This window comes from Streptomyces sp. NPDC096013, from assembly GCF_044763565.1.
In the GTDB taxonomy this organism is placed as follows: Bacteria; Actinomycetota; Actinomycetes; order Streptomycetales; family Streptomycetaceae; genus Streptomyces.
The window spans coordinates 369,772-426,238 of record NZ_JBIWGK010000002.1 but is presented as its reverse complement, the minus strand read 5'-3'; the positions used below and the strand labels follow the sequence as shown (position 1 = coordinate 426,238).

Annotated in this window: 52 protein-coding genes (1 of these 52 cut by a window edge); 30 read left to right on the top strand and 22 right to left on the bottom strand. The window is 70.8% G+C overall.

Going from position 1 to position 56,467, the window contains the following annotated elements; all coding sequences use genetic code 11:
• The 4 genes from ACIRB1_RS09400 to ACIRB1_RS09385 all read right to left on the bottom strand — a co-directional run.
• Window positions 1-1,273, bottom strand: partial view of a cytochrome bc complex cytochrome b subunit gene (locus tag ACIRB1_RS09400; RefSeq protein ID WP_352183635.1) — the 5' portion only. The gene continues 365 nt to the left of window position 1, outside the view; only the first 1,273 of its 1,638 coding nucleotides appear in the window; its start codon is at window positions 1,271-1,273; its stop codon lies beyond the left edge, outside the window.
• Entirely contained in the window at window positions 1,270-2,325 is a 1,056-nt protein-coding gene (locus tag ACIRB1_RS09395) for a Rieske 2Fe-2S domain-containing protein (RefSeq protein WP_352183634.1), read from the bottom strand. Before ACIRB1_RS09395 ends, ACIRB1_RS09400 begins: the two co-directional genes overlap by 4 nt.
• Window positions 2,322-3,131: a c-type cytochrome gene (locus ACIRB1_RS09390; RefSeq protein WP_266767854.1), complete on the bottom strand. Its 810-nt coding sequence runs from the start codon at window positions 3,129-3,131 to the stop codon at window positions 2,322-2,324. The genes ACIRB1_RS09395 and ACIRB1_RS09390 overlap by 4 nt, the downstream gene beginning before the upstream one ends.
• Before the next feature lie 80 nt (window positions 3,132-3,211).
• Entirely contained in the window at window positions 3,212-3,832 is a 621-nt protein-coding gene (locus tag ACIRB1_RS09385; RefSeq protein WP_019067823.1) for a heme-copper oxidase subunit III, read from the bottom strand.
• A gap of 178 nt (window positions 3,833-4,010) precedes the next feature.
• Between ACIRB1_RS09385 and ACIRB1_RS09380 the strand changes: the two genes are divergently transcribed.
• Window positions 4,011-4,412, top strand: coding sequence for a hypothetical protein (locus ACIRB1_RS09380; protein WP_403465145.1), 402 nt, complete (start codon window positions 4,011-4,013; stop codon window positions 4,410-4,412).
• Window positions 4,413-4,495: 83 nt separating this feature from the next.
• Here the strand turns inward: ACIRB1_RS09380 and ACIRB1_RS09375 are convergent, their stop codons facing one another.
• The 4 genes from ACIRB1_RS09375 to coxB form a co-directional block, all read right to left on the bottom strand.
• A complete protein-coding gene (locus ACIRB1_RS09375; protein WP_403465144.1) occupies window positions 4,496-5,761 on the bottom strand; it encodes an Ig-like domain-containing protein in 1,266 nt (421 codons plus the stop codon).
• 130 nt (window positions 5,762-5,891) lie between these two features.
• The gene (locus ACIRB1_RS09370) at window positions 5,892-6,290 is read right to left on the bottom strand and encodes a cytochrome c oxidase subunit 4 (protein ID WP_352183631.1); all 399 of its coding nucleotides are present in this window, start codon (window positions 6,288-6,290) and stop codon (window positions 5,892-5,894) included.
• On the bottom strand, window positions 6,287-8,023 hold the full coding sequence (ctaD, locus tag ACIRB1_RS09365; protein WP_266767860.1) for a cytochrome c oxidase subunit I: 1,737 nt from the start codon (window positions 8,021-8,023) through the stop codon (window positions 6,287-6,289). The genes ACIRB1_RS09370 and ctaD overlap by 4 nt, the downstream gene beginning before the upstream one ends.
• Window positions 8,020-8,979, bottom strand: a complete 960-nt coding sequence (gene coxB, locus ACIRB1_RS09360; protein ID WP_403465143.1) for a cytochrome c oxidase subunit II — start codon at window positions 8,977-8,979, stop codon at window positions 8,020-8,022. Before coxB ends, ctaD begins: the two co-directional genes overlap by 4 nt.
• A 307-nt stretch (window positions 8,980-9,286) precedes the next feature.
• On the opposite strand from coxB, the gene ACIRB1_RS09355 reads away from it, so the two are divergent.
• Entirely contained in the window at window positions 9,287-10,663 is a 1,377-nt protein-coding gene (locus ACIRB1_RS09355) for a cysteine desulfurase/sulfurtransferase TusA family protein (RefSeq protein WP_403465142.1), read from the top strand.
• Window positions 10,664-10,744: 81 nt separating this feature from the next.
• Here ACIRB1_RS09355 and ACIRB1_RS09350 read toward each other — a convergent pair whose 3' ends face one another.
• Window positions 10,745-11,719, bottom strand: a complete 975-nt coding sequence (locus tag ACIRB1_RS09350; protein ID WP_403465141.1) for a carbohydrate kinase family protein — start codon at window positions 11,717-11,719, stop codon at window positions 10,745-10,747.
• A 131-nt stretch (window positions 11,720-11,850) separates the two neighbouring features.
• On the opposite strand from ACIRB1_RS09350, the gene ACIRB1_RS09345 reads away from it, so the two are divergent.
• Complete coding sequence (locus ACIRB1_RS09345; RefSeq protein WP_352186035.1) at window positions 11,851-12,072, top strand: hypothetical protein; 222 nt, start codon at window positions 11,851-11,853, stop codon at window positions 12,070-12,072.
• A 169-nt stretch (window positions 12,073-12,241) separates the two neighbouring features.
• The gene (locus ACIRB1_RS09340) at window positions 12,242-14,299 is read left to right on the top strand and encodes a hypothetical protein (protein WP_403465140.1); all 2,058 of its coding nucleotides are present in this window, start codon (window positions 12,242-12,244) and stop codon (window positions 14,297-14,299) included.
• Between the two features lie 109 nt (window positions 14,300-14,408).
• Here ACIRB1_RS09340 and ACIRB1_RS09335 read toward each other — a convergent pair whose 3' ends face one another.
• The gene (locus tag ACIRB1_RS09335) at window positions 14,409-14,765 is read right to left on the bottom strand and encodes an iron-sulfur cluster assembly accessory protein (protein ID WP_030582488.1); all 357 of its coding nucleotides are present in this window, start codon (window positions 14,763-14,765) and stop codon (window positions 14,409-14,411) included.
• A 309-nt stretch (window positions 14,766-15,074) separates the two neighbouring features.
• Between ACIRB1_RS09335 and nadA the strand changes: the two genes are divergently transcribed.
• Entirely contained in the window at window positions 15,075-16,259 is a 1,185-nt protein-coding gene (gene nadA, locus ACIRB1_RS09330) for a quinolinate synthase NadA (RefSeq protein WP_403465139.1), read from the top strand.
• Window positions 16,260-16,269: 10 nt separating this feature from the next.
• Here the strand turns inward: nadA and ACIRB1_RS09325 are convergent, their stop codons facing one another.
• The 4 genes from ACIRB1_RS09325 to ACIRB1_RS09310 form a co-directional block, all read right to left on the bottom strand.
• The gene (locus tag ACIRB1_RS09325) at window positions 16,270-16,956 is read right to left on the bottom strand and encodes a response regulator transcription factor (RefSeq protein ID WP_352186033.1); all 687 of its coding nucleotides are present in this window, start codon (window positions 16,954-16,956) and stop codon (window positions 16,270-16,272) included.
• Window positions 16,953-18,173, bottom strand: coding sequence for a sensor histidine kinase (locus ACIRB1_RS09320; RefSeq protein ID WP_352186032.1), 1,221 nt, complete (start codon window positions 18,171-18,173; stop codon window positions 16,953-16,955). The genes ACIRB1_RS09325 and ACIRB1_RS09320 overlap by 4 nt, the downstream gene beginning before the upstream one ends.
• 79 nt (window positions 18,174-18,252) lie before the next feature.
• The gene (locus ACIRB1_RS09315) at window positions 18,253-18,531 is read right to left on the bottom strand and encodes a hypothetical protein (RefSeq protein ID WP_352186031.1); all 279 of its coding nucleotides are present in this window, start codon (window positions 18,529-18,531) and stop codon (window positions 18,253-18,255) included.
• A gap of 22 nt (window positions 18,532-18,553) precedes the next feature.
• Window positions 18,554-19,348, bottom strand: coding sequence for a PspA/IM30 family protein (locus tag ACIRB1_RS09310; protein ID WP_266767872.1), 795 nt, complete (start codon window positions 19,346-19,348; stop codon window positions 18,554-18,556).
• 325 nt (window positions 19,349-19,673) lie between these two features.
• Here ACIRB1_RS09310 and ACIRB1_RS09305 point away from each other — a divergent pair, with 325 nt between their 5' ends.
• The 3 genes from ACIRB1_RS09305 to ACIRB1_RS09295 all read left to right on the top strand — a co-directional run bounded on the left by ACIRB1_RS09305 (window position 19,674) and on the right by ACIRB1_RS09295 (window position 22,195).
• Entirely contained in the window at window positions 19,674-20,228 is a 555-nt protein-coding gene (locus tag ACIRB1_RS09305; protein ID WP_352186040.1) for a DUF3043 domain-containing protein, read from the top strand.
• Window positions 20,229-20,311: 83 nt separating this feature from the next.
• The gene (locus tag ACIRB1_RS09300; RefSeq protein ID WP_403465138.1) at window positions 20,312-21,013 is read left to right on the top strand and encodes a class I SAM-dependent methyltransferase; all 702 of its coding nucleotides are present in this window, start codon (window positions 20,312-20,314) and stop codon (window positions 21,011-21,013) included.
• Between the two features lie 78 nt (window positions 21,014-21,091).
• A complete protein-coding gene (locus ACIRB1_RS09295; protein WP_403465137.1) occupies window positions 21,092-22,195 on the top strand; it encodes a S1C family serine protease in 1,104 nt (367 codons plus the stop codon).
• A gap of 80 nt (window positions 22,196-22,275) precedes the next feature.
• Here ACIRB1_RS09295 and ACIRB1_RS09290 read toward each other — a convergent pair whose 3' ends face one another.
• On the bottom strand, window positions 22,276-22,488 hold the full coding sequence (locus ACIRB1_RS09290) for a hypothetical protein (RefSeq protein ID WP_352186028.1): 213 nt from the start codon (window positions 22,486-22,488) through the stop codon (window positions 22,276-22,278).
• A gap of 204 nt (window positions 22,489-22,692) precedes the next feature.
• Between ACIRB1_RS09290 and ACIRB1_RS09285 the strand changes: the two genes are divergently transcribed.
• Window positions 22,693-23,895 carry a bifunctional adenosylcobinamide kinase/adenosylcobinamide-phosphate guanylyltransferase gene (locus tag ACIRB1_RS09285; protein ID WP_403465136.1) on the top strand — a complete coding sequence of 401 codons (1,203 nt, stop codon included), beginning with the start codon at window positions 22,693-22,695 and terminating at the stop codon, window positions 23,893-23,895.
• 30 nt (window positions 23,896-23,925) lie between these two features.
• On the opposite strand, the gene ACIRB1_RS09280 is transcribed toward ACIRB1_RS09285, so the two are convergent.
• Window positions 23,926-24,471, bottom strand: a complete 546-nt coding sequence (locus ACIRB1_RS09280) for a methyltransferase domain-containing protein (RefSeq protein WP_403465135.1) — start codon at window positions 24,469-24,471, stop codon at window positions 23,926-23,928.
• A 138-nt stretch (window positions 24,472-24,609) separates the two neighbouring features.
• On the opposite strand from ACIRB1_RS09280, the gene cobT reads away from it, so the two are divergent.
• From cobT to ACIRB1_RS09265, 3 genes are all read left to right on the top strand, one after another.
• Window positions 24,610-25,821, top strand: coding sequence for a nicotinate-nucleotide--dimethylbenzimidazole phosphoribosyltransferase (gene cobT / locus ACIRB1_RS09275; RefSeq protein WP_403465134.1), 1,212 nt, complete (start codon window positions 24,610-24,612; stop codon window positions 25,819-25,821).
• Between the two features lie 423 nt (window positions 25,822-26,244).
• Complete coding sequence (locus tag ACIRB1_RS09270; RefSeq protein WP_403465133.1) at window positions 26,245-28,011, top strand: phosphatidylglycerol lysyltransferase domain-containing protein; 1,767 nt, start codon at window positions 26,245-26,247, stop codon at window positions 28,009-28,011.
• Window positions 28,008-28,670 carry a hypothetical protein gene (locus tag ACIRB1_RS09265; protein WP_403465132.1) on the top strand — a complete coding sequence of 221 codons (663 nt, stop codon included), beginning with the start codon at window positions 28,008-28,010 and terminating at the stop codon, window positions 28,668-28,670. The genes ACIRB1_RS09270 and ACIRB1_RS09265 overlap by 4 nt, the downstream gene beginning before the upstream one ends.
• Before the next feature lie 11 nt (window positions 28,671-28,681).
• On the opposite strand, the gene ACIRB1_RS09260 is transcribed toward ACIRB1_RS09265, so the two are convergent.
• Window positions 28,682-29,449: a hypothetical protein gene (locus ACIRB1_RS09260; protein ID WP_352186022.1), complete on the bottom strand. Its 768-nt coding sequence runs from the start codon at window positions 29,447-29,449 to the stop codon at window positions 28,682-28,684.
• A 60-nt stretch (window positions 29,450-29,509) separates the two neighbouring features.
• Between ACIRB1_RS09260 and ACIRB1_RS09255 the strand changes: the two genes are divergently transcribed.
• The 10 genes from ACIRB1_RS09255 to ACIRB1_RS09210 all read left to right on the top strand — a co-directional run bounded on the left by ACIRB1_RS09255 (window position 29,510) and on the right by ACIRB1_RS09210 (window position 42,688).
• On the top strand, window positions 29,510-30,286 hold the full coding sequence (locus tag ACIRB1_RS09255; protein ID WP_403465131.1) for an adenosylcobinamide-GDP ribazoletransferase: 777 nt from the start codon (window positions 29,510-29,512) through the stop codon (window positions 30,284-30,286).
• A gap of 360 nt (window positions 30,287-30,646) precedes the next feature.
• Entirely contained in the window at window positions 30,647-32,170 is a 1,524-nt protein-coding gene (locus ACIRB1_RS09250) for a leucyl aminopeptidase (protein WP_403465130.1), read from the top strand.
• A gap of 287 nt (window positions 32,171-32,457) precedes the next feature.
• A complete protein-coding gene (gene lpdA / locus ACIRB1_RS09245; protein ID WP_352186019.1) occupies window positions 32,458-33,846 on the top strand; it encodes a dihydrolipoyl dehydrogenase in 1,389 nt (462 codons plus the stop codon).
• Window positions 33,847-33,903: 57 nt separating this feature from the next.
• Window positions 33,904-35,715, top strand: a complete 1,812-nt coding sequence (gene sucB, locus ACIRB1_RS09240) for a 2-oxoglutarate dehydrogenase, E2 component, dihydrolipoamide succinyltransferase (RefSeq protein ID WP_403465129.1) — start codon at window positions 33,904-33,906, stop codon at window positions 35,713-35,715.
• 413 nt (window positions 35,716-36,128) lie between these two features.
• Window positions 36,129-36,752 (top strand): GntR family transcriptional regulator, encoded by a 624-nt coding sequence (locus ACIRB1_RS09235; protein ID WP_352183605.1) that lies wholly within the window; start codon window positions 36,129-36,131, stop codon window positions 36,750-36,752.
• 275 nt (window positions 36,753-37,027) lie between these two features.
• Entirely contained in the window at window positions 37,028-39,730 is a 2,703-nt protein-coding gene (aceE, locus tag ACIRB1_RS09230) for a pyruvate dehydrogenase (acetyl-transferring), homodimeric type (RefSeq protein WP_403465128.1), read from the top strand.
• A 146-nt stretch (window positions 39,731-39,876) separates the two neighbouring features.
• A complete protein-coding gene (locus ACIRB1_RS09225) occupies window positions 39,877-40,857 on the top strand; it encodes a helix-turn-helix transcriptional regulator (protein WP_403465127.1) in 981 nt (326 codons plus the stop codon).
• A 149-nt stretch (window positions 40,858-41,006) separates the two neighbouring features.
• Window positions 41,007-41,528 (top strand): DUF4240 domain-containing protein, encoded by a 522-nt coding sequence (locus ACIRB1_RS09220; RefSeq protein WP_352183629.1) that lies wholly within the window; start codon window positions 41,007-41,009, stop codon window positions 41,526-41,528.
• A 58-nt stretch (window positions 41,529-41,586) separates the two neighbouring features.
• Window positions 41,587-42,129, top strand: a complete 543-nt coding sequence (locus ACIRB1_RS09215; protein ID WP_403465126.1) for a carboxymuconolactone decarboxylase family protein — start codon at window positions 41,587-41,589, stop codon at window positions 42,127-42,129.
• A gap of 82 nt (window positions 42,130-42,211) precedes the next feature.
• Complete coding sequence (locus tag ACIRB1_RS09210) at window positions 42,212-42,688, top strand: hypothetical protein (RefSeq protein ID WP_403465125.1); 477 nt, start codon at window positions 42,212-42,214, stop codon at window positions 42,686-42,688.
• Between the two features lie 10 nt (window positions 42,689-42,698).
• Here ACIRB1_RS09210 and ACIRB1_RS09205 read toward each other — a convergent pair whose 3' ends face one another.
• Complete coding sequence (locus ACIRB1_RS09205) at window positions 42,699-42,929, bottom strand: hypothetical protein (protein WP_352183600.1); 231 nt, start codon at window positions 42,927-42,929, stop codon at window positions 42,699-42,701.
• A 189-nt stretch (window positions 42,930-43,118) separates the two neighbouring features.
• Between ACIRB1_RS09205 and ACIRB1_RS09200 the strand changes: the two genes are divergently transcribed.
• Window positions 43,119-44,249, top strand: coding sequence for a peptidoglycan bridge formation glycyltransferase FemA/FemB family protein (locus tag ACIRB1_RS09200; protein WP_352183599.1), 1,131 nt, complete (start codon window positions 43,119-43,121; stop codon window positions 44,247-44,249).
• 129 nt (window positions 44,250-44,378) lie between these two features.
• Here the strand turns inward: ACIRB1_RS09200 and ACIRB1_RS09195 are convergent, their stop codons facing one another.
• A complete protein-coding gene (locus ACIRB1_RS09195) occupies window positions 44,379-45,188 on the bottom strand; it encodes a peptidoglycan recognition protein (protein WP_403465124.1) in 810 nt (269 codons plus the stop codon).
• A gap of 188 nt (window positions 45,189-45,376) precedes the next feature.
• Here ACIRB1_RS09195 and ACIRB1_RS09190 point away from each other — a divergent pair, with 188 nt between their 5' ends.
• Entirely contained in the window at window positions 45,377-46,561 is a 1,185-nt protein-coding gene (locus ACIRB1_RS09190) for a MarP family serine protease (RefSeq protein ID WP_403465123.1), read from the top strand.
• Between the two features lie 10 nt (window positions 46,562-46,571).
• On the opposite strand, the gene ACIRB1_RS09185 is transcribed toward ACIRB1_RS09190, so the two are convergent.
• A complete protein-coding gene (locus ACIRB1_RS09185; RefSeq protein ID WP_403465122.1) occupies window positions 46,572-47,060 on the bottom strand; it encodes a GNAT family N-acetyltransferase in 489 nt (162 codons plus the stop codon).
• A gap of 73 nt (window positions 47,061-47,133) precedes the next feature.
• Here ACIRB1_RS09185 and ACIRB1_RS09180 point away from each other — a divergent pair, with 73 nt between their 5' ends.
• Both ACIRB1_RS09180 and ACIRB1_RS09175 read left to right on the top strand, forming a co-directional pair.
• Window positions 47,134-48,030 carry a TIGR01777 family oxidoreductase gene (locus ACIRB1_RS09180; RefSeq protein WP_403465121.1) on the top strand — a complete coding sequence of 299 codons (897 nt, stop codon included), beginning with the start codon at window positions 47,134-47,136 and terminating at the stop codon, window positions 48,028-48,030.
• A 292-nt stretch (window positions 48,031-48,322) separates the two neighbouring features.
• Window positions 48,323-49,969 carry an NAD(P)/FAD-dependent oxidoreductase gene (locus tag ACIRB1_RS09175; RefSeq protein ID WP_403465120.1) on the top strand — a complete coding sequence of 549 codons (1,647 nt, stop codon included), beginning with the start codon at window positions 48,323-48,325 and terminating at the stop codon, window positions 49,967-49,969.
• A gap of 113 nt (window positions 49,970-50,082) precedes the next feature.
• On the opposite strand, the gene ACIRB1_RS09170 is transcribed toward ACIRB1_RS09175, so the two are convergent.
• The gene (locus ACIRB1_RS09170) at window positions 50,083-51,522 is read right to left on the bottom strand and encodes a regulator (RefSeq protein ID WP_403465119.1); all 1,440 of its coding nucleotides are present in this window, start codon (window positions 51,520-51,522) and stop codon (window positions 50,083-50,085) included.
• Between the two features lie 283 nt (window positions 51,523-51,805).
• Between ACIRB1_RS09170 and lipB the strand changes: the two genes are divergently transcribed.
• The 4 genes from lipB to ACIRB1_RS09150 all read left to right on the top strand — a co-directional run bounded on the left by lipB (window position 51,806) and on the right by ACIRB1_RS09150 (window position 55,216).
• The gene (gene lipB / locus ACIRB1_RS09165) at window positions 51,806-52,657 is read left to right on the top strand and encodes a lipoyl(octanoyl) transferase LipB (RefSeq protein WP_403465118.1); all 852 of its coding nucleotides are present in this window, start codon (window positions 51,806-51,808) and stop codon (window positions 52,655-52,657) included.
• Window positions 52,658-53,008: 351 nt separating this feature from the next.
• Window positions 53,009-53,998: a lipoyl synthase gene (lipA, locus tag ACIRB1_RS09160; RefSeq protein WP_352183591.1), complete on the top strand. Its 990-nt coding sequence runs from the start codon at window positions 53,009-53,011 to the stop codon at window positions 53,996-53,998.
• 253 nt (window positions 53,999-54,251) lie between these two features.
• The gene (locus ACIRB1_RS09155; RefSeq protein WP_352183590.1) at window positions 54,252-54,452 is read left to right on the top strand and encodes a hypothetical protein; all 201 of its coding nucleotides are present in this window, start codon (window positions 54,252-54,254) and stop codon (window positions 54,450-54,452) included.
• 59 nt (window positions 54,453-54,511) lie between these two features.
• The gene (locus ACIRB1_RS09150) at window positions 54,512-55,216 is read left to right on the top strand and encodes a DUF4191 domain-containing protein (protein ID WP_352183589.1); all 705 of its coding nucleotides are present in this window, start codon (window positions 54,512-54,514) and stop codon (window positions 55,214-55,216) included.
• 112 nt (window positions 55,217-55,328) lie between these two features.
• Here the strand turns inward: ACIRB1_RS09150 and ACIRB1_RS09145 are convergent, their stop codons facing one another.
• Window positions 55,329-55,847: a flavin reductase family protein gene (locus tag ACIRB1_RS09145; RefSeq protein WP_403465117.1), complete on the bottom strand. Its 519-nt coding sequence runs from the start codon at window positions 55,845-55,847 to the stop codon at window positions 55,329-55,331.
• Window positions 55,848-56,467: the final 620 nt, after the last annotated feature.

The window sequence follows — 56,467 nt, the reverse complement described above, 5'->3', positions numbered from 1 at the left end:
AGAAGCCGACGCGCACGAACCAGGTGATCGAGTTGATCGACAGGTGGAAGTGCGTGGCCCAGATGTCGTTGCCGCCACCGACGAGCAGGACGAAGTACCACGAGATCCACGCGGCGCCGAAGGCCGTACGGGTCGGGGCGTTGCGCGGGCGGTCCAGGATGTGGTGCTCGCGCTTGTCGCCGGTGACCCAGGCCTCGATGAACGGGTAGACCGCGATCGACACCAGGACCAGCGGGAAGATCACCAGCGGGATGAACACACCCAGGACGAGCGTGTGACCCCAGAAGTTGATCTCCCAGCCCGGCATGACACGGATCAGGCCCTCGGAGAAGCCCATGTACCAGTCGGGCTGGGCGCCCGTGGAGACCATGTCGGGACGGTAGGGACCCATCGACCAGATCGGGTTGATCGAGGCGACCGCGGCGATGGCCGCGATGACACCGAAGACCAGGAAGAAGAAGCCTCCGGCCTTGGCCATGTAGACCGGCAGCAGCGGCATGCCGACGACGTTGTTGTTCGTCTTTCCGGGGCCCGCGAACTGCGTGTGCTTGTGGTAGAAGACCAGGATCAGGTGGCCGACCACCAGGCCGAGCATGATGCCCGGCAGCAGCAGGATGTGGATCGAGTAGAACCGTGCGACGAAGTCGCCGCCCGGGAACTCGCCGCCGAAGAGGAAGAACGACAGGTACGTGCCGACGATCGGCACGGACAGGACCGCGCCCTCCATGAAGCGGACACCGGTGCCGGAGAGCAGGTCGTCCGGGAGCGAGTAACCGGTGAACCCGGTGAACATGCCCAGGACGAACAGCAGGAAGCCGAACAGCCAGTTGACCTCACGCGGCTTGCGGAACGCGCCCGTGAAGAACACGCGCATCATGTGCACGAACATGCCGGCGAGGAAGATCAGCGCCGCCCAGTGGTGGATCTGCCGGATCAGCAGACCACCGCGCACATCGAAGGAGATGTGCATGGTCGAGTTGAACGCCTCCGACATCAGCTGCCCCTGGAGCGGGACATAGCTGCCGTGGTACGTCACCTCGTTCATCGACGGGTGGAAGAACAGCGTCAGGTACACACCCGTGAGGATGATGATGATGAAGCTGTAGAGGCAGACCTCACCCAGCATGAACGACCAGTGGTCGGGGAAGATCTTGCGCATGTTGGACTTGGCCAGGGAGTAGATCCCGAGGCGTCCGTCCGCCCAGTCGGCGATCTTCTCGCCGGCCGGTGCCTTCTCGCGCGAGCGCGAGTCAGTGTTCGTCGTAGTGCTCATCCGCGCTCCCAGAATGCAGGACCGACGGGCTCATCGAAGTCGCCGAGCGCCTCGAGGTAGCCCTCGTCGCTCACGCCGATGCGCAGCTGCGGCAGGGCGTGACCGGCCGGGCCGAAGATCACTCGGGCACCGTCGGAGAGGTCGAAGGTGGACTGGTGGCACGGGCAGAGCACGTGGTGCGTCTGCTGCTCGTACAGGGAGATCGGGCAGCCCACGTGGGTGCAGATCTTCGAGAAGGCGACGATGCCCTCGTGCGCCCACTCCAGCTCGCGCTTGTCCTTGATGTTGTCCGGCTGGAGCCGGACGATCATCAGCGCGGACTTGGCGATCTCCGTCTGGAAGTCCTCGTCGGTCTCCTCCAGGCCCTCGGGCTTGGCGAAGGTGAGCGAGCCGACGGCCACGTCCGAGGGACGCAGCGGCAGGTTCGTGTTCATGTTGACGAGGAGCTTGCCCTTGGACCACAGGGTGTGGCGGAGCTTCGTCCCCGGCAGCGGGCCCAGGTCGCGCAGCAGCATGACGCCGGAGAGCGGGAACAGGGCCAGCGCGCCGAACATCGTGTTGCGGATCAGCTTGCGACGGCCGAGCGCCGACTCCCTGGCACCGTCCTTGAAGTCGGCCATGACCTTGGCCTTGACCTCGGGGGGCGCCTCGATCGCGTGCCGCTCGTCGGCGATCTCCACGTCGGACATCAGGGTGCGGGCCCAGTGGACCGCGCCCGCGCCGATGGTGAAGAGCGCTCCGCCGAGGGTCAGGCCCAGCGCGAAGTTGAGCGCGCTGATGTGACCGATCGGGAAGACGAAGATCGACTTGTCGGACGGGATCGCCACGTACGAGGCGATGAAGCCGACCGTGAGGAGCATCGACAGCGTGAACAGGAAGGCGACGACGCGCTCGGACCGCTTGGCGGCCCGCTCGTCGATGTCCTGGACACGGTGCTCGTGCGGGGGCAGTCCGGGGTCGGCGAACGGGTCGTGCTCGTCCGCTACCGACACCGCGCCGTGCGCGTCCTGCTCAGCGGGCAGGTTCTCTTCTGGAATGTCTTGGCTACTCATGACTTCTTGGCCTTTGCGGTCCGAGCGGCGACCCAGACGGCTACCGCGATCAGCGCGCCCAGACCGAAGATCCAGGCGAAGAGACCCTCACTGACCGGACCGAGACCGCCCAGCTCAAGACCGCCGGGGCTCTCGGTGTTGTCGCCGTTGACCGCGTTGAGGTACGCGATGATGTCCTTCTTGTTCTTCGACGACAGCGTGGTGTCGGGGAAGGAAGGCATGTTCTGCGGGCCGGTCTGCATGGCCTCGTAGATGTGCTTCGGAGCGACACCCTCGAGGCTCGGCGCGAACTTGCCGTGCGTCAGCGCGCCGCCCTTGCCGGTGAAGTTGTGGCACTGGGCGCAGTTGGTGCGGAACAGCTCGCCACCCTTGGCGATGTCCGAACCCTCCGGCCCGTACTCGTTCTTCGTCGGAATGGCCGGACCGGCGCCCAGCGAGGCGATGTACGCCGCGAGCTGGTCGATCTCGGCCTGCGAGTAGATGACCTTCTTGGCCGGGATCTGAGCACCCGGCTGCTGCGCCGGCATACGGCCGGTGCCGACCTGGAAGTCGACCGCCGCGGCGCCGACGCCCACAAGGCTCGGACCGTCGGAGGTGCCCTGACCGCCGGTGCCGTGGCAGCTTGCGCAGCCGACGGCGAACAGCTTCTTGCCCTCGTCGATGGCGAGGGACTGGGCGGACTCGTCGGCCTGCGCCTTGCTCGCGGGAGCGAACGCGGCGTACAGCCCCCCAGTTGCCGCCAGCGCGAGGAGTAGGACGACGACCGCCGCCAGCGGATGGCGTCGTCGTGTGGAGAGCTTTTTCACGGATTACCCCGGTGTCAGGATCTTCTGCGTCGATGCTTCTGGAATGTGCGCTTCTTGGCTGCGCTCGGGATCGGGCCCGACTACTTGATCAAGTAGATCGTGGCGAAGAGGCCGATCCAGACGACATCGACGAAGTGCCAGTAGTAGGACACGACGATGGCCGCGGTCGCCTGTTCGTGGGTGAACCTCTTGGCCGCGTAGGTACGTCCGAGGACGAACAGGAAGGCGATGAGGCCGCCCGTCACGTGCATGCCGTGGAAGCCGGTGGTCAGGTAGAACACCGAGCCGTACGGGTCGGAGGACAGCGACAGGCCGTCCTTCTTCACCAGCTCCGTGTACTCGAAGATCTGACCGCCGATGAAGATCGCACCCATCACGAACGTGATGATGAACCAGCCCCTGAGCTTCTTCACATCCCCGCGCTCGGCCGCGAACACGCCGAGCTGGCAGGTGAGGGAGGAGAGCACCAGGATCGTGGTGTTGGTCGCGGAGAACGGAAGGTTGAGATGGCTCGCCATCTCCTTCCAGTGATCCGGACCGGTCACCGATCGCAGGGTGAAGTACATCGCGAAGAGGGCCGCGAAGAACATCAGCTCGGAACTCAGCCAGATGATGGTTCCGACGCTGGTGAGGTTCGGCCGGTTGACCGACGGGTGCGCGTGCCCGGTTTCTACTGTCGTTGCTGTCGCCACGACCGACATTATGTCGGTCGCTTATCCCGCCCTCACTCCCGGGGGTGCCGTTCGGAGTGTCCGCAGCGTGTGTACTGCCCGTATGGCCCATCGCAGGGGTGTTCCAACAGGTGTTGACGGGGTGTTCAAAGGAGTAGCATCCGCCGCATCGGTACCCGGGGTTCCCGATCGACGACGCGGAGGAACAATGCAGCCGACTGCCACGGTGCTCGTCTACAGCGACGACTCCAACACCCGCGAGCAAGTGCGGCTGGCCACCGGGCGCAGGCCGGCTCCGGACGCGCCGTTGGTGGAGTTCCTGGAGTGCGCGACGCAGGCTGCGGTGGTGAAGGAGCTGGACCGGGGCGGGATCGACGTCTGTGTCTTCGACGGTGAGGCCGCGCCGATGGGGGGCATGGGGTTGTGCCGCCAGGTGAAGGACGAGGTCTTCGACTGCCCGCCGGTGCTGGTGCTCATCGGGCGGCCGCAGGATGCGTGGCTTGCCACGTGGAGCCGTGCGGACGCGGCGGTGACACTGCCGGTGGACCCGGTTGAGTTCGCGGCCTCGTTGGCCTCTCTGCTGCGTCACAAGCGAGCCTTGAGCGCCTAGTAGCTCGGGACGGCCCGCAGTTTCGCGGCTGCGGGCCGGTTGTGGTTGCTCGCGCAGTTCCCCGCGCCCCTTTGGGGCGTGTCTCACAAGGACTCGGGACGGAGCCGTGCGGCGACTTCCGGACGAGGTCCGTCCGGTGTTCCGCCGACCAACGCGCTGCCGGACCGCCAGTTCTTCCAGCCGAGGTTCCAGTCGCCGAAGCCGTTGCCGAAGGGCTCCATGTCGTCGCCGTTCGAGTTGACGACCTTGACGACGTCACCCTCGTGGATGGTGTCGAAGAACCACTCGGCGTTGCCGGTGCTCATGCCGGTGCAGCCGTGGCTGACGTTCGCGGAACCCTGGGAGCCCACCGACCAGGGGGCGGCGTGGACGTACTCGCCGCTCCAGGTGACGCGGGTCGCGTAGTACACGGGAAGGTCGTACGAGTCCGAGGAGCCCTCGGAGATGCCGACGGTGGTTCCGCGCATCCGTACGAAGTACTCCTTGCCCAGCACGACCTTGACGCCGTTTCGGGTCTCGAAGCCGGGCTTGCCGGTGGTGACGGGGATCTCGTTGATCTCCTCGTCGTTCCTGTAGACCGTCATCTCGTGGGACGCGGCGTCCGTCACGGCGACGATCTTGTCGCCCGTGGTGAGTTTGAGGTCCTTCGAGGCGCCGCCCCACAGACGGTCGCTGATCTTCACGCCGTCGAGGTTGCTGTGCACCTGGATGGTGGCGTGGGCGGGCCAGTACTCCTTTGGGCGGTAGTGGAGTTCCTTGTCGTCCACCCAGTGCCAGGCGCCCTCCACGGCGGGCACCGAGTCCACCCTGAGGGAGCGTTCCACGATGGCCCGCTGCGCCTTGTCCTTGACGGGCTTGTTCAGCTCGGCGGTGACCGGCTGGCCGACGCCGTACGTGCCCGCGTCCGGGCCGAACTTGACGGTCAGGCTCTTCTTGGTGGTCGGCTTGGTGGTGTCGAAGGTGAGGACCCTGCGGCCGGGGGCGCCGTCCCCGTTCTCCGTGCTCACGCGGACCGTGTAGTGGGCGTTGGCGGCCAGCGGGGAGGTGCTGTGCCAGCGAGTGCCGTCGGCGGCGAGTTCGCCCGTGACGTAGCGTCCCGTGGCGTCCACGGCCGTGACGTCCGTGATCCGCCCGTCGTCGCCGGAGGCGGTGACCTGGAGGGGCTTGTCTGGGTCGGCCTTCTTCCCGTTGCCGGACGGGCCGTTGAACGAGATCTGCCCCGCCGCGTCGTACGGCTTGGCCGACAGCGGGTTGCCGCCGTCGGACCCGCAGGCGGTGACGCCCGCGCCGAGGGAGATCACCAGCAGGGTGCAGCTGACGACGGTGCGGGTGCGCGGAGAGTGGTTCATGAGCCGAGGTTATGAAGCTTCGTCAGCCCCGGCGCGGTGGGTCACTCGGACGAGGGACCGACACTGCTGCAAAAGCACGAGCCCGGACCCTCCTGACGGAGTGTCCGGGCTCGTGCGGGTTCAGCGCGTGCTACTGGGTGCGGTTCTCACCGCGGTAGTACTCGAAGACCCAGCCGTACAGGCCGACCATGATGATCGGGGCGGAGAAGTACAGCAGCCACCAGCCGATCGCGATCGACAGGAAGGCCAGTGCGCCACCGATGCCGAGGGCGAGGGGCTGCCAGCTGTGCGGGCTGAAGAAGCCCACCTCGCCGGCCTCGTCCGCGACGTCGGCCTCCTTGTTGTCCTGCGCGAGGGTGTCGATCCGCCGGGCCGTGAAGCCCAGGTAGAAGCCGACCATGACGCACAGGCCGAAGGCCATGAAGAGGGCCGTGGTACCGGCCGCCTCCTTGGACCAGACGCCGTAGACGACGGCCATGACCAGCACGAAGACGGCCAGCCACATGAACATCCTGCCCTGGACCTTCACTTGCCCGCCTCCTTGCCGCCGGCGAGGGCCTTGTCACCGTGGTGCGCGTTCTCGAGCTGGTCGAGAGCGGCGATCTCCGGGTGGTGCAGGTCGAACGCCGGGGATTCGCTGCGGATCCGCGGCAGGGTGAGGAAGTTGTGCCGCGGCGGCGGGCAGGACGTCGCCCACTCGAGCGAGCGGCCGTAGCCCCACGGGTCGTCGACCTCGACCTTCTTGCCGTACTTGGCCGTCTTCCACACGTTGTAGAGGAACGGCAGGATCGACAGGCCGAGCAGGAAGGAGCTGATCGTCGAGATCGTGTTCAGGGCGGTGAAGCCGTCGGCCGCGAGGTAGTCCGCGTAACGACGGGGCATGCCCTCGGCGCCCAGCCAGTGCTGGACCAGGAACGTGCCGTGGAAGCCGATGAACAGCGTCCAGAAGGTGATCTTGCCGAGGCGCTCGTCGAGCATCTTGCCGGTCATCTTCGGCCACCAGAAGTGGAAGCCGGAGAACATCGCGAACACGACGGTGCCGAAGACCACGTAGTGGAAGTGGGCGACGACGAAGTACGAGTCCGAGACGTGGAAGTCCATCGGCGGCGAGGCCAGGATGACACCGGTCAGACCACCGAAGGTGAAGGTGATCAGGAAGCCGGTGGCCCAGAGCATCGGGGTCTCGAAGGACAGGGACCCCTTCCACATCGTTCCGATCCAGTTGAAGAACTTCACGCCGGTCGGTACGGCGATGAGGAACGTCATGAAGGAGAAGAACGGCAGCAGCACACCGCCGGTGACGTACATGTGGTGGGCCCACACCGTCACGGACAGGCCGGCGATGGAGATGGTCGCGGCGACCAGGCCCATGTAGCCGAACATCGGCTTGCGGGAGAAGACCGGGATGACCTCGGAGATGATGCCGAAGAACGGCAGCGCGATGATGTACACCTCTGGATGGCCGAAGAACCAGAAGAGGTGTTGCCACAGCAACGCACCGCCGTTGGCAGCGTCGAAGACATGTGCCCCGAATTTCCGATCCGCCTCCAGCGCGAAGAGCGCGGCGGCGAGGACGGGGAAGGCCAGCAGGACCAGGACGGCGGTCAGCAGCACGTTCCACACGAAGATCGGCATGCGGAACATCGTCATGCCCGGTGCGCGCATGCAGATGATCGTGGTGATGAAGTTGACCGCACCGAGGATCGTGCCGAAGCCGGAGAAGGCCAGACCCATGATCCACATGTCGGCGCCGATGCCCGGCGAACGGACCGCGTCCGACAGCGGGCTGTAGGCGAACCAGCCGAAGTCGGCAGCGCCCTGCGGGGTGAGGAAGCCACCGACCGCGATGGTCGAGCCGAACAGGTAGAGCCAGTAGGCGAACATGTTCAGCCGCGGGAACGCCACGTCGGGCGCGCCGATCTGGAGCGGCATGATCCAGTTCGTGAAACCGGCGAACAGGGGCGTCGCGAACATCAGCAGCATGATCGTGCCGTGCATCGTGAACGCCTGGTTGAACTGCTCACTCGACAGGATCTGAAGACCCGGCCGCGCCAGCTCGGCGCGCATCAGCAGCGCCATGACGCCGCCGATCAGGAAGAACGCGAACGACGTGACCAGATACAGCGTGCCGATCGTCTTGTGGTCGGTGGTGGTGAGCCACTTGATCACGACGTTGCCGGGTTGCTTGCGCCTTACCGGCAGCTCGTCCGCGTAGTGGGACTCTGCTGCCGCGGCACCCTGAGGTTCGTTGAGGATGCTCACAGGTTGTTCGTCTCCCGGTTCTTCTCGTGGCTCGTCTGCGCGATGCCAGCGGGGATGTAACCGGTCTGCCCCTTCTTGGCGAGGTCCTTGAGGTGCTGCTGGTAGCGCTCCGGCGAGACGACCTTCACGTTGAACAGCATCCGGGAGTGGTCGACGCCGCAGAGCTCGGCGCACTTGCCGAGGTAGGTGCCCTCCTTGGTGGGGGTCACCTGGAAGGCGTTGGTGTGACCCGGGACGACGTCCATCTTCATCAGGAACGGCACCACCCAGAAGTCGTGGATGACGTCACGTGAGGTGAGGACGAAGCGGACCGTCTCGCCCTTGGGGAGCCAGAGGGTCGGACCCGGGTTGCCCGTCTGCGGGTTCTTCGTGGCGGGCGTGCCGACGTCGTAGACGCCGCCGGCGTTCGCCGGGAACTCCTTCTTGAACCGGTCCGGGATCGCGGTCAGGTTCTTGTCGGTCGTCGCGTCACCACTGACACCGTCGACGTTCTCGATGTAGTTGAAGCCCCAGCTCCACTGGAAGCCGACGACGTTGACCGTCACATCGGGCTTCTTGTCGAGGCTGAGGAGCTTCGTCTCATCGCGGGCCGTGAAGTAGAACAGCACCGAGACGATGATGAGCGGAACAACCGTGTACAGCGCCTCGATGGGCATGTTGTACCGGGTCTGCGGGGGGATCTCGACCTTGGTGCGGCTGCGCCTGTGGAAAACGACGCTCCACATGATCAGGGCCCACACCAGGACGCCGACGGCGAGCGCGGCAGCCCAGGATCCCTGCCACAGGGAGAGGATCCGCGGACCCTCCTCCGTGGTCGGGGTGGGGAAACCAAGGCGAGGGAAGTCCTTGGATGTGCAACCGGTCGCGGTCGCCAGGACCAGGCCCGCAGTCATTGCCTGCAGCAGCTTCCGCCGCATCGGGCGCCGCGGCGAGCGGTCGGAGCCGTTGGGACTCACGTAGCGCCTTCCCGAGAGTCTCGCCCGCGCGGATTGGCTGCGGCCTGCCTTCACGCGGGTCGGTCGCCGCCCTGCGTCGGGCAGGGGTTTGGATGTTTATGCGGACCAAACCCTAGCCGACGCCCTCCGGGGCTTCGCGGGGAGGGTGGCATACGCGCCGCGGGTTACTCCTTGCGCCTAATAGCTCGGGGGTTCAGGTGATTTGGGCGGGTGCGGAGTGCGTTGTGGCTTGTCGCGCCCCGCGGCTGGGCCGCCATGTCGATGTCCCGCGCCCCTTCGTGGCTCACCCTCGTTCTACCGTTGCCGTGTGTCCTACTTCGATGCTGCCTCCTCCGCTCCTCTCCATCCCGTCGCCCGGCAGGCCCTGTTGGCGTCTCTGGACGAGGGGTGGGCGGACCCCGCCCGGCTGTACCGGGAGGGGCGCAAGGCGCGGCTGCTGCTGGATGCCGCCCGTGAGGCGGCTGCCGAAGCCGTCGGGTGCCGGGCCGACGAGCTCGTCTTCACGTCCTCCGGGACACGGGCCGTACACACGGGGATCGCGGGGGCGTTGACGGGGCGGCGGCGCGTCGGGCGTCACCTGATCGTGTCAGCGGTTGAACACTCTTCCGTGCTCCATTCGGCCGAGGCGCTGGTCGCGGAGGGCGGTTCGTCCACCGAGGTGCCGGTGGACCGTACGGGCGCCGTGAGTGTGGAGGCCTACGCCGATTCCCTCCGCTCGGACACCGCGCTGGCCTGTCTTCAGTCGGCCAACCACGAGGTGGGGACGGTCCAGCCGGTCGCCGAGGTGGCGGAGGCGTGCCGGGCGGTCGGGGTGCCGTTGCTGGTCGACGCGGCGCAGTCGCTGGGGTGGGGGCCGGTCGAGGGCGCGTGGTCGCTGCTCACGGCGAGCGCGCACAAGTGGGGCGGCCCGGCCGGCGTGGGTCTGCTGGTGGTCCGCAAGGGCGCGCGCTTCGCACCCCAAGGGCCCGTCGACGAAAGGGAGTCGGGCCGTGCCCCCGGCTTCGAGAACATCCCCGCCGTGGTCGCCGCGGCCGCCTCACTCCGCGCGGTCCACACGGAGTCGGCCCAGGAGTCGCTACGGCTGCGGGAACTGACGGAGCGGATCCGTACGCGGGTGCCGCGGCTGGTGCCGGGGGTGGACGTGGTCGGCGATCCGGTGCGGCGCCTGCCCGGGATCGTCACCTTCTCCTGCCTCTACGTCGACGGGGAGACCCTCCTCCACGAACTCGACCGCGCCGGTTTCGCGGTCTCCTCCGGCTCGTCCTGCACGAGCAGCACCCTGACACCCAGCCACGTGCTGAAGGCGATGGGTGTCCTGAGTGAGGGGAATGTGCGGGTGTCGTTGCCGCGGGGCACGACGGAGGAGGACGTCGAACGCTTCCTCGCCGTGCTGCCGGACGCGGTGGCGGGGGTGCGCGAGAAGCTGGGAGCCCAGGCCCCGGTGACCACCGTGGAAGAGAACGCCCTGGTCGTGGACGCCCTCGGCAAGCGCTGCCCGATCCCCGTCATCGAACTGGCGAAGGTCATCGGCGACGTGCCGGTGGGCGGCACGATCCGCGTCCTGTCCGACGACGAGGCGGCACGGCTGGACATCCCGGCCTGGTGCGAGATGCGGGCCCAGGAGTACCTGGGTGAGGAAAAGGCGGACCGGGGCACGGCGTACGTGGTCCGCCGGCTGACCTGATCTCCTGAGGGGCGCGGGGCTGTGCCGATACGCGGCCACGCCGCGGGTGCGCGGCCGGCCCCCGCGCCCGGGGGCGAGAAATCAGCCCAGGTGCCCCCGCACCTCGGCCGCGGCATCGTGCCCGTACGCCTTGGTGAACCGGTCCATGAAGTGCACCCGCCGCAGCTGGTACTCCTGCGTACCCACCGTCTCGATGACCAGCGTCGCGAGCATGCACCCGACCTGCGCCGCCCGCTCCAGGGAAACCCCCCACGCCAGCCCCGAGAGGAACCCCGCGCGGAACGCGTCGCCGACCCCCGTGGGATCGGCCTTGCGCTCCTCCTCCGCGCACCCGACCTCGATCGGGTCCGCCCCGACGCTCTCGATCCGGACACCGTTCGAGCCGAGCGTGGTCACCCGGTGCCCGACCTTCGCGAGGATCTCCTCGTCGCTCCAGCCGGTCTTGGACTCGATGAGCCCCTTCTCGTACTCGTTCGAGAAGAGGTACGCCGAGCCCTCCAGCAGGATGCGGATGTTGTCGCCGTCCATGCGCGCGATCTGCTGCGAGAAGTCCGCGGCGAAGGGGATGGAACGGGTCCGGCACTCCTCCGTGTGGCGGAGCATCGCCTCGGGGTCGTCGGCACCGATGAGGACCAGGTCGAGGCCGCCCACGCGGTCGGCGACGGTCTTCAGCTCGATCTGCCGGGCCTCGCTCATCGCGCCGGTGTAGAAGGAGCCGATCTGGTTGTGGTCGGCGTCCGTGGTGCACACGAAGCGGGCGGTGTGCAGCGTCTCGGAGATCCGGACCGAGTCGGTGTCGACGCCGTGCCGGTCGAGCCAGTCGCGGTACTCGGCGAAGTCGGAGCCGGCGGCGCCGACCAGGATCGGCCTGGTGCCGAGCTGGCCCATGCCGAAGGCGATGTTGGCCCCGACGCCGCCCCGGCGTACGTCGAGGTTGTCGACCAGGAAGGAGAGCGACACCGTGTGCAGCTGGTCCGCGACCAGCTGGTCGGCGAAGCGGCCGGGGAAGGTCATGAGGTGGTCAGTGGCGATGGAGCCGGTGACTGCGATGCGCACGGCGAGGACTCTCCTGAGGGAGGCTGCGTTGACAGTTCACGCTACCCGGTCGGTGCGGTGGCTCTGAAGCGGCCAAAACTACCCGATAGTAGATCTTTCTTCGCGAGGTCAAGCGTGCCTACGGTGCGGCTATGACGAACCTCGATGTTCACACCGCCGTTCCGGTCCGTTTCGAGGGCGAGGGCGAGACCGGCCTCGCGGCGCTGCGCGGCGACTGCGCCCGGATGGCTCCCCACTGGACGGTTCCGGACCGGATCGTCTCCCTGCCGGTGTCCCCGTCCCTCATCCATGGCGTGACCGTGCCGTCGGCGTCGGCCCGGCTGCTGGACGGAATGTCGGAGTACGGCGACTGAGCGGAGCCCCCTCGGCCGGATCGGCGCGCTCCGGGGAACCGCGCGCCCCCTCGCTGCGTCCCATCGCTGTCCCCCGTAGAGGGGATGCGGAATACGACCCTTCCGCCCGCCTCTTTGACAGGGGCCGGTCAGGGTCACGGGACAGTTGCGCAGCCGAAGGAGCGATGCGGTGAACACCGAGCGACCCGACAACGACGACACGACCGGCACGTCCGGTGACGTGCGGGGCGCGACGGGCTCCGCCGAGGGGACCGGGACCGGCGCAACCGGAGTCGGCCGGGCCGGGGGCGGCGCGACTGGGGTCGACGAGACCGGTGGCGGCGCGACCGGCGTCGACAATGCCGAGGCCGGCGGCCGCCGGCAAGATGCCGGTTCTACGGCGTCCGGCGCGGACGCCGTTGGCGTGGCATCCGGCACAGAAGCCGACCTCACAGAAGAAGCCGACCCGCAGGGGGTCGACGGCCCACCGGGAGTCGACTCGAAAGCCGGCCAACCGCAAGAAGCCGCTTCAACGGTGTCCAGCGCGGACGCCGGTCCTGTGCCGTCCGGCGCCGACGCGGACCCGCCGGAGGCCGCCGGCCCCGCACCCTCCGAGACCGACCGGCCGGAAGCCGCCCTCACCGCACCGCCCGAGGCGGATCGGCCGGAAGCCGTCGACCTCGCATCGCCCGAGGCGGATCGGCCGGAACCCCCCGCCCCCACGACGCCCCCCGAGGCCCCCCACCCGGAGCGGCCCGGTTCCACCGCCGACTCCGATCTCCCCCTGCGTGACCACTCCCCCGAAGACGACGACTCGCACTCGCGCCGATCCCGTTCCCCCCTGGTCATCGCCTCCGTGGCCGTCGCCGTGCTGCTCGTCGGAGGGGGCGGGGCGTATCTCGCGTCCTCCTCCTCGTCCGGCGCCGGAGACGAAAGCGGAGCCGGAGCATCCGGTGCGGGCGGCACTCCCCCGCCCCTGGCGCTCGACGGCTACTCCTCAGGCGGAACCAGCGGAATCGCGCCCGGCGAGCCGAACCCGTACGGGGAGACCTACCAGGCCACGGGGAGCCTGCCCGGCGGTCCGGAGTCCGCGGCCGTCTACGCACCGCGGGGTGACGTCGCCAAGGACGCGGTCGCCCGGCTCGCGAAGGCGCTCGGGGTCACGGGGACGCCGGTGGCCGAGGGGCAGGTCTGGAAGGTCGGCGGGCAGGACGGCACCGGGCCGAGCCTCCAGGTGAACAAGGCCGCGCCGGGCATGTGGACGTTCACCCGCTACGCCCCCGGCACCGACGACTGCACCGGCACGGTCGCCTGCACGAAGGACCCGGCCGCTCCCGCCGTCGACCCGGTGAGCGTCGCCGCGGCGAAGAAGGCCGCCGCCCCGGTCCTCAAGGCCGTCGGCCAGGACGACGCGAAGGTCGACGCGAGCCAGCTCATGGGCGCGCAGCGGGTGGTGAACGCCGAGCCGGTGATCGGCGGGCTGCCCACGCACGGCTGGACGACCGGGCTGACGGTCGGCGCCCAGGGTGAAGTGGTCGGCGGGAGCGGGCAGTTGGCGGCGCCGGTGAAGGGTGACGTCTATCCGGTGCTGAGTGCGCGCAGGACGCTGGACCTGATGAACGCGGCGCCGAGGACGGATCACCGTATGGGCATCGGGGGGTGCGCCAGCCCCGTACCGCTGAAGGACCGGCTGGAGGCGCCCTGTGGTTCGTCGACCGCGTCCTCCGCCACCGCGACGCAGGCCCCGGCCGCCGTCGGGCACGCGGAGTTCGGGCTCGCCGCGCACTCCGTGGACGGGAAGCAGACGCTGGTGCCGTCCTGGCTGTTCGAGGTGCGGCAGCCGGGCGGGCAGGACGGTTTCACGGTGACGTATCCGGCGATCGACCCGAAGTATCTGGCCTCCGCCGACACCCCCACTGCTACGGCGAGTCCGTCGGCGACGGCGGCACCGCACGACGTCAAGGCGGACGGTTACACGGCCGACGGGAAGAGTCTCACCGTGGCGTTCACCGGCGGGGTGTGCGCCGACTACAAGACGTCGGCCGTGGAGAGTTCGGGCCGGGTGACGGTCACGGTGACCGCGACTCCCTGGCCGAAGAAGATCTGCGTCATGATCGCCAAGGTCTACCACCAGACCGTGCAGCTGAAGGCGCCGCTCGGTGACCGGAAGGTGGTGGGCGCGGACGGCAAGGCGATCCCCGTGGAGCGGAAGGCGGAGGTCGGCGCCGGCCCCTCGCTCGCGCGGTAGCCACGGCACCGGAAAAGCCCGAAGGCGGCGGCCCTGTCGGAGGGGGTCGCCGCCTTCGTTCCGCTCAGTCGCGCGACGCGGCCTGTCGGCCACGCGCGACGCGTCCGGTCTAGCTGAACGAGTCGCCGCAGGCGCAGGAGCCCGTCGCGTTCGGGTTGTCGATCGTGAAGCCCTGCTTCTCGATGGTGTCCACGAAGTCGATGGAGGCGCCGCCCAGGTACGGGGCGCTCATCCGGTCGGTGACGACCTTGACTCCGCCGAAGTCCTTGACGACATCGCCGTCGAGGGACCGCTCGTCGAAGAAGAGCTGGTAACGCAGGCCGGAGCAGCCGCCGGGCTGGACGGCGACACGCAGGGCCAGGTCGTCACGGCCCTCCTGGTCGAGCAGGGCCTTGACCTTCGCCGCGGCGGCGTCGGACAGGATGATGCCGTCGGTGACGGTGCTGGTCTCGTCCGATACGGACATCTACATCTCTCCCGGGTTGTACGGAGACTGCTTGCCGACGATGTCAACCGCCGGGGCCGGGGATTCATTCCGGACCATCTCCGGTGTCTTTCCCCTGGCTCCTCTTCCATGCTCGCACACGCCCGCAAGGCCCCCCGCCGAGTGCGCGGACGGCACCCGCCGGGATTGATGTCACATCGACGACATCGCCATCGTCAAAGTGACGTGAAGCGGTTATGATAGATAACGTCAAATCGACGAAAAGGCACGTTCTCTCCACGGAACAGGCCGCAGAAGAGCCCAGCCCGCAGAACAGAAAGGGTGCGTGTCGTGACCACCGCCCAGACCCAGGAGCTCGACGTACAGCCGACGCCCCTCGCCCTGCTCCTTCTCGGCCGTGCGGCCGACCCGAGCAGCGAGCGCGGTGTCGATTGCCCCGGCGACCTGCCCTCGCCGTCCGACCCCGACCTGGTCGAGCGGGCCCGCGCGGCCAAGGAGAAACTCGGCGACAAGGTCTTCGTGCTCGGCCATCACTACCAGCGCGACGAGGTCATCCAGTTCGCCGATGTCACGGGCGACTCCTTCAAGCTGGCCCGGGACGCCGCCGCGCGCCCCGAGGCGGAGTACATCGTGTTCTGCGGTGTGCACTTCATGGCGGAGTCCGCGGACATCCTCACCGGCGACGACCAGAAGGTCGTGCTCCCGGATCTCGCGGCCGGCTGCTCGATGGCCGACATGGCCACCGCCGAGCAGGTCGCCGAGTGCTGGGACGTGCTGACCGAGGCCGGCATAGCCGAGCGGGTCGTGCCGGTGTCGTACATGAACTCGTCCGCCGACATCAAGGCGTTCACGGGCAAGCACGGCGGCACGATCTGCACCTCGTCGAACGCCGAGCGGGCTCTTGAGTGGGCCTTCGAGCAGGGCGAGCAGGTGCTGTTCCTCCCGGACCAGCACCTCGGGCGCAACACGGCGGTCCGCGACCTCGGCATGAGCCTTAAGGACTGCGTGCTGTACAACCCGCACAAGCCCAACGGGGGCCTCACCACAGAGCAGTTGAGGTCCGCGAAGATGATCCTGTGGCGCGGCCACTGCTCGGTGCACGGCCGTTTCTCGCTGGAGTCGGTGGAGGACGTGCGGGCCCGTATCCCGGGTGTCAACGTCCTCGTCCACCCGGAGTGCAAGAACGAGGTGGTGGCCGCGGCCGACTACGTCGGCTCGACGGAGTACATCATCAAGGCACTCGAGGCGGCCCCGGCCGGTTCGAAGTGGGCCATCGGCACCGAGCTGAATCTCGTACGCCGGCTGGCGAACCGTTTCGCCCCCGAGGGCAAGGAGATCGTCTTCCTCGACAAGACGGTCTGCTTCTGCTCGACGATGAACCGCATCGACCTCCCCCACCTGGTCTGGACCCTGGAGTCGCTCGCCGAGGGCAAGCTGGTCAACCGCATCGAGGTGGACAAGGAGACGGAGGCGTTCGCCAAGCTGGCGCTGGAGCGGATGCTGGCGCTGCCGTAGCCGTACCGGGCTACTCCACCCGCGGCCGGACCAGCCCCGACTCGTAGGCGATGACGACGAGTTGGGCCCGGTCGCGGGCGCCGAGCTTGGACATGGCGCGGTTGACGTGGGTCTTCACCGTCAGCGGGCTGACCTCCAGGCGTTCGGCGATCTCGTCGTTCGAGTGACCGCCGGCGACCTGGACGAGGACCTCGCGTTCGCGGACGGTGAGGGCGTCGAGGCGTTCGGCGCGGGCCGGGTCGCGGTCGTCGTCCAGGTCACCGCCCTGGGCGAGGAAGCGGGCGATCAGACCCTTGGTCGCCACCGGGGAGAGCAGCGCCTCGCCCGCCGCCGCGACCCTGATCGCGCTCAGCAGTTCCTCCGGCTCGGAGCCCTTGCCCAGGAAGCCGGACGCGCCCGCGCGCAGGGACTGCACCACGTAGTCGTCGACCTCGAAGGTCGTCAGTATCACCACCCGGACATGGGCGAGCGACGGGTCCGCGCTGATCATGCGGGTCGCGGCGAGGCCGTCGGTGCCGGGCATCCGGATGTCCATCAGCACGACGTCGGCCCGCTTCTCCTTCGCCAGCCGTACGGCCTGCGCGCCGTCCGAGGCCTCTCCCACGACCTCCATGTCCGGCTCCGAGTCGACGAGCACGCGGAAGGCGCTGCGCAGCAGGGCCTGGTCGTCGGCGAGCAGGACACGGATCGTCGTCATACGGGGTCCCCCGAGGCGCGTGGGCGGGTCTTGACCGGCAGGATCGCATGGACGCGGAAGCCGCCTCCGTAGCGGGGACCGGTGGTGAGGGTGCCGCGCACGGCGGTGACGCGCTCGCGCATGCCGAGCAGGCCGTGGCCGCCGCCGGAGTCGGGGTCGTGGTCCTCGCCGGAGCCGTTGTCGAGGACGGTGACCTCCAGGTTCGGGCCCACCCGGACCACGCTGACCTCGGCCTTCGCCTCCGTACCGGCGTGTTTCTGGACGTTGGTGAGGGCTTCCTGGATGACGCGGTAGGCGGCCAGGTCGACGGCCGCGGGCAGGGCGGTGCCGTTGTCGGCGCGGGCCACCTCGACGTGCAGGCCCGCGTTGCGGAAGGTGCCGGCGAGTTCTTCGAGGCGGTCGAGTCCGGGGGCCGGTTCGGTGGGGGCCTCGGGGTCTCCGGACTGGCGCAACAGGCCGACGGTGGCCCGGAGTTCGTTGAGCGCGGACCGGCTGGCCTCGCGTACGTGCGCGAGCGCCTCCTTGGCCTGGTCCGGGCGCTTGTCCATGACGTGCGCGGCGACCCCGGCCTGGACGTTGACCAGGGCGATGTGGTGCGCGACCACGTCGTGCAGGTCCCGGGCGATGCGCAGGCGCTCCTCGGCGACCCTCCGCCGGGCCTCCTCCTCACGGGTGCGTTCGGCCCGTTCGGCGCGCTCCCTCATGGCGTGCACGAATTCCTTGCGGCTGCGCACGGCGTCGCCCGCGGCGGCCGCCATGCCGGTCCAGGCGAAGATGCCGAGGTTCTCCTGCGCGTACCACGGGAGGGGGCCGCCGAGCATCGCGGCGCCGGTCAGCACGGTCATCGTGAGCAGGGCGACGCGCCAGGTCGTGGAGCGGTCGGTGGTGACGGCGACGGTGAACAGGGCGACCACGGCGCACATCGCGACCGGGGCGCGGGGGTCGCTGGTGACGCTCTCGACGAGGGACGCGGTGGCGGTGACGGCGAGCACCAGCATCGGGGCGCGGCGGCGTTTGACCAGTGCGGCGGCGCCGATCACCATCAGGATCAGGCTGAGCGGGTCGGGGGTGCGGATGCCCCAGCTCCCGCCGTTGTCGCCGCGGGGGTCGACGAAGGAACCGGCGATCATGCAGAGGAGCACGGCTGCGGCGAGGGCGACGTCCAGGGCCGATGGGTGCGCCTTCGCTTGGCAGCGGGCTCGGTCAACGGCACTCATTCCGGCAACGGTACGGCGTCCCTCCCGGGGGCTGTGCCCCCAGACCCCCTGCGGCGAAAAGACGGAGAAGGAGCGCCCGCTACCCCGGGATCAGGCCGTCGTCGCTCAGCAGGTCCCGGACCTGTTCCAGGGTGGCGTCCGGGGACGGGAGGATCAGCTCGGACGGTTCCAGGGAGTCGTCCGGCAGCGGCTCGCCCAGTTCGCGGACTTTCGACAGGAGTGCCTGGAGGGTCTCGCGGAAGGCGGGGCCGTCTCCGTTGCGTACTTCTGCCAGGAGTACGTCGTCCAGCTTGTTCAGCTCGGTGAGGTGGCCGTCGGCCAGCCTCACCTGCCCCTCCCCCATGATCCGTACGATCATGTCGCCCTCCTCAGGCGTGGGCCTACTGCTTGTCGAAACGCGGGGTGTCCTGCGGCTGCTGGGGCTGCGCCTTGTCGGTGCCGCCCTCGATCGCCTGCTGCGAAGCGGACGAACCTCCGGCCAGCTCCGCCTTCATGCGCTGGAGTTCCAGCTCTACATCCGTACCACCGGACAGGCGTTCCAGCTCGGCCTGGATGTCGTCCTTGGCCATGCCGGTCGGGTCGTCCAGGGCACCGGAGGCGAGGAGCTCGTCGATCGCGCCGGCGCGGGCCTGGAGCTGCTGGGTCTTGTCCTCGGCCCGCTGGATCGCCAGGCCGACGTCGCCCATCTCCTCGGAGATGCCGCTGAAGGCCTCGCCGATCCGGGTCTGCGCCTGGGCCGCCGTGTACGTGGCCTTGATGGTCTCCTTCTTCGTCCGGAAGGCGTCCACCTTGGCCTGGAGGCGCTGGGCCGCGAGGGTGAGCTTCTCCTCCTCGCCCTGGAGCGTGGTGTGCTGCGTCTCCAGGTCCGTCACCTGCTGCTGGAGGGCGGCGCGGCGCGAGAGCGCCTCGCGGGCCAGGTCCTCGCGGCCGAGGGCGAGCGCCTTGCGGCCCTGGTCCTCCAGCTTGGAGGACTGCGACTGCAACTGGTTGAGCTGGAGCTCCAGACGCTTGCGGGAGGTGGCGACGTCGGCCACACCCCGGCGCACCTTCTGAAGCAGCTCCAGCTGCTTCTGGTACGAGTAATCGAGGGTTTCGCGCGGGTCCTCGGCCCGGTCAAGGGCCTTGTTCGCCTTCGCGCGGAAGATCATCCCCATACGCTTCATGACACCGCTCATGGGCTTCGCGCGCCCCCTTCTGACGGACTCCAGCTCCAGCGACTGCAACAGAACCCACAGTACGGGCCCTGCATCCATTACCGCACTGTTCGGGGACGGATGCGCTCATCCCCAAGGACGACTGACCGCGGTTCCGATCCGGCGTAAGGAGTAGGTGCTCCCCTGGGAGGACCCGCCCCCGACGTCCTTCTCTGTCCCCCTACAGACGACTGGTGTTGCCGGATCGTTCCCCACGGGGCTGGGGTCCAACCCCATTCACCCCTTACCCTTGGGTTTTGTGTTCCGTAGCCGCGCCAAGGAAGAGAAGGCAGCGCCCACCGACAAGGTGTCGCTGACCGACTCCAAGATGCCCCGAGACCCTCAGGCCCCGAAGGGTCGGCCCACGCCCAAGCGCAGTGAGTCCCAGACTCAGCGCCGCAGCGTCGCCAACACCTCGATGACGCGCAAGGACGCCTCCAAGCGCCAGCGCGACGAGCGGCGCCTGGCGATGGAGAAGCAGCGCCAGGCGCTCTCCGGCCGGGGCAACGAACGGGACCTGCCCCTCCGTGACCGGGGCCCGATCCGCAAGTTCGGGCGTGACTACGTGGACTCGAGGATCAACATCGCCGAGTTCTTCCTGCCGCTGGCCGTGGTGATCCTGGTGCTCAGCGTGGTGCAGATCCCCGCGCTTCAGAACATCGCGCTGCTGCTGTGGCTCGTGGTGATCGTGCTGATCGTGGTCGACTCCTTCTGGAGCGTGTTCAAGCTACGCAAGCTGCTCGCCGAGCGCTTCCCGGGCCAGGACACCAAGGGCACGGTGCGCTACGCCCTGATGCGCTCCCTCCAGATGCGTCGACTCCGGCTGCCGAAGCCGCTGGTCAAGCGCGGAGAGCGGCCCTGAGCGCGGATTCCTTCTCCGGGGGCGCGGCGGACGCCTGGCTGAGCAGGCTGGGCGGGCTGCGGGATGTCGTACGACAGGAGCTGGTGGCCCGGCAGCTCGACGAGCAGATAGCCGGCCGGTATCCGGTCGGTCAGCGGTTGCGGGTGCTCGACGTCGGGATGGGCCAGGGCACGCAGGCCCTGCGGCTGGCCCGGGCCGGGCATCAGGTGACCGGGCTCGAGCAGGAACCGAAGATGGTCGCCGCCGCCCGTGCGGCGCTGTCCGGTGAGCCCGAGGGCATCCGGGAGCGGGTGCGGATCATCGAGGGCGACGGCCGGGACACCGGCGTGCACTTCCTGCCGGGCAGCTTCGACGTCGTGCTCTGTCATGGCGTACTCATGTATGTGTCCGAGCCCGATCCGCTGCTGGCGGGGCTCGCCCGGATGCTGGCGCCGGGCGGGCTGCTGTCGCTGCTCGTGCGGAACGCCGACGCGCTGGCCATGCGGCCCGGGCTGTCCTGGGACTGGGCGGGCGCGCTGGGCGCGTTCGACTCGACCGCCTACCGCAACCGGCTCGGTCTCGATGTGCGGGCCGACCGGCTCGGCACCCTGACCGCCACGCTCGCGGGGATCGGGGCGCCGCTCCAGGCCTGGTACGGCGTGCGGGTCTTCACCGACACCGCTCCGGAGGGCGTGGAGATCCCGGCGGACGTGGAGTCGCTGCTGGCCGCCGAGGAGCGGGCCGGGCGGACCGATCCGTATCGCGCGGTGGCCGCACTGTTGCACCTGTGCGGCGTGCGGGGCTGAGCGCGCGCCCCCTCCCCTAGGGGCCCGTTCGGGTCAGCAGCACGAGCCGGGCATTCACCCCAAAGAGACACTCGCGGTATGGACTCCTCCCGTACCCGCACCCGCTTCCGTGCCCTGCGGCCGGTCGCCCTGCTCGCCGGTCTCGCCTGTTCGGTGGCGCTGGTCGCCGGATGTTCCGACTCCGGGTCGTCCTCGTCGGCCTCCTCGAAGAAGGACGGCTCGACCACGCAGGCCGCCGAGGCCGCCGTGCCGATGACGGGCGGCGACCTCCAGAGCGACTACCTGAAGGTGATCAAGGAGGTCCTGCCGTCGGTCGTACAGATCCAGGCCAGCCGTGATCTGGGGTCGGGGATCGTGTACGACGGCCAGGGGCACATCGTCACCAACGCGCATGTCGTCGGGAACGAGAAGACCTTCAAGGTGACCACCGCGAACAGCGAGGACGTGCTCACCGCCAGGCTCGTCTACTCCTACCCCGAGCAGGACCTCGCCGTCGTCAAGCTGGACAAGGTGCCGGCCGGGCTGAAGGCGGCGGCCTTCGCGGACTCCTCCAAGGTCGAGGTGGGGCAGATCGTCCTCGCCATGGGCTCGCCGCTCGGACTGTCGTCCAGCGTGACGCAGGGCATCGTGTCGGCGACCGGACGGACCGTCAGCGAGGGCAGCTCCGGGGGCGGTACGGGCGCGACCATCGCCAACATGGTGCAGACCTCGGCGGCGATCAACCCCGGCAACAGCGGGGGCGCGCTGGTGAACCTGAACGGGCAGGTCATCGGCATCCCGACCCTCGCCGCCACCGATCCCGACCTCGGGGGCAGCGCCGCGCCCGGTATCGGGTTCGCGATCCCCTCCTCGATGGTGAAGACGGTCGCCGACCAGATCGTCAAGGACGGCAAGGTCACCGACTCGGGGCGGGCGGCCCTCGGCATCACCGGCCGTACGGTCGTCGACGCCGACTACCGAGCCGCCGGGGTCGCCGTGGTCGACGTGAAGGGCGGCGGGGCCGCCGACCAGGCCGGAATCCGGCCCGGGGACATCATCACGAAGCTCGGTGACACGGGCATCACCACGATCACCTCACTGTCGGAGGCACTCGCCGCCGACAAGCCGGGGCAGAAGACGACGGTGACGTACACCCGGAACGGGGCGTCGAAGAAGGCCGACGTCACGCTGGGCGAGCAGTAGGGCGTAGGGCGCGGCGGCCCCGGGAACGCGGCGGGGGCGGCCGGAACCTCTCCGGCCGCCCCCGCCTCGGCTGTGACGGGCTACGCGTCCTCGGCGTGCAGGCTCATCGGACCGTAGATCTGTGTGCCGTCCTCGAACAGGAACACCTGGTCCGCGCCGCCGGCGACGAGGTCCTTCCACACCTCGCCGAGCCAGGACTCCGCGTCGCCCTGAGTGGTGAACTCCTCGGGCTGTACCGCGGGTTCGACCTCGGTCCCGTCGGCCTTCTCGAACCGCCAGATCCATGCCGCCATGTATGCCTCCCGTGTCTGAGCGCATGCAGACATGCAGCGTATGCGCTCCGCCGGGTTTGCCGTGATCATGTTGCGGAAGTTCTTTGCCTGCGGGCCGGTGGGGGCTTGTCGCGCCCCGCGGCGGAGCCGCGGATGTCACAGTCCCGCGCCCCTTAAGGGGGGTCAGGATGGGCATCCTCGCTCGTGAGCGGTGAAAATCGGGGCGTGGAACTTACTCTGCTCGGTACCGGTGCCCCCTCTGGACTCCCTCGGCCCGACTGTCCTTGTGCCGGCTGTGCTGTTTCGCTCGGTGTGGATGCTCGGGCGGCCACTGCTGTGCTGGTGGACGGGACGCTGTTGCTCGACCTGACTCCGGGGGCGGCCTTCGCCGCTGCTCGGGCGGGGCATTCGCTGGCGGGTGTGCGGCAGGTGCTGTTGTCGCATCCGCATGACGGTCCGGCGGTGGAGGTGCCCGCCGGGTTGCCGCAGCCGGGACGGGTGCCGGACGGGCGGGAGCTCGCCCTGTTGACGGGGCACCGGGTGCGGGCGGTCGCCCTGGACGCGCCGGGCACCGGGTACGCCGTCACGGGGCCCGACGGGCAGCGGGTGCTGTATCTGCCGCCGGGGGGTGCGCCCGCCGGGCTGGAGGAGGGGCGGGTGGAGTCGTACGACATGGTGCTCGCCGATGTCGTGGGGCGGCCGGACGCGCTCGCCAAGCTGCGGGCGGTGGGGGCGATGGGCCCGGCCACCGATGTCGTCGCCGTCCATCTCGATCACGATGTGCCGCCGGGTGCCGAGTTGACGCGGCGGCTGGCGGCGGTGGGGGCACGGGCCGTGCCGGACGGGACGACGTTGACCGTGGGGGTGTACGAGGACGTGCCCGATGTGCCGAGGCGGACGCTGGTGCTGGGCGGGGCGCGGTCCGGGAAGTCGGTGGAGGCCGAGCGGCGGCTGGAGGCGTTTCCCGATGTGCTGTACGTCGCCACCGGCGGCTCGCGCAACGGGGACACCGAGTGGGCCTCCCGGGTGTCCGCGCACCGGGACCGGCGGCCGGGGTCGTGGCGTACGGCGGAGACCTGCGACCTGGTGCCGTTGCTGGCGGAGGACGGGCCGCCGTTGCTCATCGACTGTCTGTCGCTGTGGCTGACCGACGCCATGGACTCCGTGGGGGCGTGGGACGACACGGAGTGGGGGGACCGCGGGGAGAAGCGACTCCGGGAGCGGGTACGGGAGTTGACGGCCGCCGTGCGCGCGACCCGGCGGACCCTGGTCGCCGTGTCCAACGAGGTGGGCTCGGGGATCGTCCCGGCGACCGCGTCAGGGCGCCGGTACCGGGACGAGTTGGGGCGGCTGAACTCCGCGATCGCCGGTGAGTGCGAGCACGTGTTGCTGGTGGTGGCGGGGCAGGCGCTGACGTTGCGGGGCTAAGGCCTGCCCTGACGCTGCGGGTCAATACAGCTAGGGCATGCCCTGACACTGCTGGTTTCTGCGGGCGATCAGGCGTTGCGGGGGCGGGAAGGCGTCCGGGAGGCGGCGGGGTTCGGTGACGAACTCGACGGCGTGGGGCTCCAGTTGGGGGCGGAGGGTGTCCGGGGAGCCTTCCAGGAGGAGGAGGCCGCCGGGGCGCAGGACCGTGAGGGCGGCGTGGAGTTCGGCGTCGGGGTCGGGGGCGGGCGAGCGGTCGCGGAGGAGGGTGACGACGTCGTAGCGGGCGCGGAGGACGGTCGTGAGGTGCGGGTCCGTGAGGTGACCGGCGTAGGCCTCCTCGATGCGTTCGGCGGCGCGGGCGCGGACGACCCGGGGGGTGGGGTCGACGCCGTCGAAGGAGGTGTACGGGAAGAGGGCCTTCGCCGTCTCCGGGAAGTGGGCGTCGCCCGTGCCGACGTCGAGCCAGCTCTCCGGTTCGGGGAGGAGCCGCAGGATCGCGCGGGCCAGCGCGCGGTGGCGGCGGTACGCGTCGAGGGTGCTGACGCGCGTGCTGACGCGGGTGCGCAGGCTGTTCATGGGCGGCTCCCGGAGACGTACGGCAAAACGGTACAAAACGATACGTACGGGATCTTGATCTTCGGGGCAAGGACGTCGGGGGCGCGTGGTGGCGATCTGGCTCCGTGGCGTTCGACCGCTGCCGGTACTGTTCGGCGAATGAGCTCGCTTAATCTCGACGACTTCACCGATCTGATCGAGCGCCCCGACGGCGGAGTGCGCCGTGACGCCGAGGCGCGGCGGGAACGTCAGATCGTGCCGCCCGGGGCGCTGGGCCGACTCGACGACCTGGGTGAGTGGCTGGCGGCGGCGCAGGGCGCCGTGCCGGTGCGGCCGGTCGAACGGCCGCGCGTGGTGCTGTTCGCCGGTGACCACGGGATCGCCTCGCTCGGCGTGTCGGGCCGGCCCGCGGGCAGCGCGGTGGAGTTGGTGCGGTCCGTGCTGGAGGGCGGCAGCCCGGCGGCCGTGCTCGCCCGGCGGCTCGGCGTTCCGGTACGGATCGTGGACATGGCCCTGGACTGCGAGCCGGACTCACTGCCGGACGCGGTCGTGGAGCATCGCGTACGGCGGGGCAGCGGGCGTATCGACATCGAGGACGCGCTGACGCTCGAGGAGGCGGAGGCCGCGTTCAACGCCGGTGTCGCCGTCGCGAACGAGGAGGCCGACTCCGGTACGGATCTGGTGGTCCTCGGCGATGTCAGCGTCGGCGGTACGACCCCGGCCTCCGTGCTGATCGCGGCGCTGTGCGGGACCGACGCGTCGGTCGTCACCGGGCGGGGCGGACTCGCGATCGACGACCTGGCGTGGATGCGCAAGTGCGCGGCGATCCGGGACGCGCTGCGGCGGGCCCGGCCGGTGCTGGGCGACCAGTTGCAGCTGCTCGCGACGGTGGGCGGCGCCGACCTCGCCGCGATGACCGGGTTCCTGCTCCAGAGCGCGGTACGGAAGCTCCCGGTCATCCTGGACGGCGTCGTGGCCGCCGCCTGCGCCCTGGTCGGCCAGCGGGTCGCCTTCCGCGCCCCGGACTGGTGGCTCGCCGGCCAGAACAGCGGCGAACCGGGCCAGGCGAAGGCCCTCGACCGCATGGCCCTGGAGCCCCTCCTCGACCACGGCGTGACCGTCGGCGAGGGCGCGGGCGCGCTGCTCGCCCTGCCCCTGGTACAGGCCGCGGCGGCACTGTCGGCCGAACTGCCGCTCCGGCCGGAGGAGTTGGCGGGGGTCGAGGAAGCTCCGGAGACGGTGGAGACCGGGGAGCCGGAGAAGGCCGGCGAGCAGGTCGAGGCGGTCGGCGCGGGCGAGACCGTCACGGCGGACGAGACCGTCGTGACGGCAGAAGCCCCCACCTCGGAAGAGCCCAAGAAACCCGAGTGACCTGAGCGGCGGGGGCCGACTCGGGCGGCTCACGGCGGCGGCCAAAAGGTCCCGCGAGAGCGGAGAAGGCCGCCGAGCCGGCCGAGACGGCCGGCGCAGGCGAGACCATCACGACGGACCAGACCGTCGTGACGGCAGAAGCCCCCACCTCGGAAGAGCCCAAGAAACCCGAATGACCTGAGCCGGGGCCAACTCGGGCGGCTCGCGGCGGCGGCCAAGAGATCCCGCGGGGCGGAGAGGGCCGGAGAGGCTGCCGGGGGACTCCGCGCGGACAGGGCCACGGAGCGCGACCGGCCCCGGCTCCGACGGACCGGGGTCCTGGGTCCCCCCTGCCCCCCGTGACACAGGCCGCGGCATGCCCGGGCAGGGCGTCGCGGTGGCGAAGGACTGTTCGCCGTGTCGACGCCCATATGATCCTCCTTCATGGGAGATGTCCGGGTCGGGCCCGTTCAGGAACGTCATAGCTCAGCGGCCTCACGGCGGGCCGCGGCCTTCGCCGTCTGGTATTTGCGGGCCGTCGCGTTCATCAACTTCCTCAGCGCGGCGTGGGTTTCGCTGGGGCAGGACGTGCGACGGCACAACCAGGAGAACTTCTTCACGCCGTACCTGCTGACGGCGGGCTTCGCGTCCGGGGTGTTCACGGCCTTCCTCGCCATCACCATGCGGCGCCGCAAACGGGCCGCGTGGATTCTGAACCTGGTGGTCAGCGGGCTGTTCCTCGCGTTGTTCGGGTTCGCGATGTCGTTCCCGGAGATCCGCCGGTACCCGCAGAACTGGATCTCCCTGGTGCTCACCGCGGCCTTCGTCGGCTCGCTGCTCGTGGGGCGCCGGGAGTTCTACGCGAAGGGCGACCGGTCCAACCCCCGGCTCGCCGCCGTCGTCGCGGTCGTCGGGACCCTGGCCGCCTCGCTGCTCGCCGGGCTGCTGGTGACGGTCACCAACCAGGCGCAGGACGCGTCCCGTTCGACGTTCGTGGAGCGCTGGCGCTACGGCGCGTTCCGGCTGGTCTCCATCGCCGCCCCGGAGAACCGCTTCCCCGGCATCTGGACCCCGAACTGGGCCAACGTCACCATCAACGTCCTCAGCACCCTCCTGGTCCTCGCCGTCTTCTACGCCGCGTTCCGCTCCCGGCGCGCCGTCGACCCGCTCACCGAGGACGACGAGAAGCAGCTGCGGGTGCTCCTGGAGCGGCAGGGCGAGCGGGACTCGCTCGGGTACTTCGCGCTGCGCCGGGAGAAGAGCGTGGTGTGGTCGCCGACCGGCAAGGCGGCCGTCGCGTACCGGGTCGTGGGCGGGGTCTCGCTGGCCTCGGGCGACCCGATCGGCGACCCGGAGGCGTGGCCGGGCGCGATCGAGCCGTGGCTCGCGGAAGCCCGGGTCCACGGCTGGATCCCGGCCGTGATGGGCGCGAGCGAGGAGGCCGGCACCGTCTACGCGCGGCACGGCCTCGACGCCCTCGAACTGGGGGACGAAGCCCTCGTCGAGGTCGCCGAGTTCACCCTTGAGGGACGCGCCATGCGGACCGTACGGCAGGCCTACAACCGGGTGAAGCGGGCCGGGTACACCGTGCGGATCCGGCGCCACGAGGACATTCCGGCCGACGAGATGGCGTACCTGCTCAAGCGCGCCGACGACTGGCGCGACGGGGCCACCGAACGCGGGTTCAGCATGGCGCTCGGACGGCTCGGCGACCCCGACGACGGCCGCTGCGTGATGCTCGAATGCACGGACGGCGAGGGCGAGTTGAGGGCGGTGCTGTCCTTCGTGCCGTGGGGCCCGCACGGGCTCTCCCTCGACCTGATGCGGCGCGACCGCGACTCCGACAACGGGCTGATGGAGTTCATGGTGATCGAACTCCTGCGCCGCGCCCAGGAGATCGGCATCACCCAGGTCTCGCTCAACTTCGCCATGTTCCGCTCGGTCTTCGAACGGGGGGCGCGGATCGGCGCCGGACCGGTGCTGCGGCTGTGGAGGTCGCTCCTCAGCTTCTTCTCGCGCTGGTGGCAGATCGAGTCGCTGTACCGCGCCAACGCCAAGTACCGGCCCATCTGGGAACCCCGGTTCCTGCTCTTCGAGAAGAGCGCGGACCTGCTGCGCATCGGCCTCGCGGCGGCGCGCGCGGAAGGCTTCCTGGAGGCGCCGGGCCTGCCGAAGTGGCTGCACCGCAAGCACCTGGAGACGCACAGATGAACCGCCTCGCCCGCTGGGCCCGCGCCGAATGGGGACTGCTCTACGTCACCGTGCGCGAGCCGCTGCTGAAGCGGCCCTGGCGGGCGATCCCGATGACGATCGGCGCGGTGCTGCTGACGGCGGTGCTGCAATTCGTGCAGAACCAGTCCTGGGGCTACCGGTTCGTGCAGGACGCGGGCGCGGTCAGGGCGGTGGACCCCCTGTGGCTGGCCCTTCTCCGTACCCCGCTCTCCCTCTTCGTCCCGGCCCTCGACCTCCCCGTGTGGGGCGCGCTGGCGCAGATCCTCTTCGTGTTCGGCGTCGCGGAGATCACCCTCGGCCGCTGGCGCACCCTGGTCATCGCCTACGTCGCGACCCTCGCCGGCACGCTCTACGCCCGCCTCGGCATCCGGCTCGGCTTCGACAACCTGTTCGGGCTGCCCAGCTCGGACCGGCTCGTCGTGGACACGGGTCCCTCGGCCGCCGTGGTCGGCCTCGCCGTCTTCATCGCGTGGCGCTACGGCGCGTACGTCACCGCGCTCGCGGTGACCGCGGCGATGGCGATCGAGGTGCTGCTCAAGGGCAACCTCGCGGGCAAGGAACACCTGGCGGCGATCATCGCGGTGGGGCTGCTGTGCCTGATCTCGGCGGTACGGCACCGAGGGCTGCCCCTGCGGTAGGCGGGGTGCGGCTACCGGCGGCCGGGAATCCGTACCGGGTCCGGGTCGGGTTTGCCGCCGATCCAGTCCTGGAGCTTGCGGCGCGGGCCCACCCAGCGGCGGTCGTGGTGATAGGCGCGGAGCGTGGAGCGGGCTCGGGCCCGGTGGCGCCGGTCGCGGTAGAAGCGCTTGGCCCAGAAGGAACCCGGGCGGGCCAGCCGGATCGCGCCCACGAGGGCGACCAGCGGGACCAGGACGCCGAAGACCGCCGTGCGGGCCTTGCCCTTGCTCAGGGCGATGAGCGAGAAGAGGAAGTTCACCGCGACGCTCACGATCACGCCGGCGCGGTCGTGGAGTTCGGAGTCGGTGAGGCCGTCGACCCCGAACGGCGAGAAACCGGCGAGGACGAACCCGACCAGGGCCGCCGTCAGCACCACCGCCTCGACGCTCTTGCGGCCCGCCTCGGTCCAGTACACGTCGTCGAGGTAGAGGATCAGCGCGAACTCGTCGAGCACCAGGCCCGCGCCGATCCCGAAGACGATCGCGAAGATCGCCGATCCGACGCCGTAGCGGCTGCTGGCCACCGCGCCGAAACCGCCGAGGACGCTGAGGACGACGCCCGGGACGACGTGGTGGATGTGCACGTCACCGGCCTTGATGTTGCCGAAGGGGCCCTTGCCGGCGCGGATCATGCGGGTGATGACCCGGGTGATGAGGAAGGTCAGGACGAAGGCGGTCAGCGCGAGGAGGAGCGGGAGTTTGCCCGGCTCGACGATGTTGCGGTGCAGCCAATGTCCCATATGCGCACTTTAGCCACGGCTCGCTCGGGTGCCCTCCCGGTCGCCGGGTAACCTGCGCCGGTGTCCACGACCCCGCCCCTCGACGGCCTCCGCTTCGCATTCGGCACGCTGACCGTTCTGCCGGTCACGGTGACCCGCTGGGACCGGGGGGCCGCGCGGGCGGGGATGCTCGCGGCGCCGCTGGTGGGGGTCGTAGTCGGCGGATGTGCCGCCGGCCTCGGGCTGCTGCTGCTGTTTCTCGGGGCGAGTCCGCTGCTCGCCGCCGTCGGGAGTGTCGCCGTGCCCGCCGTGCTCACTCGGGGGCTGCATCTGGACGGGCTCGCGGACACGGCGGACGGGCTGGGGAGCGGGAAGCCGGCGGAGGACGCCCTGCGGATCATGAAGCAGTCGGACATCGGGCCGTTCGGGGTGCTGACCCTTGTCTTCGTGGTGCTGGGGCAGGCGGCCGCGCTCGCTCAGCTCTACGGCGACTCGTGGGGGCGGGGTGCGGTCGGGGCGGTCGTCTCGGCGGTCGTGGCCCGCTCGGCGCTCACCCTTGCCGCCCGGGCGGGGGTGCCCGCGGCTCGGCCCGAAGGGTTGGGGGCGGCGGTCGCGGGGGTCGTGCCGGTGCGCTCCGCGGTGTCCCTGGTGGTGGGGGTCGTGGTCGTGGGTGGCGTGTGCGGATGGGGACTTGGGGTGTACGGGGTCGTCCCCGCGGTCATCGTGGCGCTGGTCGTCGCCGAGGTGCTCCTGCGGCATTGCCGGCGGCGGTTCGGAGGGGTCACCGGGGACGTGTTCGGGGGGCTCGCGGAGACCGCGGCCACGGCCGCGTTCGTCGTGCTTGCGCTGAGTGGCTGAGCGCGGGACCTCCGAGCGATCCCCGCCGCGGCCACTTCGCGGAGGGCGCGCGGACATCACGCGAACCGATGAGCGGGTCGCCCGCGTGAACCTCCCGAGTGTGACGCGGGACATCCGGAGTGAGGAGTGAGGATCTAGAAGCGGCCACGCCCTCACCGGCGGACGGGCCTCCGCTCCGCCGCTCCGCGGCCCCCCGCGGGAATGAGCCATCAGGCACACGCGCGTAGGCTCGCCCTGGGTGCTCAGCGGCCCCCTGTCTCCACCACCGCCGCAGGTCGGAAATAGGGTCGGCTGTCGGGCCCGGTCGACCCACACCGATCGACCACAGCAACTCCACATCGGAAGCGAGAATTCACCACTGTGACTGCTCTCACTCTCAGCACCGCCGCGGCGCCCGGCCTGCGGGCCGACGCGATCGTGATCGGTGTCGGCAAGGGCGGCAAGGGCCCGGTCGTCGCACCGGGCGCCGACGCCGTGGACAAGGCGTACGACGGCAGGCTCGCCGGCGTCCTGGAGACCCTGGGCGCCTCCGGTGCCGAGGGCGAGATCACGAAGCTGCCCGCACCGGCCGGCTTCAAGGCCCCGCTCGTGCTCGCGGTGGGACTCGGCGCGGAGCCCGAGGAGGGCGAGCCGTACGGCGCCGAGGCGCTGCGCCGGGCCGCCGGAGTCGCCGCCCGCGCGCTCACCGGCGCCAAGAAGGCCGCCTTCGCGCTCCCCCTCGCCGACGCCGCCGACGCCGGCGCGATCGCCGAGGGCGCGCTGCTCGGCGCGTACTCCTTCGACGCCTACAAGGGGAGCGCCAAGGACGCCAAGGTGGGCGGCAAGGCCCCCCTCGGCGAGGCCGCCCTGCTCGGCGGGAAGCCGCGCGACAAGGAGTACAAGGCGGCCGTGGAGCGTGCGCTCGCGGTCACCGAGGAGCTCAACCGCGCCCGCGACCTGATCAACACCCCGCCGAACGACCTCGACCCCGAGGCCTTCGCCGCCGTCGCGCAGACCGCGGCCAAGGAACACGGCATCAAGGTCGAGGTGCTCGACGAGAAGGCCCTCGAGAAGGGCGGCTACGGCGGCATCCTCGGCGTCGGCGCCGGGTCCGCGGCCGGTCCGCGGCTGGTGAAGCTGTCGTACACGAACGCCAAGGCGAGCAAGCACCTCGCGTTCGTCGGCAAGGGCATCACCTACGACTCGGGCGGCATCTCGCTCAAGCCGGCCGGGCACAACGAGACGATGAAGTGCGACATGAGCGGTGCGGCCGCGGTGTTCGCGGCCGTCGTCGCCGCCGCGCGGCTCGGCCTGGAGGTCAATGTGACCGGGTGGCTGGCGCTCGCCGAGAACATGCCGTCCGGTTCCGCGACCCGTCCCGGTGACGTGCTGCGGATGTACAGCGGCAAGACCGTCGAGGTGCTCAACACGGACGCCGAGGGCCGCCTCGTCCTCGCGGACGCGCTGTGGGCCGCCTCGGCGGAGAAGCCGGACGCGATCGTGGACGTGGCGACGCTGACCGGCGCGATGGTGCTGGCTCTCGGGAGCCGGACCTTCGGTGTGATGGCGAACGACGACGCGTTCCGCGCGGCGATCGTCGACGCCGCCGAGGAGGTCGGTGAGCCGTCGTGGCCGATGCCGCTGCCCGAGCACCTGCGCAAGGGGATGGACTCCCCCACCGCCGACATCGCGAACATGGGCGAGCGGATGGGCGGCGGGCTCGTCGCCGGTCTGTTCCTGCGGGAGTTCGTGGGTGAGGGGATCACCTGGGCGCACCTCGACATCGCCGGTCCCGCGTTCAACGAGGGCGGGCCGTTCGGTTACACGCCCAAGGGTGGAACCGGGTCCGCGGTGCGGACGCTCGTGCGGCTGGCCGAGCTGACCGCCGCGGGCGAACTGGGCTGACGTTCGCCCAGTAGCTCGATGCCCTGAGGCGCGTGGGCGACTGCCGGCCGGTCCCTGGCCGGTCGCGCAGTTCCCCGCGCCCCTGGGCAGGCGACCTCAGCCCCTCCTCTCAATTGAGCGTGTGGTGTCTCACACCCAGGCCCGGCGTCTCGTCGGGCCTCGACAAGTGCGAAGATGGGCTCGGCAGGACAGGGCCCCCACCACAGGGCCGAAGAAAGAGCGGCCGGACACCAGCCGCCGACCGGTCACCGCTGACCGGCGTGGCGCACATGCATGGAGGACGTGACGTGGCGAACGACGCCAGCACCGTTTTCGACCTAGTGATCCTCGGCGGTGGTAGTGGCGGGTACGCCGCGGCCCTGCGCGGGGCCCAGCTGGGCCTGGACGTCGCCCTGATCGAGAAGGACAAGGTCGGCGGCACCTGCCTGCACCGAGGATGCATCCCCACCAAGGCCCTGCTCCACGCGGGCGAGATCGCCGACCAGGCCCGCGAGAGCGAGCAGTTCGGTGTCAAGGCCACCTTCGAGGGCATCGACGTACCGGCCGTCCACAAGTACAAGGACGGCGTGATCTCGGGCCTGTACAAGGGACTCCAGGGTCTGATCGCATCCCGCAAGGTGCACTACATCGAGGGTGAGGGCAAGCTCTCCTCCCCCACCTCCGTCGACGTCAACGGCCAGCGCATCCAGGGCCGCCACGTCCTGCTGGCGACCGGCTCCGTGCCGAAGTCGCTGCCGGGCCTGGAGATCGACGGCAACCGGATCATCTCCTCGGACCACGCCCTCGTCCTGGACCGTGTGCCGCAGTCCGCGATCATCCTCGGCGGCGGTGTCATCGGCGTGGAGTTCGCCTCCGCGTGGAAGTCCTTCGGCGCCGATGTGACGATCATCGAGGGCCTGAAGCACCTCGCCCCCCTTGAGGACGAGAACTCCTCCAAGCTTCTTGAGCGCGCGTTCCGCAAGCGCGGCATCAAGTTCAACCTGGGCACCTTCTTCTCGAAGGCCGAGTACACCGAGAACGGTGTCAAGGTCACCCTCGCCGACGGCAAGGAGTTCGAGGCCGAGGTCCTGCTCGTCGCCGTCGGCCGCGGGCCCGTCTCCGCCGGTCTCGGCTACGAGGAGCAGGGCGTCGCCATGGACCGCGGCTACGTCCTGGTCGACGAGTACATGCGGACGAACGTCCCGACCATCTCCGCCGTCGGTGACCTCGTCCCCACGCTCCAGCTCGCGCACGTCGGCTTCGCCGAGGGCATCCTGGTGGCGGAGCGTCTGGCCGGCCTCAAGGCCGTCCCGATCGACTACGACGGTGTCCCCCGGGTGACGTACTGCCACCCCGAGGTCGCCTCCGTGGGCATCACCGAGGCCAAGGCCAAGGAGATCTACGGCGCGGACAAGGTCGTCGCTCTGAAGTACAACCTCGCGGGCAACGGCAAGAGCAAGATCCTGGGCACCTCGGGCGAGATCAAGCTCGTCCAGGTGAAGGACGGTGCCGTGGTCGGCGTCCACATGGTCGGCGACCGCATGGGCGAGCAGGTCGGCGAAGCCCAGCTGATCTACAACTGGGAGGCGCTGCCCGCCGAGGTCGCCCAGCTGATCCACGCCCACCCGACGCAGAACGAGGCTCTCGGCGAGGCTCACCTGGCACTGGCCGGGAAGCCCCTCCACTCCCACGACTGACCCCCTCGGTCGGACGACGACACAGACTTCCGCAATTCGTAAGGAGCAACCGAAACCATGGCGGTTTCCGTAACCCTTCCGGCGCTCGGTGAAAGCGTCACCGAGGGCACTGTCACCCGCTGGCTGAAGGCCGAGGGCGAGCGAGTAGAGGCCGACGAGCCGCTGCTCGAGGTGTCGACCGACAAGGTCGACACCGAGATCCCCTCACCCGTCGCCGGTGTACTGGCCTCCATCAAGGTGGCCGAGGACGAGACCGTCGAGGTCGGCGCCGAGCTGGCCGTGATCGACGACGGCACGGGCGCGCCCGCCGCGGCTCCGGCCCCGGCCGCCGAGCCCGAGGCGGCTCCGGCCCCCGAGCCCGCTCCGGCCCCGGCCGCGGAGGCCCCCGCGGCTCCGGCCGCCGCCCCCGCGCCCGCCGAGACCCCCGCCGCTCCGGCCGGTGGCGCCTCCGGTACCGACGTCGTGCTGCCCGCACTGGGCGAGTCGGTCACCGAGGGCACCGTCACCCGCTGGCTGAAGGAGGTCGGCGAGGAGGTCGCGGAGGACGAACCCCTCCTGGAGGTCTCGACCGACAAGGTTGACACCGAGATCCCCTCCCCGGTCGCCGGCGTCCTGCTGGAGATCCTGGTCGGCGAGGACGAGACCGCCGAGGTCGGCGCCAAGCTCGCCGTCGTCGGCGCCCCCGGTGCCGCTCCCGCGGCTGCCCCGGCTCCGGCCGCCCCGGCGCCCGCTCCGGCGGCTGCCGCTCCGGCTCCGGCCCCCGCGCCGGCCGCCCCCGAGGCTCCGGCCGCGCCCGCGGCCCCGGCTCCGGCTCCGGCGCCCGCCCCGGTCGCCGCCGCTCCGGCCGCCCCCGCCGCCCCGGCCCCCGCGCCGGTCGCCGCGGCTCCGGTGACCCCGGCCGCTCCGGCGCCCGCCGCCGCACAGCCCGCGGACGACGGCGCCTACGTCACCCCGCTGGTGCGCAAGCTCGCGTCCGAGAACGGCGTGGACCTGTCCACCGTCAAGGGCACCGGCGTCGGTGGCCGTATCCGCAAGCAGGACGTCCTCGCCGCCGCCGAGGCCGCGAAGGCCGCCGCCGCCGCTCCGGCTCCCGCAGCCGCCGCCGCTCCGGCCGCCGCGAAGAAGGCGCCGACGCTGGAGGCCTCCCCGCTCCGCGGCCAGACCGTCAAGATGCCCCGCATCCGCAAGGTCATCGGCGACAACATGGTCAAGGCGCTGCACGAGCAGGCGCAGCTGTCCTCGGTCGTCGAGGTCGACGTCACCCGCCTGATGCGGCTGCGCGGCCAGGCCAAGGACTCCTTCGCCGCGCGCGAGGGCGTCAAACTCTCCCCGATGCCGTTCTTCGTGAAGGCGGCGGCCCAGGCGCTGAAGGCCCACCCGGCCATCAACGCCCGGATCAACGTCGAGGACGGCACGATCACCTACTTCGACACCGAGAACGTCGGTATCGCGGTGGACTCCGAGAAGGGCCTGATGACCCCGGTCATCAAGCACGCGGGCGACCTGAACATCGCCGGTATCGCCAAGGCCACCGCCGAGCTCGCGGGCAAGGTCCGGGCGAACAAGATCACCCCGGACGAGCTGTCCGGCGCGACCTTCACCATCTCCAACACCGGTTCGCGCGGCGCGCTCTTCGACACGATCATCGTGCCCCCGAACCAGGTCGCGATCCTCGGCATCGGCGCCACGGTCAAGCGCCCCGCCGTGATCGAGACGGAGGAGGGCACGGTCATCGGCGTACGCGACATGACCTACCTGACCCTCTCCTACGACCACCGCCTGGTCGACGGTGCCGACGCGGCCCGTTACCTGACGGCGGTCAAGGCGATCCTGGAGGCGGGCGAGTTCGAGGTCGAGCTCGGCCTGTAGTCGGCCACCTGGTCCGTTGTCTGTACGGTGCCCCCGTTCCGGAATCCTCCGGGCGGGGGCACCGCGCGTTTCCGGGACGGCCGACACGTCGCCGGCCGCCCGCGAGCCCGGCGTACGATCCCGTCGTGTGCGCGCCGATGTCGCCGCCGCCGCGTGGCAGCCCCGGCCGACTCGGCCGGACTCCCGGGCGCCGTCCGGTCCCACGAGGCCCCGGACGCCACCGGCGCCACTCCCGCCGCTCCCGCCCCGAACCCCCTGTTCCGCGCGCTCCGACGCCCCGGACGGCCACCACGCCGATCCGCCCCGTCGGCGTGTAAGTCTCGTCTCACCTGCATGAAAGCGCCCCCGTGCGCCCCTCCCGAGCGGGCGTGCGGCCTTATTGTCTAAACGTCAAACGCCCTTAAGGAGCTCTCATGACCGCGCCCGTCGTCCACTCGCTGCGCGAACAGATCCGCGAGCACATCGTGGAGGGGATCGTGAGCGGTCGCTGGAAGCCGGGCGAGCGGATCGTGGAGCGGCGGATCGCGACCGAGCTGGAGGTCTCCCAGACGCCGGTGCGGGAGGCGCTGCGCGAGCTGGAGTCGCTGCGGCTGATCGAGTCCGCGCCGAACAAGGGCGTCCGGGTACGGAATCTGACCGCGGCCGACCTGGAGGAGAGCTATCCGGTGCGGGCCGGCCTGGAGGCCATCGCGGCGGAGCTGGCGGCGGAGAAGCTGGCCGAGGACTGCTCGGCCCTGGAGCCGCATGTCGCCGCGCTCTACGACGCCGACCGCGACGCCGACGGCACCGGCCAGGTCCGTCACACCGTCGGCTTCCACCGCGAACTGGTCCGCGCCGCCGGCAACTCCGTCCTCCTGCACACCTGGGAGGGCCTGGGCATCGAGGTCTTCACCGCCCTCTCCATCCGCTGGCTGGGCACGGTCCAGCAGTCGTACGCGGAGGAACACGAGGAACTGGTGGCCGCGTTCCGGCGCCGGGACCCGCGGATCGCGGAGCTGGTGAAGGCTCATGTCCTCGGCTGCGCCCCGCGCCCGTGACGCAGCCGAGCGCAGCCCTGCTCACCTGCGGGAACTCCCGGGAAACCGGTGAAAATCACGGCACCCGGTGCCTGCGCAAAAGGCACGCCGTGCCGACTTTCTCGTAATCAAGATATTTTGCCCGGGAACCTTTGATCGATCATCGATCAGGGAGTTACAGTCACCGACGGGCTCCCACCACAGGGCCCGTCGCCCTGTCCTGCCAAAGACCAAGGGCACCCCCGAAATCCCCTTGCCGATGAGGGAACCCCCCTTCGACTGAGGAAGGCGGCGTTATGACCGACCCCTACGCCATCCAGCCGAGCGAGCTCGACCAGCTCCCGGACCGCGACCCCGAGGAGACCGCCGAATGGCAGGCCTCCCTGGACGCCGTCACGAAGGCTGCGGGCCCGCACCGCGCCGCGTACCTGATGCGCCGCACGCTGGAGCGGGCGGAGGGCAACGGTCTCGCGCTGCCCAAGCTGCTTGAGACGGACTACGTCAACACCATCCCGACCGCCGCCGAGCCCTCCGCCCCCGGCGACGAGGCGCTGGAGCGCCGTATCACCGCGTGGAACCGCTGGAACGCGGCGGCGATGGTGACCCGCGGCGCGAAACACGGCGTCGGCGGCCACATCGCGACCTTCGCGTCCGCGGCCTGGCTGTACGAGACGGGCTTCAACCACTTCTTCAAGGGCAAGGAGGCGGACGGCTCCGGCGACCAGCTGTACATCCAGGGCCACGCCTCCCCCGGCATCTACGCCCGCGCCTTCCTCGACGGCCGTCTCAGCGAGACGCACCTCGACAACTTCCGCCAGGAGGCGGGCGGCAACGGCCTTCCGTCGTACCCGCACCCCCGGCGCCTGCCCTGGCTCTGGGAGTTCCCGACGGTGTCGATGGGCCTCGGCCCGCTGTCGGCGATCTACCAGGCCCGCTTCAACCGCTACCTCACCGCGCGCGGCATCAAGGACGTCTCCGAGTCGCACGTCTGGGCGTTCCTCGGCGACGGCGAGATGGACGAGCCCGAGTCGACGGCGGCCCTCGCCCTGGCTTCCCGCGAGGGTCTGGACAACCTGACCTTCGTCATCAACTGCAACCTCCAGCGCCTCGACGGCCCGGTCCGCGCGAACTTCAAGATCGTGCAGGAGCTGGAGGCCCAGTTCCGCGGCGCCGGCTGGAACGTCATCAAGTCGCTGTGGGGCAACGCCTGGGACGAGCTGTTCCAGCTCGACACCACGGGCGCGCTCGTACGCCGCCTGCGCGAGGTACCGGACGCCCAGGTGCAGACGTACCAGACGCGTGACGCGGCCTACATCCGCGAGGACTTCTTCGGCAAGGACCCGGCGCTCGTCGAGCTGGCGAAGCTGCTGAGCGACGACAAGATCCTCGAATGCTTCCACCTCTCGCGCGGTGGTCACGAGGCGTCCAAGGTCTACGCCGCGTACAAGGCGGCCGTGGAGCACAAGGGCGGCCCGACGGTCATCCTCGCGCAGACGGTCAAGGGCCACACGCTCGGCGAGGGCTTCGCGTCGAAGAACGCCAACCACCAGATGAAGAAGCTCTCGACGGACGAGTTCAAGCAGATGCGTGACCTGCTCGAACTCCCCATCAAGGACAGCGACTTCATCGACGGGGTCGTGCCCTACGGCCACCCCGGCGCCGACTCCCCCGAGGTCCGTTACCTCCAGGAGCGCCGCGCGGCGCTCGGCGGCCCGGCCCCGGCCCGTCGTACGCACGCGCTGGCTCCGCTTCCCTCCCCCTCCGAGAAGGCGTTCGCGTCCTTCGACAAGGGCTCCGGCTCGCAGAACGTCGCCACCACCATGGCGTTCGTCCGCCTGGTCAAGGACCTGGTCCGCGACAAGGAGACCGGCAAGCGCTGGGTGCCGATCGTCCCCGACGAGGCGCGCACCTTCGGCATGGAGAGCCTGTTCCCCTCGCTGGGGATCTACTCCCCCAAGGGCCAGACCTACGAGCCCGTCGACCGCGACCAGCTCATGTACTACAAGGAAGCCAAGAACGGCCAGATCCTCAACGAGGGGATCACCGAGGCCGGTTCGATGGCGGACTTCATCGCCGCGTCGACGTCGTACGCGACGCACGGCGAGGCGATGATCCCCTTCTACATCTTCTACTCGATGTTCGGCTGGCAGCGCACGGCCGACCAGATGTGGCAGCTCGGCGACCAGCTCGGCCGCGGGTTCCTCGTCGGCGCGACGGCCGGACGGACAACCCTGACGGGCGAGGGCCTCCAGCACGCCGACGGCCACTCCCCCGTGATCGCGGCGACGAACCCCGCCGCACTGTCGTACGACCCCGCGTTCGCCTACGAGGTCGCCGCCATCGTGCGGGACGGCATCCGCCGGATGTACGGCGAGGCCGCCCCCGGCGAGGACTCGAACGTCTTCTACTACCTCACCGTCTACAACGAGCCGATCCCCCAGCCCGCCAAGCCGGCCGGCCTCGGTATCGACGAGGGCATCGTCAAGGGCCTGTACCGCTTCAACACGGCGGAGTCCGCCGGGCTCTCGCCGGTCGCCAACGCGCCGCGCATCCAGCTGCTCGGTTCCGGCACGGCGATCCACTGGGCGTTGAAGGCACAGCGGATGCTCTCCGAGGAGTGGGGTGTCGCGGCCGACGTCTGGTCGGCGACGTCCTGGACCGAGCTGCGGCGGGACGCGCTGGACGCGGACGCGGCGCTGCTGCGGGGCGAGGAGCGGGTGCCGTACGTGCGGCAGGCGCTGCACGGTGCCGAGGGGCCCGTCCTCGCGGTGTCCGACTACATGCGGCAGGTTCCCGACCAGATCGCGCAGTGGGTCGAGCAGGACTGGTCCTCGCTGGGCGCGGACGGCTTCGGCCTGTCCGACACGCGTGACGCGGCCCGCCGCCACTTCGGCGTCGACGCGGAGTCGATCGTCGTGGCCGCGCTGGCCCAGCTGGCGCGGCGCGGCGAGGTCAAGGCGACGGCGGTGAAGGAAGCACGGGAGCGGTACGGCCTGTAGGGCCGGTTTTCCTCGAACGCCGGACGGGCTGCATTGTCAGCCCGTCCGGCGTTCGAGGACGAGGCCGTTCAGGCCGAAGCGGGGGTCTGGGGGCGGCAGCCCCCAGGGACGGGGCGGCGGGGGCGAGATCCCCCATCATGGGACGCATGCGCGCTGCCCGTCTCATCAAAATGGTGCTGCTGCTCCAGTCCCGCGCCACCATGACCGCCGCCGAACTGGCCCAGGAACTGGAAGTCTCCGAGCGCACGGTCACCCGGGACGCACAGGCCCTCTCCGAGGCGGGCGTCCCGGTGTACGCGGAGCGAGGCCGCGCCGGCGGCTACCGCCTGGTCGGCGGCTACCGGACCCGCCTCACCGGCCTGGCCCGCAGCGAGGCCGAGGTGCTGTTCCTGAGTGGAGTACCGGGCGCGCTGCGCGAGATGGGGCTGGAGGACGCGGCCTCGGCGGCCCGCCTGAAGGTGTCCGCCGCCCTCATCCCCTCCCTCAGCGACGCCTCCCACACGGCGGCCCAGCGCTTCCATCTCGACGCCCCCGCCTGGTTCCGCGAACCGAGAACCCCGGATCTGCTGCCCGTCGTGGCGGACGCGGTGTGGGACGACCGGCGCGTGGTGGCCCGCTACCGTCGCGGCGACGACGAGGTCGAGCGCCCGCTGGAACCGTACGGCCTCGTCCTCAAGGCAGGCGTCTGGTACCTGTGCGCCCGGGTCGCCGACCGCGATGCCTTCCGCGTCTACCGCATCGACCGTTTCACGGCGGTGGAGAGCCAGGGCGAGGAACGCTTCGTACGGGACGAGGGTTTCGACCTCCCGGCGTTCTGGGACGAGCGGGCGGAGCAGTTCGCGCGGTCGATCCTGCGGGCCGAGGTGGTCGTGCGGCTGTCGGCGGACGGCGCGCGGAGACTTCCGTACGCCGTCGATCCGGCCGCCGCGCGGGAGGCGCTGAAGGCCGCGGACGCGCCCCGCGGCGACGATAGCTGGGTGACGGTGACCCTGCCGGTGGAGTCCGAGGAGGTCGCTCACAGCCAGCTCGCGGAGCTGGGCCCGGAGGTGGAGGTCCTGGCACCGGCGAGCCTGCGGGCACGGTTCGCGACGGACGCGGCACGACTGGCCGAGCTGTACGGAACGTGACCATCCGGGCGATCCCCACCGGACTCACCTGGCAACCCCCACCACTTCACCCCCCACGCCTCCGCCGATAACGATCTGCCCCGCTCCAGGTGACAATCCGCTGCACTCCACGTGCGCACCACCCCTCCAGGACCGATGCTTGACCCGTGATGGACGAGACGGAGTTCTGGGAGCTGGTGGACGGCACCCGCGAGGCCGCCGAGGGCGACCCCGAGGAGCAGGCCGACCTGCTCGTCGACCGGCTGCTGCTGCTCGACCCCGAGCTGGTCCTGGACTTCGCCCGGCACTTCGAGGCCCGTTACAACCGCGCGTACACCTGGGACCTGTGGGGTGCCGCGTGGGTGCTGCTGGACGGCGCGAGCGACGACGCGTTCGACTTCTTCCGGTGCTGGCTGATCGGCCAGGGCCGTGAGGTGTACGAGGGTGCCGTGCACGACCCGGACTCGCTGGCCGACCTCATCGACGACTTCGACGACGAGATCGACGGCGACGGTGAGGAACTGGGCTACGCGGCGGACGAGGCGTACGAGCAGCTGACCGGTACCGTCGCCCCCGACCTGGGGATTCCGCCCGCGCCCGCCGAGCCGCTCGGGGCGCCGCTCGACCTGGAGAACGAGGCGGTGCTCGCGGAGCGTTTCCCGAAGCTCCGGGAGAGGTTCCGGCAGGACTGACCCGGGGTACTGGCGTGGGTGCCCGCTCTCCGATCGACCCGATCCCAGTGAGGTCACCGTGGCCCGAATACCGTATCCGGAGCGTTCCGCCAAGGCCGTCGACGCGCTTCCCACCCCATTGAACGCGTTCCGCATGCTCTCCCACGCCCCGGACCTGACGGGCCCCGCGATCGACCTGGGCATGGCGGTGCTCGGCTCGTCGCTGCCGGTGCGACTGCGTGAGCTGGTGGTGATGGCGGTGGCGACGCACACGGACTGCGCCTACGGCATCGTCCAGCACCGCCCGATCGCGCTCCACGCGGGGCTCACCGTCGACCAGTTGGCGTCGGTGGTCGAACTCCGGCCCGAGGACGGCGAGTTCGACGAGCTCGAATCGGCGCTGCTGACCGCGTCGGAGGAGCTGGTGAGCCACCAGTCGCTCACGGACGGCACGTTGGCCACACTCCGCACGCATCTGACCGACCGTCAGCTGGTCGAGGTGATCACGACGGTCGGCTACTACACGATGCTCGCCGGCCTCCTGAACGGCCTCGGCGTGGACATCGACCCGGCGGGCGAGAAGTACCTGGGCCTCGGCAGGAGTGTCACAGAAACGTCCTGATGTCACTCGGGCCAGAACAATTCCGGGGCCGTGGACCTCCAACAGGGCGACAACGCAAGCCAGTTCACCCCCCGGAGGGGTCATGTTCCCGATCGTCCGCACGCGTTCGACGATTCTGCTCGGCGCCGCCGTCGTCGTGGGGGTCGCCGCGCTGGGCGGCGCCCTCCTGTTCGCCGGCGAGAGCGCCGAGGGCTCGAACCTCAACGACCCGGACCCGCAGGCAGTCAGCGAGGTCGCCGTCTGCTCGGACGTGAAGGTCCACGCCTGGGTCACGATGAACGTCGGCACGGTCGCCGAGCCCGACGACAAGTTCGTCGACTACGACGTCGACGCCACCCGTCACGACCACGACCCCTTCGGCCGCACCCTGGCCAAGGGCTGCAACAGCGCCGCCGGAGCCTTCGGGTCCCGGATGCGGTTCCAGGCCCCCGGCCTCGACAAGGGCCGCCCCTTCTACGTGACCGCCCCCGCCGACCGCCGGCACGTCCTGGTCCTCCGCCTCACCCAGCACCCGGACGGCACGGTCACCAGCACGGAGCAGACGGTCGCCGCCCGCTGACGACGGCCGTCTAGGCGGCGGTACGGCGGCGGCTCGTGTCCGTCGGGAGGTAGGCCCGCGTCTGCTCGGCCTTGACCGCGTGGTGCATCGGGGCCGCGTTGGCCTGGTCGAGCGCGGAGGCCGTGACGGCGGCCGGGCCGAGGATCACGGTGGCGACCGCGCAGACGACCGCCCAGGGGCCGCGGGCGGACCTGGCCCAACCGGCCTGCTTCTCCGTGGTGTCGGAGTGACTGCTGTTCATTTTCCCCACCTCCAGCTCAGTGCGTGTGCACGACGTTAGGGAGGCAGGCCAGGGGAACCCGGTGAGTTGCCTGCGAGAAACCTGTGAGCGTGGCGGGGCAAGTGTTCGCCCGGTTCACAGACGTGAGGTCTTGACCGGCGGCGTGACGTCCGGCGTACGGTGGCCGCCGCCGAACAGGAGCGCGCGCCCATGACCAGCCCGTACGTGAAGGGGATCACCCGCGAGGAACACCTCGCGCATCTCCGGCTGCACCCCGACGCGAGCCACCTCCAGATCCCCGAGTGGGCCGACGTGAAGCCCGACTGGACGGCGGAGAGCGTCGGTTGGTTCGAGGGGGAGGCGCTGGTGGCCGTGGCGCTCGTCCTGTACCGCGCGTTCCCGGGCACCGGGCGCTGTCTCGCCTACCTCCCCGACGGCCCCGCGATCGACTGGCACAGCCAGCGCCCGGAACGGTACCTGGACCCCCTGATCGCCCACCTGGAGAAGGAGGGCGCGTTCTCGGTCCGCATCGGCCCACCGCTGGTCGTCCGCCGCTGGGACGCGGCCACCGTCGCGGCGGGCATCGCCGACCCCTCCGTCAGGCATCTGCGAGATCTCCCCACGGACGGCATCGACGGCTACGCACTGGACGCGGCGGAGCGACTGCGGCGCCTCGGGTGGAGCCGGTGCGAGGAGGAGGACGAGAGCGGCTTCGGCCTCGGCCAGCCGCGCTACGGCTGCCGGATCCCCTTGTCCGGACGGTCGGTGAACGAACTGCGCGCCGCGCTCTCCCCCCACTGGCTGAAGTCGCTTCAGACGGCGGAGGCCGGCGGCGTCGGGGTCTTCTGGGGCTCGGCGGACGACCTTCCCGCGTTCCACCGCCTGTACCGGGCCACGGCGGAGCGCGACGGCTTCAAACCCCGCCCCCTCGACTACTTCCGCCGGATGTGGCAGGCGCTCAACGCCGAGGAGCCGGACCGGCTCCGCCTCTACCTCGCCGAGTACGACGACGAGGTCCTCTCCTCCGCCCTGATGATCAGCACCGGCCCCCGCGTCTGGCACTCCTACCCCGCGTCCGCCCGCCGGGGCCGCGAACTCCGCCCCAGCAGCCTCCTGCTGTGGCGCATGCTCTGCGAGGCCCTGGACTCGGGCGCGGACACCTACGACCTCCGCTCCATCACCCCGTCCCTGACAGCCGAGGACCGCCTGGTACCCCGCCTCCTCTTCAAGACAGGCGCAGGCGGCCAGGCGGTCGAGTACCTGGGAGAGTGGGAACGCCCGGTGGGAACCCAAGGCAAGGTCCTGCAAAGGGCGTTGAGCCTCTATCTGTCCCGCAAGTAGAAGCGCCCCGACAGGGGCGCGGGGAACTGCGCGCCCAGCCCCCACCCACCCGCACCAGACATCCGACATCCGACCGAGCGGGGTCCGGGGGCGCAGCCCCCGGGGACGGGCAGGGGCGGCGGGGGCGATTCACCGCCCCTGCAACCGCGCCGCAACCCCCCGAACCTCCGGAAGCCGCGCCAGCAGCGCAGCCCCCGGACAACTCGTCATGTACCCATCCTTGTGCCCCGCCAGCGCGGGCAACGCAGCCGTCGTACCGGCGGCGAACCGACTGAGGCTGTTGCTGGACACCAGCCGCGCCTTCCCCCGCGGATCGACATCCGCGAGCCCCAGCTTCCAAGCGGCCAGCGCGGCAATCGCATCGGTCATGGCCCGAGGAACAGCCGCCCCCGCCGTGAACGTCCCGATCGCCGCGATCCCCGCGGTCCGGTGATTGAACCCCTGCGTATGCGCCCCCGTGACGGCCCGGTCGACACCCCCCGCCCGCCCCTCGTAGATCGTCCCGCAGTGGTCGACGAGGAAGTTGTACCCGATGTCGTCCCAGTCGCGGACCCCCGTCTGACCGGCGTACAGGTACCGGATGATCCGAGGCGCGTCGGCGCAGTCGTACCCGTTGGGCGAGTCCGTGTGATGGACGAAGACGGCGACGACCTTGTCGTCGTACCGCGGCGGCGGCTGCGCGTGCCGCGAGAGCGCGTCGAGCCAGGCGGACCGCGGCACGATGGGCGGCTTGGGCGCGGCGTGCGGAGCGGCGGCGGGCCGGGCCGCGACGGGCGGCCGTACGGCGGCGGTGGCCCGGCGTCCGACGCCGTTCGCGCACAGGGCGAGGACCAGGACCGCGGCGAGGCCGGGCAGACAGGCCAGCGGGACGAGCGCGGAGCGGGGTATTCGTACCCGGCGCCGCCGCCGGGCACCCAGCGTTCTTCTCAGGAGACGCATGGTCACACTCTCGGCCGGAAACGCTCCGCCCGCGATGTGTGCTGTGCCACCCGGTGGAACCATCGTCCTGGTCCGGCACGTTTCTGGGGGTACACGCACGCGTGGCGGGTTCCCGGGGGCCATGCGCGCGGGACTGATCAGTGGGCCCGTTCCTCGCGTACTAAGGGTTCCGAGAGAAAGGCGGCTCCGTGGACCTGCTCGACCTGCTGTTGTTGCTGGTGATCCTCGCCTACGCGGCGTCGGGGTACCGGCGCGGCCTCGTCGCCGGATGTGTCTCGCTCGCCGGGTTCGTGGGCGGCGCGGTCGTCGGCGTGTGGGTGCTGCCGTGGCTGATGGACCTGGTGACCCCGGGGACGACGGCGGCGACGGTGACGGCCGTGCTCACCGTCCTGACCCCGGCGGTGATCGGGCACGAGCTGGCGGGGCGGCTGGCGCTGAAGCTGCGCAAGGAGCTGGACCAGGGCCCGCTGCGGGTGGCCGACGGCATCGGCGGGGCCGCGGCGAACTCGGTGGCGGTGCTGATCGTCGCGTGGGTGGCCGCGAGTGTGCTGGGAGCGTCCTCGTCGGCGACGGTGACGACGGCGATCCAGGACTCGAAGCTGCTGGGCAGCGTGCAGACGCTGATGCCGGACACCACGCCGACATGGTTCTCGCGGGCCACCTCCGCACTCACCGAGGCGGGCTTCCCGCAGGTCTTCAACCCGTTCGAGAACGAGTCGACGGCCGAGGTCGCCAGGCCCACCGGCGACAGCGTCACGACCGCCGCGACGAACGCGGCCAAGCTGAGCACGGTCAAGATCGAGGGCTCCTCGGGCACCCAGGGCCGCGAGGGCAGCGGCTTCGTGTACGCGGCGCGGCACGTGATGACGAACGCGCACGTGGTGGCCGGCATCGACGACCCGACCGTCCGCATCGGCGGGGTCGGGCGGTCGTACGAGGCACGGGTCGTCCTCTTCGACCCGCAGAAGGACGTGGCCGTGCTGTACGTGCCGGGGCTGTCCGCGCCCGTGCTGCGCTTCGACGACAGCGCGGCGCGCGGCGACTCGGCCGTGGTCGCGGGCTATCCGCAGGACGGCGACCTGAACCTCCAGGCGGCGACCGTCGCCAACCGGGTGAACGCGACGGGCCAGAACATCTACAACAACGGCACGGTCACCCGCGAGATCTACTCGATCCGCTCCACCGTCCGCCCCGGCAACTCCGGCGGCCCCCTCCTGACGACCGACGGCAAGGTCTACGGCGTGGTCTTCGCCCGCTCCACCTCGGACGACGAGACGGGGTACGTGCTCACGGCCGACGAGGTGTCCGGGGACGCGAAGCGGGCGGCGACCGCGACGGCTCAGGTGGACACGGGGGACCTGGTCACCTCGTAGGCGGACCGGATCACCGCGCGCGGCCCATGAAGACGTCGTCGACGTACTGCCCGTCGAGCAGGAACTCCTCGGGCAGGACGCCTTCCACGGCGAAGCCCTCCGCCTCGTAGAGCTTGCGGGCCGGGGTGTTGTGGCCGAGGACCCGCAGGGTGAGCCGGCGTGCGCCCCGGCGCCTGGCCTCCTCGACGGCGGCCCGGACCAGCGCCCGGCCGACCCCGTGCCCGCGCGCCTCGTCGGCGACGGCGAGGCCCTGGATCTGGCGGACATGCGCGTTGCAGGCCAGCTCGGTGGGGAAGGCCAGCCGGATGTAGCCGACGATCCGGCGGTCGAGTTCGGCGACCAGATGGTCACCGGGCGCGTGCCGCTCGTCGAAGAAGGGGCGGTACGGCGGCTGCGGGCGGGGCATGACCGCGTGCAGGTGGGACCAGGTGGCGCGGTCCAGTGCGCCCAGTTCCTCGTCGTCGTCGGGCAGGGCTGTGCGTATGTGCGGCTCGGACATGTGGGTCAGGGTACGGCGGGCGCGGCGTGGTCCTCATGGGGGTTTTATGGATCAACGGGGCAGGATGGGCGTCATGGAACGCTCGCGAATCGCGGTGACCGGCGCCTCCGGTCTCATCGGCAGCGCACTGGTACGGTCCCTGACCGCCGACGGCCACGAGGTGGTGCGCCTGGTGCGGCGCAGCGCCCGGAGCGCGGCCGAGGTGTGCTGGGACCCCGAGGGTCAGTACGTGGACGCGGCCGGGCTCGACGGCTGCGACGCGGTGGTCAACCTCGCCGGTGCGGGGATCGGCGACCACCGCTGGTCGGACCCCTACAAGAAGCAGGTCCGCGACAGCCGCGTCCTCGGCACGGCGGCGCTCGCGGAGGCGGTGGCCACGCTGGACCGGCCGCCGCGCGTGTGGGTGAACGGCAGCGCGATCGGCTTCTACGGCGAGACGGGCGACCGTGCCGTGGACGAGGACGCGCCTCCGGGTGACGGCTTCCTGCCCTCGCTGTGCGTGGAGTGGGAGGAGGCGACGGCGCCCGTGCGGGAGGCGGGCATCCGGACGGTGTTCGCGCGGACCGGCCTGGTCGTGGCCCGCGAGGGCGGCGCCTGGGCCAAGCTGTTCCCCCTGTACAAGGCGGGCCTCGGCGGCCACTTCGGGAACGGCCGGCAGTACTGGTCCTTCATCGCCCTGCACGACGAGGTGGCCGCGATCCGCCACCTCATCGACACGGAGGGGCTCTCCGGCCCCTTCAACCTCACCGCCCCGAACCCCCTGACGAACCGTGAGATCTCCGCGGCCATGGGGCGGGTGCTGCGCCGGCCGTCCCTCTTCACGGTGCCGGCGCCCGCGCTGAAGCTGGCCCTGGGCGAGATGTCCGGGGAGGTCCTCGGCAGCCAGCGCGTGCTGCCGAAGCGGTTGTCGGAGTCGGGGTTCACGTTCGCCTTTCCGGAGATCGAGGGGGCGATCCGGGCGGCGCTGTGAGGGGCGGGGCCGGGGTTCCGCGGCGGGGGTGAGCGGTGGAGACCCGGCTGCCCCGGGCGCCCGTGAGCAGCCGAGCCCCGGCCGGCCGAAGCGGCGTCTGAGCACCTCAGCCCCACAACACATCGCTTGATGACACACGGCGACCGTATGCGACCGTTGTGCGACCGTGCCCTGTCGATGCGCGACTTCCCCTGACCGAGCGTGGCCCTAACCTCGACCCGAACTCGGGTATCCCTGGAGGCTGTTGGGGGCATGACGCCTTCACCGGCCGCGCAACCCTGAGGAGGGGCACGTGCTTGAGCCCGCGTACCAGGCGGACGTCGTCGTCGTGGGAGCCGGGGTCGCCGGACTCGCCGCGGCTCATCGGCTGAACAGCGCAGGAGTAACGACCGTAGTCCTGGAGGCCGCCCCTTACGTGGGGGGCCGTATGTCGACCGAGAAGGTCGACGGGTTCCGGCTCGACCGGATCGGACAGTTCCTGTCCACCGCGTACCCCGAACTGCGCCTGACCCCGGGCCTCGGCGCCCTGCTGCTGCGTCCCTTCGCGCCGGGCGTGCTCCTGCACAGCGACGGCCGTCACCACCACGCGGGCACTCCGGCGCCTGGAGGGAGCGCATGGGGCGCACTCCACGCGGTACGCGCCCTGGCGAGCGCCCCCAGGCAGGGCGCGGTACGGAGGGGCCCGCTGTGGGGCGGCCCGGTCACACGGGGACGCGGAGGCACCTCCTGGGCCGCGGCGGCCGCTGGCGGCGGGGCAACCCTCAGGGACCGTACGGGGGAAGCGGCCGGGGCCGTACCGGACCGGACCACGGCCCGGGGTCCGCTCAGGGGCCGCGCCGGTTCGCCGTGGGGCGGTCTGGCGCTCAGGGACCGGGGCACCCCGGCTGCCAGGGCCGGGACGGACGCCTCCTGGGGCGGTCCCACCCTCAAGGAACGGGCGGTGGACACCCGGGGGTCCTCGGCCGTGCCCAGGTCCCGGTCCGGTGCCCCGCTCGGCGGCCCCGTCGACCAGGCCCGCCTCTCCGCCGCGCTGACCCGGCTGGCGGCCACGCCCGTCGAACGCGTCCTCGCCCGCCCCGAATCGGCCGCGGGGCGGGCACTCGCCGCCCGTGGCGTACCCGCACGCACCATCGACGGCTTCCTGCGCCCGCTGCTCGCCGCCCTGCTCTGCGACCCGGAGCTGACCACGTCGAGCCGGTGCGCGGACCTCGCGCTGCGCGCCTTCGCGGGCGGCCGGCTGTGTCTGCCGGAGGGCGGCGCGGAGATGCTTCCCGAGGTGCTCGCCGCCGCGCTGCCGCCGGGCACCGTACGCACCGGCGTACGCGTGACGGGCGTGGCGACGACGTCGGTGACCACGGCCGAGCACGGCGAGATCCGGTGCCGGGCGGTGCTCGTCGCGACGGACGCGCGCGCGGCGGCCGAACTCCTGCCCGGCCTGCGCGTACCGGACTTCCACCCGGTGACGGTGGTCCACCACACGACCGACGACCCGCCCGCGACCGGCGCGGCCCTCCTCCTGGACTCCGACCGCGGCGGCCCGGTCGCCCACACGGCGATCGTCAGCGAGGTCGACCCGTGCCGCGCGCCCGCGGGCCGCGCCCTCGTCTCCTCGACCGTCCTCGGCCCTCCCCCACCGGACGTCGAGACCGCCGTACGCACCCATCTGTCCCGCCTCTACGGCACCTCGACCACCCGCTGGGAGACCCTCGCCGTCCATCACACCCCCGCGGCCGTGCCGGTCATGCGCCCACCACACGATCTACGGCGCCCGGTACGCCTGCTGGCCGGCCTGTACGTCTGCGGCGACCACCGGGACACGAGCACGGTGCAGGGGGCGCTGCACTCGGGCCACCGGGCGGCGAGGGCGATCCTGGCGGACCTGGGCGCGGCGGGTTCGATGCACGCGGCGGAGCGGATGCGCACAACACAGGCCGCCTGAGGCGCACCAAAGGGGCGCGGGGCGGAGTCGATGTGCGGCTCCGCCGCGCGGGCGCGACCAGCCACGACGGCGCCGCGCAGTCCCACCTACAGCCACCCGCACGGCCAAGGAACTCACCCGAACGCGGCGACCTTGTCGCGATACCCCCGCACCGGTGCCGCGTCCTTGTACGGCTCGAGCCGCCGCTCGAAGTCCCGCACATACTCGACAGCCCGAACCGACCGCATCTCCACCGCCTGCCCCGCCGCCTCCGCCCCCAGCGCACAGGCCTGATCCAGCTCACCGAGCCCGAGCCGGGCGGAGGCGAGAACGACCCGGCAGAACAACCGACTCCGGGCGAACGCGGGCGCCCGCAACTGCAACGACCGCTCCGCATGCTGCGCGGCCGCCCGGAACTGCTGGAGATCCCGGTGCGCGTGCCCGAATTCGTCGGCGAGCTGCGCCTCGTCGAAGAACCGCGCCCAGTAAGGCACTTCGTCCCCCGCACGCGCCGTCTCAAGAGCGCGCTCGGCCCGCACGAGCGCCGACGTGCACGCCCGCACCTCCCCGAGCACCCCGTGCGCCCGCGCCTCCACGGAGTGCAGCAGCGACTGCACGACGGGCGGCGCACTGGTCCCCACCCCCTGCTGCGCCACCCGCGCGAGCTGCACGGCCTCGCGCCCGTGCCCGAGGTAGACGGCCTGCCGGCTCATGGTCATGAGCACATACGACCCGTAGGCCCGGTCCCCCGCGGCCTGCGAGAGCCGCAGCGCCTGCACGAAGTACCGCTGCGCGAGCCCGTGCGCGGCGATGTCGTACGACGTCCAGCCCGCGAGCCGGGTGAGATCGGCCGCCGCGGCGAACAGGCGCCGGCCGGTCTGCTCGCCGTAGGTGCCGCGCAGCATCGGCTCGGTCTCGTGCTCCAGATAGCGCACGAGGGCCTGGCGGGCGTGGCCGCCGCCGTAGGCGTTGTCGAGGGTGCGGAAGAGTTCGCCGACCGAGCGGAGGGCGGCGATGTCGCCGCCGGTGACCTTCTGCCCCGGGCCGCGCTGGGCGGCCTGGCCGCGCTGGCGGGGGACGACCGGGCGGCCCTGCGGGGGCACCCGGTTGGCGGGTTCGGAGCGGCCGACCCGGTCGTCGGCGCGGCCGATCAGCCAGTCCCGGCTGGGCACCACGAGCCCGGCCGGGGTGAAGGCGATCTTCCGCAGCTCGGCGTGGCTGCCGGAGTCCTTGCGCCACAGCCCGCTGACGATGTCGACGGCCTCCTCGGGGGTCGCGGCGAACTCGAGCCCGGCGTACACCGGCGCGCAGGCGTCGAGCCCGAGGTCCTGGGCGGTGAGCCTGCGGCCGAGCCGGCGGGTGAAGACCTCGGCGATGAGGGCGGGCGTGGTTCCTCTGGGCTGCTGGCCGCGCAGCCACCGGGTGACGGATGTCTTGTCGTATCTGAGATCGAGTCCGTGCTCCAGACCGAGCTGGTCCACGCGACGGGCGAGACCTGCGTTGGAGAACCCCGCTTCTGCGATGAGCGCGGCGAGCTGACGGTTGGGAGTGCGCTGCGCGGGTCGTTCCGTCATCTGCGGTGCGGTCTCCTGCCTTTCGGGCCTCACAGAGGCCGATGCGGCCACTGCCTGCCCGGATTGCCTGTGAGCAGCCCTTTTGGCCTCGTGAACGGCGCGAATGTAGCGGAGCGTAAGCATCCCGTCGCACATTCCGACGTGCATTCATCCGATCGTGTGAGGATTGATCGCGGGGCTGACGGTCCCGGCCGCCCGGTGGGCCGCCGGCGGTCGGTCGTACAGTGGCGTAGGCATGTTTCGTGCCTTACGACTCATAGGTGCTGCTGAGGAGGCGCTTGCCGTGGGTGAGTTGCGGTTCGTCCGGATGGGCTTCGGCGCGGAGGCCGTCGAGTACCAGGAGGCGTGGGACGAGCAGCGCCGGGTGCACGCGGCCCGCTTCACGGACGAGGTCCCCGACACCGTGCTGCTCCTGGAGCACCCGCCGGTCTACACGGCCGGCCGCCGCACCCAGGACAACGAGCGCCCGCTCGACGGCACCCCGGTGATCGACGTCGACCGCGGCGGCAAGATCACCTGGCACGGCCCCGGCCAGCTCGTCGGCTACCCGATCCAGAAGCTGCCCCGCCCGGTGGACGTCGTCGCGCACGTACGACGCCTGGAGGAGGCGCTGATCCGGGTGTGCGCGGAGTTCGGCGTGGAGACCAGCCGGGTCGAGGGCCGCAGCGGGGTCTGGATCCTCGGCGACCCGGTCGAGCAGCGCCCTTCGGTCGGCGGCCTCTCCCTCGACTTCGACCCCCGTCTGCACGACGAGGAGTTCGACCCCCGCATGAACGGCCCGGAGTACGCCCCCTCGAACGCCGGCCAGCGCCGCGAGGACCGCAAGATCGCCGCGATCGGCATCCGCGTGGCCAAGGGCGTCACGATGCACGGCTTCGCCCTGAACGTGAACCCGGACAACCGCTGGTTCGACCGCATCATCCCGTGCGGCATCCGCGACGCGGGCGTGGCCTCACTGGCGGCGGAACTGGGCCGGGACGTGACGATCGCCGAGGTCCTGCCGGTGGTGGAACGGCACCTGAAGGATGTACTGGAGCACGCGGACCTGAAGCCCCGGGAGATCGAGAAGCGGGACATCGACGTGACGTCGGCAACAGTCGCTCCGACTGGCGTTCCGACGACGACGGGTGCATAAGCCGGCTTGTGTCGGTGCGTCCGGCGTTCCGTGCGGGCACGGGCATGGGCCCGGGCCAGGCCGTTCCGCACTCCGGCGAGGACGCGGGGGGCGAGGGCGGGGGCAAGTCGATCCGCCGCCCGCGTCTCCGGGGACGCGGGCATAAATCCGCCCCTCCGGCGTTGCCCTGAAGGCGGGCCCGCGCAAAGCGGCCTGTCCGGGCAGCCTGTCCGGCCTTTGAGGGCAAGGTATTTCGGGGCCGAAGCAGGGGTCCGGGGGCGCAGCCTCCAGGGGTCAGCACCAGCACCGGGCATTCAAATCAACGGGCGTACCCTTAAGGGCGCCGAAGAATCAATCGCTAGGGAGCCCATCGTGTCCGCAGTCGCACCCGACGGACGCAAGATGCTGCGCCTGGAGGTCCGGAACGCCCAGACCCCCATCGAGCGCAAGCCCGAGTGGATCAAGACCCGGGCGAAAATGGGTCCCGAGTACACGAAGATGCAGGCGCTGGTGAAGAGCGAGGGCCTGCACACGGTCTGCCAGGAAGCCGGCTGCCCCAACATCTACGAGTGCTGGGAGGACCGCGAGGCGACCTTCCTCATCGGCGGCGACCAGTGCACCCGGCGCTGCGACTTCTGCCAGATCGACACCGGCAAGCCCGAGGCCCTGGACCGCGACGAACCGCGCCGGGTCGGCGAGTCCGTCGTCACGATGGACCTGAACTACGCCACGATCACCGGCGTCGCCCGCGACGACCTGGAGGACGGCGGCGCCTGGCTGTACGCGGAGACGGTCCGCCAGATCCACGAGCAGACGTCGTCCCGCGAGGCCGGCCGCACCAAGGTCGAGCTCCTCGCCCCCGACTTCAACGCCGTCCCCGAGCAGCTCGCCGAGGTCTTCTCCTCCCGCCCCGAGGTCTTCGCGCACAACGTCGAGACGGTCCCCCGCATCTTCAAGCGCATCCGCCCCGGCTTCCGCTACGACCGCTCGCTCAAGGTCATCACCGAGGCCCGCGACTACGGTCTGGTCACGAAGTCGAACCTGATCCTCGGCATGGGCGAGACCCGCGAGGAGGTCAGCGAGGCGCTGCGCCAACTGCACGACGCGGGCTGCGAGTTGGTCACCATCACGCAGTACCTGCGGCCGTCGGTGCGGCACCACCCCGTGGAGCGCTGGGTGAAGCCGCACGAGTTCGTCGAGCTGAAGGAGGAGGCCGACCAGATCGGCTTCTCCGGGGTCATGTCCGGCCCGCTGGTGCGCTCTTCGTACCGTGCCGGGCGGCTGTACCAGATGGCGGTCGAGCAGCGTCAGACTGCCGCTCCGCAGCGGGGCGGCGCGTTCGTCGCCTCCCAGGCGGTCTGAACCCACACGCACTCGAAGCCGTGTGAATTCGCGCACAAGCAGCTACTCACCAGTAATACCCGTTGCCGACGCGGCCCTGAACGTCCTCGCAGTTGAGGGCCTTCATCAGGGCCGCGTCAGCGTTTCGGCCCAGCGCATCAAGGTTTCATTGGCGTTTGACCGGTCGGTCACGCCCTGGTAACACCAAACAGTGACACTCGACTTACAGCACGTAGCCCCGAACCCAGAGCCGTTCCGAGGGGGGACCTCCACCATGCAGGCCGCACCCGTTCGCGCCACCGCCATCCCGTCCGTCACCGACGCCCTGCGCGCGGTCGAGTCGCTGCTGCTGAGCAGCGGCCAGCGCACCGCCCGCCGCAACGCGTGGACCTCCGTCCTGGAGGACCGCCGCCGCGCCAAGGACCGGGTCGAGGCACAGCTCGTCATCGAGCAGTCGCTCACCGCCCACTCCTGATTCGCCGCCCTTCGGGCACCGCCGTCGTCGGCGCTCCGCGAGCCACGTAGACTCTTCGCATGGCGAGGAAGGACACGACAGCGGACAACGCTGCGAACCCCGGGCGACTCAAGCAGATCGCTCTGACCTACAAGATGACCCGTAAGGCCGACAAGACGATCGGCCTTGTACTCGCGGCTGTCGGAATCGTTACCTTCGGTGTCTTCCTCGCGATCGGCTTCTTGCTCGGGCACCCCATCTATCTGGGCATTCTCGGCCTGCTGCTCGCCTTCCTCGCGTCGGCGATCGTCTTCGGACGCCGGGCCGAGCGAGCCGCCTTCGGGCAGATGGAGGGCCAGCCGGGCGCTGCCGCCGCGGTACTGGACAACATCGGCCGGGGCTGGACGACGACTCCCGCGGTGGCGATGAACCGCAGCCAGGACGTGGTGCACCGCGCGGTCGGCAAGGCCGGCATCGTCCTGGTGGCCGAGGGCAACCCGAACCGGGTGAAGACCCTCCTGGCCGCCGAGAAGCGGAAGATGGCCCGCATCGTCGCGGACGTCCCGGTGCACGACGTGATGGTCGGCACCGGCGAGGGCCAGATCCCCCTGAAGAAGGTCCGCACGACGATGCTGAAGCTCCCGCGCGTCCTGACGGGCCCGCAGGTGACGGCGACCAACGACCGCCTCCGCGCGATGGGCGACCTGATGAGCAACATGCCGCTCCCCAAGGGCCCGATGCCCAAGGGCATGAAGCTCCCCAAGGGCGGCGGCAAGGCCCGCTGACACCCCCCGCATTTCGGCTTCTACGACGAAGGGGCGACCGGATCGGATCCGGTCGCCCCTTCGTCGTAGAAACGGTAGAGGTCGTAGGGGGAGCGGTAGAAGCCGCCCCTCCTCAGGCAAGCGTCCTGAACCCCCGGTCGTAGTACACCATCGGGGCCCCCTCCCTCAGCCGCACACCCCTCACCCGGCCGATCAGGACCGTGTGGTCTCCGGCCGGGTGGCGGGCGTGGGCGGTGCAGTCGAGTTCGGAGAGGGCGCGGTCGACCGTGGGCAGGCCGCCGGGGCCGGGGCTCAGGCCGCCGTGGGCGAACTTGTCGCCGCCCTTGGTGGCGAAGCGCACGGCGAGGGGGTGGTGGGAGGGGGCCAGCACGCTCACGGCGAAACGGTCGCAGCGCTCGAACGACGGTGCCGAGTCCGCCGAGTTGGCCAGGCACACCAGGACCATCGGCGGCTCCAGCGACACCGAGCAGAACGAGCTGGCCGTGAAACCGCGGGGCGTGCCGTCCTCGCCGCACGTGGTCACCACCACGACACCGGAGGGGAAGCGGGCCATCGCGGCCCGGAAATCCTCGGGCGCCACGGCGGCCTGTTCGGTTTCGAGTACGTCGACTACGTCCTGACGCTCCGGCATGACGGTGCACCACCTGTCGGGCCTCACGGCAGAGGCCACCGCGGTTTCAGCAGCCTCGGGGCGCCTCGGATGCGGCTCACCGACAGTGATCGGGATCGTCATCCGGGTCTAGATCGACTATGCGGGCAGCGCGACGGGGCGGCAACCGGGGAGGCACCCTTCGACGGGCGGAATCCCTGATGCCGCCTGCTCCGCGACCGGTGATCAGGGCGATGCCGGACCGGCGTCCGACCCGGCCGAGCCCGCTCGGATCACGGGGAACCGGGGCGGTGCCCGGGCGACGGGCGAAATCCCAGGCGGTGCCTGCTCCGGGACCGGAAATCCGGGCGAGACCCGACCGGCGTCCGACCGGCCGAGCCCACTCACATCACGGGCAACCGGGGTAGTGCCCGGGCGACGGGCGAAATCCCAGGCGGCGCCTCCTCCGGGACCAGAAATCCGGGCGAGACCCGACCGGGCGCCCGACCGGCCGAGCCCACTCACATCACGGGCAACCGGGGTAGTGCCCGGGCGACGGACGGAATCCCAGGCGGCGCCTCCTCCGGGACCAGAAATCCGGGCGAGACCCGACCGGGCGCCCGACCGGCCGAGCCCACTCACATCACGGGCAACCGGGGGTA

Bases quoted from the DNA above. Each gene is read 5' to 3' on its own strand.
- ACIRB1_RS09155 (WP_352183590.1), top strand. From the start codon at position 54,252: ATGCAGGCCGCACCCGTTCGCGCCACCGCCATCCCGTCCGTCACCGAC.
- ACIRB1_RS09185 (WP_403465122.1), bottom strand. From the start codon at position 47,060: ATGTCCGAGCCGCACATACGCACAGCCCTGCCCGACGACGACGAGGAA.
- ACIRB1_RS09225 (WP_403465127.1), top strand. From the start codon at position 39,877: ATGCGCGCTGCCCGTCTCATCAAAATGGTGCTGCTGCTCCAGTCCCGC.
- ACIRB1_RS09195 (WP_403465124.1), bottom strand. From the start codon at position 45,188: ATGCGTCTCCTGAGAAGAACGCTGGGTGCCCGGCGGCGGCGCCGGGTA.
- ACIRB1_RS09260 (WP_352186022.1), bottom strand. From the start codon at position 29,449: ATGGGACATTGGCTGCACCGCAACATCGTCGAGCCGGGCAAACTCCCG.
- ACIRB1_RS09145 (WP_403465117.1), bottom strand. From the start codon at position 55,847: ATGCCGGAGCGTCAGGACGTAGTCGACGTACTCGAAACCGAACAGGCC.
- ACIRB1_RS09200 (WP_352183599.1), top strand. From the start codon at position 43,119: ATGACCAGCCCGTACGTGAAGGGGATCACCCGCGAGGAACACCTCGCG.
- ACIRB1_RS09310 (WP_266767872.1), bottom strand. From the start codon at position 19,348: ATGAGCGGTGTCATGAAGCGTATGGGGATGATCTTCCGCGCGAAGGCG.
- ACIRB1_RS09235 (WP_352183605.1), top strand. From the start codon at position 36,129: ATGACCGCGCCCGTCGTCCACTCGCTGCGCGAACAGATCCGCGAGCAC.
- ACIRB1_RS09265 (WP_403465132.1), top strand. From the start codon at position 28,008: ATGAACCGCCTCGCCCGCTGGGCCCGCGCCGAATGGGGACTGCTCTAC.
- aceE (WP_403465128.1), top strand. From the start codon at position 37,028: ATGACCGACCCCTACGCCATCCAGCCGAGCGAGCTCGACCAGCTCCCG.
- ACIRB1_RS09220 (WP_352183629.1), top strand. From the start codon at position 41,007: ATGGACGAGACGGAGTTCTGGGAGCTGGTGGACGGCACCCGCGAGGCC.
- ACIRB1_RS09380 (WP_403465145.1), top strand. From the start codon at position 4,011: ATGCAGCCGACTGCCACGGTGCTCGTCTACAGCGACGACTCCAACACC.
- cobT (WP_403465134.1), top strand. From the start codon at position 24,610: ATGAGCTCGCTTAATCTCGACGACTTCACCGATCTGATCGAGCGCCCC.
- ACIRB1_RS09335 (WP_030582488.1), bottom strand. From the start codon at position 14,765: ATGTCCGTATCGGACGAGACCAGCACCGTCACCGACGGCATCATCCTG.
- ACIRB1_RS09180 (WP_403465121.1), top strand. From the start codon at position 47,134: ATGGAACGCTCGCGAATCGCGGTGACCGGCGCCTCCGGTCTCATCGGC.
- ACIRB1_RS09270 (WP_403465133.1), top strand. From the start codon at position 26,245: ATGGGAGATGTCCGGGTCGGGCCCGTTCAGGAACGTCATAGCTCAGCG.
- ACIRB1_RS09320 (WP_352186032.1), bottom strand. From the start codon at position 18,173: ATGAGTGCCGTTGACCGAGCCCGCTGCCAAGCGAAGGCGCACCCATCG.
- ACIRB1_RS09375 (WP_403465144.1), bottom strand. From the start codon at position 5,761: ATGAACCACTCTCCGCGCACCCGCACCGTCGTCAGCTGCACCCTGCTG.
- ACIRB1_RS09385 (WP_019067823.1), bottom strand. From the start codon at position 3,832: ATGTCGGTCGTGGCGACAGCAACGACAGTAGAAACCGGGCACGCGCAC.
- ACIRB1_RS09150 (WP_352183589.1), top strand. From the start codon at position 54,512: ATGGCGAGGAAGGACACGACAGCGGACAACGCTGCGAACCCCGGGCGA.
- ACIRB1_RS09290 (WP_352186028.1), bottom strand. From the start codon at position 22,488: ATGGCGGCATGGATCTGGCGGTTCGAGAAGGCCGACGGGACCGAGGTC.
- ACIRB1_RS09315 (WP_352186031.1), bottom strand. From the start codon at position 18,531: ATGATCGTACGGATCATGGGGGAGGGGCAGGTGAGGCTGGCCGACGGC.
- ACIRB1_RS09395 (WP_352183634.1), bottom strand. From the start codon at position 2,325: ATGAGTAGCCAAGACATTCCAGAAGAGAACCTGCCCGCTGAGCAGGAC.
- ACIRB1_RS09325 (WP_352186033.1), bottom strand. From the start codon at position 16,956: ATGACGACGATCCGTGTCCTGCTCGCCGACGACCAGGCCCTGCTGCGC.
- ACIRB1_RS09295 (WP_403465137.1), top strand. From the start codon at position 21,092: ATGGACTCCTCCCGTACCCGCACCCGCTTCCGTGCCCTGCGGCCGGTC.
- ACIRB1_RS09345 (WP_352186035.1), top strand. From the start codon at position 11,851: ATGACGAACCTCGATGTTCACACCGCCGTTCCGGTCCGTTTCGAGGGC.
- ACIRB1_RS09205 (WP_352183600.1), bottom strand. From the start codon at position 42,929: ATGAACAGCAGTCACTCCGACACCACGGAGAAGCAGGCCGGTTGGGCC.
- ACIRB1_RS09170 (WP_403465119.1), bottom strand. From the start codon at position 51,522: ATGACGGAACGACCCGCGCAGCGCACTCCCAACCGTCAGCTCGCCGCG.
- ACIRB1_RS09210 (WP_403465125.1), top strand. From the start codon at position 42,212: ATGTTCCCGATCGTCCGCACGCGTTCGACGATTCTGCTCGGCGCCGCC.
- ACIRB1_RS09280 (WP_403465135.1), bottom strand. From the start codon at position 24,471: ATGAACAGCCTGCGCACCCGCGTCAGCACGCGCGTCAGCACCCTCGAC.
- sucB (WP_403465129.1), top strand. From the start codon at position 33,904: ATGGCGGTTTCCGTAACCCTTCCGGCGCTCGGTGAAAGCGTCACCGAG.